We start from the raw sequence: 57,671 nt of genomic DNA, 5'->3' as shown, positions 1-57,671 counted from the left end.
CTTGGCCTTCATCGCCTGCAGCGCCTCGGCGCCGTTGCTGGCGGTGTCCGGCTGCAGGTTGAGCTTGCCGAGCATGCCGCGGATCACCTTGGTGGAGATGCTGTTGTCCTCGGCGACCAGCACGCGGAAGTCGGCGGGCACCTGGGGCGGCGGTTTGGTGACCGGCTCCGGCACCACCGGACGGCGCGCCCCGCGCTGACGCTGGCCGAGCTCGTCGGCCAGGGTGGTCTTCAGGGTATAGCCGGCCACCGGCTTGGCGAGGATGCGCTTGATCCCGGCGTTGCGGGCGATGATCTTGCTCGGCGCGTTGCTGATCCCGGTGAGCATGATCAGCAGGATGTCGTGGTTGAGGCTGGGGTCTTCCTTGATCCGCGCGGCCAGCTGCATGCCGGTCATGCCGGGCATGTCCTGGTCGAGCAGCACCGCGTCGAAGTACTCGCCGATGTGCGCCTTGGTGCGTAGCAGGGCCAGGGCCTCCTTGCCGGAGGGCACTGCGCTGGCCTGGATGCCCCAGGCGCTGCACTGCTGGAGGAGCACCTTGCGGCAGGTGTCGTTGTCGTCCACCACCAGCAGGCGGGCGCCCTGCAGCGGGCCGTCGAGGTCGGTGGCCGGCTGCTCGAGGCGCTCGGCGTCGAGCGGCAGGGTCAGCCACAGGGTGCTGCCCTGGCCGCTGCCGCCCTGGATGCCGAACTCGCCTTTCATCAGGCCGATCAGCTGGCGGGCGATGATCAGCCCGAGACGCCCGCCGAGCTTGCTGTCGGCGAGGAAGTCGTGGCTGTGCAGCTGGGCGTTGAGCAGTGCCGCGCGTTCCTCGGCGGGCAGCGGGGTGCCGCTGTCCTGCACGGCGATGCGCAGGCGCGGGCCGTTCTCGGCGGATTCCAGGGCGACGACCAGGAGGATCTCGCCCTCGTCGGTCTGCTTGAAGGCGTTGTCGAGCAGGCTGAGGAGGACCTGCCGCAGGCGCGTCGGGTCGCCGGAGATCACCCGGGGGACCTGTGGCTGCAGGAAGCTGATCAGCTCGATGCGCTGCTGCTCGGCTTTGGCACGGAAGATGTCCAGGCAGTCCTCGATCAGCGCGTTGAGGTCGAACTGCACGTCATCCAGCTCGATCTGGCCGGATTCCAGCTTGGAAATGTCGAGGATCTCGTTGATCAGGGTAAGCAGCTCGTTGCCCGAGCTGTGGATGGTCTGCACGTAGTCGCGCTGCTTGGCGGACAGCGGAGTCCCGAGCAGCAGCTCGGTCATGCCCAGCACGCCGTTCATCGGGGTGCGGATCTCGTGGCTGATCTTGGCGAGGAACTCGGCCTTGGCCTTGAGTTCCGCGGAGCTGGCGGCCAGGGCCTGGCTGCTGCTGAAGCGCTCATCGAGGATGCGCTGTTGGCGCTCGCTGAGGGACAGGCCGAGGATGAAGCTGCTCGACACGCAGACCGCCAGCAGACTGGCCGCCAGCCAGTCGGCGGGCACCGCCCAGTAGCCGAACAGTGCCGGCAGGGCGCCGATGTAGGCCAGGCAGAACAGCAGGGTACCGAGGCTGAGCAGGCGTGCCGGGCGGTAGCCGTGCTGCCAGTGGAACAGCGCGACGGCGAAGGCGCTCACCAGGCAGAGCAGGGTGATCAGGTGCACCGCCTGCTCGAAGTACGGCCAGTCGACGAATAGCAGCAGGATGCCGGTGAGCAGGCCCAGCAGGCCCTCGCCGAGCAGCAGGCGGCTCATCAGGGCGCTCGCGCAGACCCGGTCGAAGAAGCTGGCGGTGAAGCCCAGAGCGCATAGCGTGGCGAGCAGGGTGGTGAGGTTGCCGGCCTCGGCCTGCAGGCTGGGCCAGGCGCTCAGCCAGGGGGTGGCGAGGCCCAGCTCGCAGAGCGCGGTGGCCAGCAGGCTGGCCTGCAGGGCGGCCATCCACAGGTTGGGAGTGGCGCGCAGGTAGGCATAGCGTATCAGGTGGTAGAGCAGCAACAGGGCGAAGCTGCCGAGCAGGGCGCCGAACAGCAGCGGGCGACGCTGGTCGCTGGCCAGCCGCGCGGCACTCTGCAGCTCGATGGCCGGACGCAGGCTGTGCTCGGCGGCGAGGCGCAGGTAGAGCTGCTGGGGCTCGGCGGCCTGGGGCAGGGGCAGTAGGAAGTCGTGGCTGGGGAGCGGGCGTCTGGCCAGCGGCTGGTCGCTGCCGGTGTGCAGCTCGGCGTACAGTCGATCGCCGCGCAGCACGTAGAGGTCCAGTTCGTTCAGGGCGGGGGCGAAGATGCGCAGCAGCTGCTCCTGGTCGTGGGCGGGCAGCTGGTAGTGCAGCCAGAGGGCCTGGCCGTGGCCGGGCAGCGTCAGCTGGGCGAGGTCGACCGGGGTGAGCTGGTTGGCGTAGCGGGGGCTGCGCAGATCGTCGAGGTAGAGTCGGCCGCTGGGGTCGAGCAGGGCGGACCACTGGCTGAGCGGGGTGGCCTGCGCAAAGAGCGCACTCGCCGCCAGCATCAGTAGGCCGACGAGAAGTCCTATGGCAGTCCTGGGCCTCGACACAGCGAAATCCCTTCGATTCTTGGGTAAGTGAGAAATTATAGCCATGCCCGTCGAGCCCCGGCCATGGCCGTGACGGCCAGTGATCTGACCGTCGCGACAGCGTTGCGAGGTGGCTTTCGGCGCCCTGCAAGTGCCGTTCATCGGCAGCCTGCGGTCGGCGAGGAAAACGCCTCTCGAGCGGCAGAGGCTCTAGCTCGGGAAATCCGTGGATCACGGCTGGACGAGAAAAGCAAGCTTATTCGACCAATGTCTAATAATGTGCTTCATCCGCATGTCTAGCCTTCCCTCTCACAACAATCACAACAACAGGCGTCCGGGCCAGGACGATCCCCGTTCTGGCCGGCAGGGCGCCGGGAGGCTACACCCATGAGTGTTACGACGGCAGACGCCAGCCTTGCGGCAAGTGGTCCAATGACCCCGGAAGAGCGGAAGGTGATCTTCGCCTCTTCCCTGGGCACGGTCTTCGAGTGGTACGACTTTTACCTGTACGGATCGCTATCGGCGATCATCGCGGCGCAGTTCTTCTCCGGGGTGAACCCCACGGCGGCCTTCATCTTCGCCCTGATGGCCTTCGCCGCGGGCTTCGCGGTACGCCCCTTCGGGGCGATCTTCTTCGGCCGCCTCGGTGACCTGGTTGGGCGCAAGTACACCTTCCTGATCACCATCCTGATAATGGGCCTGTCCACCTTCATCGTCGGCGTCTTGCCCTCCTATGCGTCCTGGGGCATGGCGGCGCCGGTCATCCTCATCATCCTGCGGCTGTTCCAGGGCCTGGCCTTGGGCGGCGAGTACGGCGGCGCGGCGACCTACGTGGCCGAGCATGCACCGCACGGCAGGCGCGGCTTCTACACCTCGTGGATCCAGACCACCGCGACCCTCGGCCTGTTCCTCTCCCTGCTGGTGATCCTCGGCACCCGCACCTGGATGGGCGAGGAGCAGTTCGCCGCCTGGGGCTGGCGGATTCCCTTCCTGCTCTCCATCGTGCTGCTGGCCATCTCGGTGTGGATCCGCCTGAGCCTCAACGAGAGTCCGGTGTTCAAGCGCATGAAGGAGGAGGGCAAGTCCTCCAAGGCGCCGCTCACCGAGGCCTTCGGGCGCTGGGAGAACGCCAAGGTGGCGCTGGTCGCCCTGCTCGGCGGCACCGCGGGCCAGGCGGTGGTCTGGTACACCGGGCAGTTCTACGCGCTGTTCTTCCTCACCCAGACCCTCAAGGTGGACGGCGCCACGGCGAACATCCTGATCGCCCTGTCGCTGCTGATCGGCACGCCGTTCTTCGTGGTGTTCGGCTGGCTGTCCGACAAGATCGGCCGCAAGCCGATCATCCTCGGCGGCTGCCTGCTCGCGGCACTGACCTACTTCCCGCTGTTCGGGCTGATCACCCACTATGCCAACCCAGACCTGGAACGGGCCCAGGCCGCAGCGCCGGTGACCGTGGTGGCCGACCCCGGCGAGTGCTCCTTCCAGTTCAATCCGGTGGGCACCGCGAAGTTCGTCACCTCCTGCGACATCGCCAAGAGCTTCCTGGCTCGTAACGCGGTGAACTACTCCAACGAGGAGGCGCCGGCCGGCACCGTGGCGAGCATTCGCATCGGCGATCAGACCATCGCCTCCTTCTCCGGGGTGGGCCTGCCGGCCGACGAGCTCAAGGCCAAGTCCGAGGCCTTCAACGCCACCATGACCGAGGCGATCCGCGCCCACGGCTATCCGATCAAGGCGGATCCGGAGAAGATCAACACGCCCATGGTGGTGGTCCTGCTGACCATCCTGGTGCTCTTCGTGACCATGGTTTACGGCCCCATCGCGGCCATGCTGGTCGAGCTGTTCCCGACCCGCATCCGCTACACCGCCATGTCGCTGCCCTACCACATCGGCAACGGCTGGTTCGGTGGCTTCCTGCCGACCACCGCGTTCGCCATGGTGGCCGCCACCGGCAACATCTACTACGGGCTGTGGTACCCGATCATCGTCGCGATGATGACGGTGATCATCGGCCTTTTCTTCATGCCGGAGACCAAGGACCGCGATCTGCGCAACTGGCACTGAAACGCTGCGTTGCAAACGAACAGGCCCCGCATCTGCGGGGCCTGTTCGTTCGGGGCCGGGATCAGCTCCGGTTCTGTTCGCGGGCGATGGCGCGGTGGCCGATGTCCTTGCGGTAGAACATGCCGTTCCAGCGGATCCGCTCGGCCAGGCGGTAGGCCTGCTGCTGGGCGGAGGAGACGGTCGGGCCGATGGCGGTGGCGCAGAGTACGCGGCCGCCGCTGGTGACGATGCGGCCGTCCTTGAGCGCGGTGCCGGCATGGAACACCTTGCCGTCCAGCTTGGCGGCCTCGTCGAGACCCTCGATCACCTCACCCTTGGCGTAGTCGCCCGGGTAGCCGCCGGCAGCCAGCACCACCCCTACGGTCGGGCGCGGATCCCAGGTGGCCTCGACCTTGTCCAGGGCCCTGGCCAGGGCGGCCTCGACCAGCAGCACCAGGGAGGATTCCAGGCGGCACATGATCGGCTGGGTCTCGGGGTCGCCGAAGCGGCAGTTGAACTCGATGACCTTGGGATTGCCGGCCTTGTCGATCATCAGTCCGGCGTACAGGAAGCCGGTGTAGACGTTGCCCTCGGCGGCCATGCCGCGCACCGTCGGGTAGATGATCTGCTCCATGACCCGCTGGTGCACCTCGGGGGTGACCACCGGGGCCGGGGAGTAGGCGCCCATGCCGCCGGTGTTGGGGCCGGTGTCGCCGTCGCCGACGCGCTTGTGGTCCTGGCTGGTGGCCATGGGCAGCACGTGCTCGCCGTCGACCATGACGATGAAGCTGGCTTCCTCGCCTTCCAGGAAGTCCTCGATCACCACCCGCGCGCCGGCGTCGCCGAAGGCGTTGCCGGAGAGCATGTCGCGTACCGCGGCTTCGGCTTCCTCGAGGGTCATGGCAACGATCACGCCCTTGCCGGCGGCTAGGCCGTCGGCCTTGATGACGATGGGCGCGCCCTTTTCGCGCAGGTAGGCCAGAGCCGGCTCCACCTCGGTGAAGTTGCGGTACTGCGCTGTGGGGATGTTGTGGCGGGCCAGGAAGTCCTTGGTGAAGGCCTTTGAGCCTTCCAGCTGGGCGGCCGCGGCGGTGGGGCCGAAAATCGCCAGGCCGCGCTCGCGGAAGCGGTCCACTACGCCGGCCACCAGGGGCGCCTCGGGGCCGACGATGGTCAGCTGCACGTTCTTCTCGGCGAAGTCGGCCAACTGGTCGATGGCCAGCACGTCGATGGCGACGTTCTCGCATTTCTCCTCGGTGGCGGTGCCGGCATTGCCCGGCGCCACGTAGACCTTCTCGACGCGCGGATCCTGCGCGACCTTCCAGGCCAGTGCGTGCTCACGACCGCCGCTGCCGATGATCAGTACGTTCATGTCTCTCTCCCTGTGGAGGCGGGCCCTGGGCCCGTGTGGTGGACAAGCGAAGCGTTATCCACCCTACGAAAATCTTGCTTCTAGCGTTCTGTCGGGCCGTGATGGGGCGTCTGGCTGCTAGGCGGAGGCCGGTTCGACGGGCGCAGTTGCCGTTTGGCAATGAGCATCGGCGAATCGGCCTCCAACGACGCAGACGGGCGCTTCAGCGCGGCCGTGCCACGGTCAATGGCGGAAATGGCGCATGCCGGTGAACACCATGGCGATGCCGGCCTCGTCCGCCGCGGCGATCACCTCGGCATCGCGCATCGACCCGCCCGGCTGAATCACCGCGGTGATGCCGGCCGCCGCGGCGTTGTCGATGCCGTCGCGGAACGGGAAGAAGGCGTCCGAGGCCATCACCGCACCCTTGACCTCCAGGCCGGCATGCTCGGCCTTGATGGCGGCGATGCGCGCGGAGTTGACGCGGCTCATCTGGCCGGCGCCGACGCCCACGGTCTGGCGGTTCTTGGCGTAGACGATGGCGTTGGACTTGACGAACTTGGCCACCTTCCAGGCGAAGATCAGGTCGTGGATCTCGCGCTCGGTGGGGGCGCGCTTGGTCACCACCTTGAGGTCGGCCTCGGTGATCATGCCGATGTCGCGGCTCTGCACCAGCAGACCGCCGTTGACACGCTTGAAGTCCCAGCCGGCGGCCCGTTCGGCCGGCCACTGGCCGCATTCCAGCAGGCGCACGTTGGCCTTGGTGGCGACCACCTCACGGGCGGCCTGGGAAACCTTGGGCGCGATGATCACCTCGACGAACTGGCGCTCGACGATGGCCTTGGCGGTCTCGCCGTCCAGCTCGCGGTTGAAGGCGATGATGCCGCCGAAAGCCGACTCGCTGTCGGTGGCGTAGGCCAGGTCGTAGGCCTTGCGAATGCCGCCCTCGTCCTCCGGCACCACGGCCACGCCGCAGGGGTTGGCGTGCTTGACGATCACGCAGGCCGGCTTGACGAAGCTCTTCACGCATTCCAGGGCGGCGTCGGTATCGGCCACGTTGTTGAACGACAGTTCCTTGCCCTGCAGCTGCACGGCGGTGGCCACCGAGGCCTCGGCCGGCTGGGCCTCGACGTAGAAGGCCGCGCTCTGGTGCGGGTTCTCGCCGTAGCGCATGTCCTGGGCCTTGATGAACTGGCTGTTGAAGGTGCGCGGGAACTGGCTGCGGCCTTCGGTGGACAGGGTCGCGGCGGACTGGTCGATGGTGCCCAGGTAGTTGGCGATCATGCCATCGTAGGCAGCGGTGTGCTCGAAGGCCTTGAGGGCCAGGTCGAAGCGCTGCGCGTAGGTCAGGCCACCGGCCTTGAGGGCCTCGATGATGCCGGCGTAGTCGCTGGCGTTGACCACGATGGCGACGTCCTTGTGGTTCTTCGCTGCGGAGCGAACCATGGTCGGGCCGCCGATGTCGATGTTCTCGATGGCGTCGGCCAGGCTGCAGCCCGGCTTGGCCACGGTGGCGGCGAACGGGTAGAGGTTGACTGCCACCAGGTCGATGGGCTGGATGCCGTGCTCGGCCATCACCGCGGCGTCCTTGTCGCGACGGCCGAGGATGCCGCCGTGGATCTTCGGATGCAGGGTCTTGACCCGGCCGTCCATCATTTCCGGGAAGCCGGTGTAGTCGGCCACTTCCACGGCATTGATGCCGTTGTCCTTGAGCAGCTTGTAGGTGCCACCGGTGGAGAGGATTTCCACGCCCAGGGCGGCCAGCTCGCGGGCGAAGTCGACGATGCCGGTCTTGTCGGAAACGCTGATCAGCGCGCGGCGAACGGGAAGGCGAAGGGAATGATCGGTCATAACGGTTCCATCTGAGGTTTGGCGGCAGGCCGGAGACCGCCGGCAGGGAAGGGGCCGGCGGCCTGGGGCCTGGCGCTTAGAGAAGGTCGTACTGCTTGAGCTTCTTGCGCAGCGTGCCGCGGTTCAGGCCGAGCAGTTCGGATGCCTTGGTCTGGTTGCCCTTGACGTAGTGCATCACGGTTTCCAGCAGCGGCGCCTCCACCTCGGAGAGCACCAGGTTGTAGAGGTCGGAAACCTCCTGCCCGTCGAGATGGGCGAAGTAGTTGCGCAGCGCCTTTTCCACACTGCCGCGCAGGGTCTGCCCTTCTTCGCTCGGCGACTTCAGGTGTTGTTTCAGGTTGACGTTGTCGCTCACAGATGCAGTTCCACTCACTAATGTCTCGGTCGTCGTCATGCCGCCACCCCTTCTCCCTCGTTATGACGTTCGGCGAAGAATCGCCTCACCATGGCGCATTGCGCGTCCTTGTCTTCCAGACGGTTGAACTCGGCGCGAAACTCCCGGGCGCCCGGGAGCGTCGCCAGATACCAGCCGACGTGCTTGCGGGCGATGCGCACGCCCATCAGGTCGCCGTAGAAGGCATGCAGCTCGGCCAGGTGGCCCAGCAGGATGCGTTCCACTTCATACAGGGTCGGCGCCGGCAGTCGTTCGCCGGTGCGCAGGAAATGCTCGATCTCGCGGAAGATCCACGGCCGGCCCTGGGCGGCACGGCCGATCAGCAGGCCGTCGGCGCCGGTGGCGTCGAGCACGGCGCGGGCCTTCTCGGGGGAGTCGATGTCGCCGTTGGCGAACACCGGGATGGACACCGCCTGCTTGATGGCGGCGATGGTCTCGTATTCGGCTTCGCCAGTGTACAGGTCGGCGCGCGTGCGGCCATGCACGGCGAGTGCCTGGATGCCGGCCTGTTCGGCGATCCTGGCGATGCTCACCCCGTTCTTGTTCGCCCGGTCCCAGCCGGTGCGGATCTTCAGGGTGACCGGCACCTCGACCGCTCTGACCACGCTGTCGAGGATCTCCGCCACCAGGCGCTCGTCCTTCATCAGCGCGGAACCGGCGGCCTTGTTGCAGACCTTCTTGGCCGGACAGCCCATGTTGATGTCGATGATCTGCGCGCCCAGCGCGACGTTGGCGCGGGCCGCCTCGGCGAGCATCTGCGGGTCGCCGCCGGCGATCTGCACCGAGCGCGGTTCGGGGTCGCCGGCGTGCAGCAGGCGCAGGCGCGACTTGCGGGTGTGCCAGAGGCCGACGTTGCTGGTCACCATCTCCGAGACCACCATGCCGGCGCCTAGACGGCGGCAGAGCTGGCGGAACGGGCGATCGGTCACCCCTGCCATGGGGGCCAGGATCAGTTGGTTGGCTAGAGCGTAGGGGCCGATGCGTACCGCCGACATGGGTCTTCCCTGCCTGGGCGCGCCGAGGAAACGCTGCGCCGGCACGACGCGCAACGTCCCCCGACCGCGCGAGGTCGGATCATGGTGTTTGGAAAAAGGGTGGGCATGATACCCGCTCTCGATGGCCGGATAAAGGCTGTTTTGAACAAATTATGAACAGTCATGGGCTTATCGCGGCGGGTTGTTAGATACCCGGAAAGGCCCGTCCCGCCTGGCCTGGCGCTGGGCAGGCGGGCTGCATGCGAGATGGCGGGAGCGGGGCCGGGGCTATTCCGGAGAGTGGAAGCTGAGGCTGTAGTTCACCGCCTTTGGACCCGGATCGAGGATTTCCAGGGAGATGTGGATCGGGGTTTGCGGCGGCATGTCCGTCTGTCCGGCCAGCTCCCCGGCGAGGTACTCGCTGGGCTTGAAGCGCCGGCTGGCGATCAGTTGGCCGTTGAGGTCGGCGAAGCGGATCTCCAGCAGCGGAAACGGCTGGGCGAAGGCGGCGCGGTTGTAGAGGATGGCGTCCACCACCAGGGCGCCGGCGAAGTCCGGGTGGCTGCGCACCACCAGGTTGCTGCTCTTGATCTGAGTGATGTCCACCTTGGACGGCAGGCTGCAGCCGATTTCCGGGCAGATCTGCTCGAACCAGGGGCGATAGCGGTCCTGGCGGGCCAGCTCGTCGAAGTTGTAGGCCACATACTGGCCGCCTAGGGCGAGCAGGGCGACCAGGTTCAGCAGGCTCCAGCCCAGCCAGCGGCCCCAGGGTTTCTTGCGCGGCTGCCAGTCGAGGCGCAGCGGTTCGTCGCTTAGATCGAGCAGCGGTTCGTCGCGCAGCGGCGCGCGTGCGCGGGCCTGCCTGCCGAGCGGGGTCAGGGCGGAGAAGGAAGGCTCGCGCAGTGGTGTGTCGTCGGGCTCAGACCCGCTGGCGCCGAGGCGCAGGTCGTCGTCCGCCGCGGCGAGGTCGGCGGGATCGTCCAGGCTCAGCGAAGGTTCCCTGCGCGCCTCGTCGAGCTCAAGGTCCAGGGCGGGTACGGGTTGCACCTGCGGCTCGGCGACCTTCGGCTCGGCCCGGGCGGCGTTTTCCTGGCGCAGCAGGGCTTCGGCCCAGGCCTCGTCGTGCGGCTCGGCATCCTTGTCCGGGGCCTTCATCAGGCGCTCGGCCGGCTTGGGCGCGCAGTCCAGGGCGAGGAATTCCTGGCTGAGCTGCTGTTCCTCTTCCTCGAGCTTGGCCAGCTCCTCGTCCAGGTTGAGGCTGTCGAGATCCAGGTCGTCGTGGATCCACAGGGTGTCGTCGGCTGCCGGGGGCGGGGCGGCCGGCTTCGCCGCGCCAGGGCCGGTCTCCGCTGCCTGCGGCGCTGCGGGCGGCACCGGTGGCGGGCTGGCCGGCCGCTTGGGGTGTGCCGCGCTGGATTCCGCTGCGGCGGGCGACGGGGTCGGTCTGGCCGGTGGGGCCGACGGGCGCAACGGCGGTTGCACGAAGGCACCGGGCTGGTCGATCAGCAGCTGCTGGCCGGCGTTGAACACTTGCAGGCAGGCGCCACAGCGTACGGCGCCACGTGCCGCGCCGAGCTGCGCGCGGGTGACGCGGAAGCTGGTGTTGCAATGCGGGCAACGGGTGACGAAGCTGTCGATCATGCCGGGTCCGAGGGATTGGGGAAAACGGCGGCTAGTCTACCTGATCCGGAGCCGTGAGCTGCACCGAAGGCGACTGGCCGTCAGCGCCGTACCCCGCTGATCCGCACCCAGCCGTCCTTCTCGGCGGTCGGGTCGAGGTCGAAATCCCCGGCGTAGGCGGCGCGTACCGCCTCGGCCTGCTCGGCGAGGATGCCGGACAGCGCCAGGCGGCCGCCGGGCTTGACCAGTGCGCTGATCTGCGCGGCCAGCTCCACTAGGGGGCCGGCGAGGATGTTGGCGACCACCACGTCGGCCGGCTGGCGCGGCAGGTCGGCCGGCAGGTAGACCGGGAAGCGTTCCGGCGCGATGCCGTTGCGGCTGGCGTTGTCGCGGGAGGCTTGCAGGGCCTGGGGGTCGATGTCGGTGCCCACCGCTCGCTCGGCGCCGAGCAGCAGCGCGGCGATGGCCAGGATCCCCGAGCCGCAGCCGAAGTCCAGCACCTCACAGCCGGTCAGTTCCTGGCCGTCCAGCCATTCCAGACACAGCGCGGTGGTCGGGTGGGTACCGGTGCCGAAGGCCAGGCCGGGGTCGAGCAGCAGGTTGACCGCCTCCGGCTCGGGCGCTTCGTGCCAGCTGGGCACGATCCATAGGCGCCGGCCGAAGCGCAGCGGCTGGAAGTTGTCCATCCAGCTGCGCTCCCAGTCCTGGTCCTCGATGTGCTCGACCTGATGCTCGGGCAGCGGCTTGCCGGTGAGCAGCTGCAGGTGGGCGAACACCTGGTCGGGGTCGGCGTCGGCCTCGAACAGGGCGAGCAGGTGGGTGTGCGTCCAGAGCGGCGTGGTGCCCAGGTCGGGCTCGAAGATCGGCTGGTCCTCGGCGTCCATGAAGGTCACCGACACGGCGCCGACGTCGAGCAGGGCGTCCTCGTAGGTTTGCGCCTGTTCCGGGGTGATGGCGAGACGGACTTGTAGCCAGGGCATGGAGGGCTCCCTTCAGGCATGGCCGGAAGCGGCGGGCTTTCCGGTACTGGAAAAAGCGAGGGAGCGGCACTGTGCCGCTCCCCCTTGGGCTTCGCATGATACTGCCTGCGGGTGCAGGCGTCAGTGGCGATCCATGCCCAGCTTCTTCTCCAGATAGTGGATGTTCACCCCACCCTTGATGAAGCCTTTGTCGCGCACCAGGTCGCGGTGCAGTGGCACGTTGGTCTTGATGCCGTCCACGACGATTTCGTCGAGGGCGTTGCGCATGCGTGCCAGGGCCTCGTCGCGGTCGTTGCCGTAGGCGATCAGCTTGCCGATCAGCGAGTCGTAGTTCGGCGGCACCGAGTAGCCGCTGTACAGGTGAGAGTCGACGCGGATGCCGTTGCCGCCGGGGGCGTGGAAGGTCTTCACCTTGCCCGGGCAGGGCATGAAGTTGTCCGGATCCTCGGCGTTGATGCGGCATTCCAGGGCGTGGCCACGCAGCACCACGTCCTCCTGCTTGATCGACAGCTTGTTGCCGGCGGCGATGCTGAGCATCTCCTTGACGATGTCCACGCCGGTCACCATCTCGGTCACCGGGTGTTCCACCTGCACGCGGGTGTTCATCTCGATGAAGTAAAAACGGCCGTCCTCGTAGAGGAACTCGAAGGTGCCGGCACCGCGGTAGCCGATCTCGATGCAGGCCTGCACGCAGCGTTCCAGCACCTCGGCGCGGGCCTTCTCGTCGATCAGCGGGGCGGGGGCTTCCTCGAGGACCTTCTGGTGGCGGCGCTGCAGCGAGCAGTCACGGTCGTAGAGGTGGATGGCGTTGCCCTGGCCGTCGGCGAGTACCTGCACCTCGACGTGGCGCGGGTTACCGAGGAACTTCTCCAGGTAGACCATCTCGTTGCCGAAGGCGGCGCCGGCCTCGGTGCGGGTCAGCTTGGCCGATTTGATCAGGTCTTCCTCGTCGTGGACCACGCGCATGCCGCGGCCGCCGCCGCCGCCGGCGGCCTTGATGATCACCGGGTAGCCGACCTCGCGGGCGATCGCCAGGGCGGTCTCCTCGTCCTCCGGCAGCGGGCCGTCGGAGCCCGGCACGGTGGGCACGCCGGCCTTCTTCATGGCCTCCTTGGCGGACACCTTGTCGCCCATCAGACGGATCACCTCGGCGGTCGGGCCGACGAACTTGAAGCCGGAGTTCTCCACCTGCTCGGCGAAGTCGGCGTTCTCGGCGAGGAATCCGTAGCCCGGATGGATCGCGGTGGCGCCGGTGACTTCGGCGGCGGAGATGATGGCCGGGATGTTCAGGTAGGACTGCGCGCCAGGGGCCGGGCCGATGCATACGGTTTCGTCGGCCAGGCCCAGGTGCATCAGGTCACGGTCGGCGGTGGAGTAGACCGCTACCGTCTTGATGCCCATTTCCTTGCAGGCGCGCAGGATGCGCAGGGCAATTTCGCCACGGTTGGCGATCAGGACTTTTTCCAGCTTCTGCATTGCAGGCTCCCCGCGCATCAGACGATGGTGAACAGGGGTTGGTCGTACTCAACCGGCTGGCCGTTTTCCACCAGGATGGACTCGATGACGCCGCTGACCTCGGCCTCGATGTGGTTCATCATCTTCATGGCTTCGACGATGCACAGCACGTCGCCTTTCTTCACGGTCTGGCCGACTTCCACGAAGTTCGGCGAGGTGGGCGACGGTGCGCGGTAGAAGGTGCCGACCATCGGCGAGCGGACCACGGTGCCGTTCAGCTTGGGCGCGGCGGCAGGGGCTTCACCGGCTTCGGCGGCGGGAGCGGCGACCGGGGCAGCAACGGCAGGGGCGGCAGTCGGGGCCGGGGCGGCGGCGTACACCGGCTGGGCGGCGACGCTCTTGCTGTGGCGGCTGATGCGCACGGACTCTTCGCCCTCGCGGATCTCCAGCTCGTCGATACCGGACTCTTCCAGCAGCTCGATCAGTTTCTTGACTTTACGAATATCCATTAAGCATCAACTCCCAAGGGCTGTTCACGGGCGTTCGGGCCGCAATTCAGGCGGCGGCCAGTTGTTCCAGGGCGGCCTCCAGCGCCAGGCGGTAGCCGCTGGCGCCGAGGCCGCAGATCACTCCCACCGCGACGTCGGAGAAGTAGGAGTGATGGCGGAAGGGTTCGCGTTTGTGCACGTTGGACAGGTGCACTTCGATGAATGGGATGCTCACCGCCAGCAATGCGTCACGTAATGCGACGCTGGTGTGGGTAAAAGCCGCCGGATTGATGATGATGAACTCGACTCCCTCGCCTTTCGCCGCATGAATGCGCTCGATCAGTACGTGCTCGGCGTTGCTCTGCAGGTGGCTGAGGCGATGGCCGGCGGCCTCGGCACGGCGTTGCAGATCCTGGTTGATGGTGTCGAGGGTGATCGAGCCGTAGACGCCCGGCTCGCGGGTGCCGAGTAGGTTGAGGTTGGGGCCGTGAAGGACCAGCAGATGGGCCATGGGGGGAATACCTGGGGGATGGAAATTGCGGGACTATGCCGGACCGCCCGCAGTCTGTCCAGTTCCCGGGAGTAGCCGGCAGATTTGCGGCTTTTCGTTGCAGAACGCGGAAGTGGCTCCAGCGTCTCTTTGTGACCGTTTCGTTACTTCGGGTCGGCCTTGGCCAGCCGCTCGGCGAACTCCCTGCGGGTGATCTCGCCGACCACCCGCAGGTCGGCGCGCTCCTCGCCGTCGGGGGCGAAGAACAGGATAGCCGGCGGGCCGAACAGCCGGTAGCGATCCAGCAGGGCGCGCTGCTCGGGGGTGCTGGCGGTGATGTCGAAGCGCAGCAGGCGATAGGCGGCGAGCCGCTCGCGGACGTCCGGGTCGCCGAACACCTCCCGCTCGATCACCTTGCAGCTGATGCACCAGTCGGCATACCAGTCGAGCAGCACCGGCTCGCCGGCGGCCTTGGCCGCGGCCAGGGCACTATCCAGCTCGGCCGGGGTGGTGACGGTCTGCCACTCGCCGTGCGCAGGCGCACCCGCCGTGGCGACGACGGCGGCCTCGGCGCGACCCAGCGGGCGCAGCGGGTCGCCCTCGCCCTGCAGGGCACCGATCCAGGCGATCACCGCGTACACCAGCAGCGGCAGGCCGAGCAGCTGCGCCAGCTTCTGGTGGTGGGTCTTGGGCGTCAGCTCCAGCACGCCCAGCCACAGGGCGATGCCGGCAGCCAGCAGGCCCCACAGGGCCAGGGCGACCGGGCCGGGCACCACGCGCTCCAGCAGCCATACGGCCACCGCCATCAGCAGGGCGCCGAAGGCGTTGCGCACGGTGACCATCCAGGGGCCGGACTTCGGCAGCAGGGCGCCGCCGCCGACGGCGAACAGCACCAGCGGCGCGCCCATGCCCAGGCCCAGGGCGAGCAGCTTGAGGCCGCCGCCGAGGGCGTCGCCGCTGCTGCTGATATACAGCAGGGCGCCGGCCAGCGGCGCCGACACGCAGGGCGACACCAGCAGGCTGGAGAGCACGCCGAGGGCGGCGGCGCTGAAGATGGTGCCGCCGTGCAGGCGCTGGCTCAGGCGCTGCAGCGGGGCGTCGATGGCGGCCGGCATGCGCAGTTCGAGGAAGCCCAGGCTAGCGGCGCCGAACAGGGTGAAGAAGATGGCGAAGGGCACCAGCACCCAGGGCGACTGCAGGCGCGCCTGTAGGTTGAGCTCGGCACCGAACAGGCCCATCAGCGCGCCGAGGATGGCGAAGCTCAGCGCCATCGGCAGCACATAGGCCAGCGACAGCACCAGGCCGCGGGCGCCGCCGGGCTGGCCACGCAGCACCACGCCGGTGAGGATCGGCAGCATCGGCAGCACGCAGGGGGTGAAGGTCAGGGCCAGGCCGCCGAGGAAGAACAGCGCCAGTTCCTTCCAGGTCCAGCCGCTCGGCGCGGTGGCCGGCGCCGGGCTGGCGCTAGGGGCGGCGGGCTGCGCCTCGCCCTGGCCATCGACCTCGATGCGCTCGCTCTCCGGCGGGTAGCACAGGCCCTTGTCGGCGCAGCCCTGGTAGCCGACATGGATGGTGAAGGGCAGGCCGATGGGGTTGTCGATCGGCAGCGTTATGTCGGTGATGCCGTAGTACACCTCGACGTCGCCGAAGTACTCGTCGTGCTTGGCCTCGCCGGGCGGCAATACGGCCTCGCCGCGGGCCAGGTCGCTGGGCTCGATGCGAAAGCTGAAACGGTGCTTGTAGAGGTAGTAGCCCTCGGCGTTGACGAAGCGCAGCTTCACCGACTTCTCGCCGCTTTCCACCAGGCTCAGGCGGAAGGCCTCGCGCACCGGCAGGAAATCGCCGCTGTTGTTCAGCGGGGCGTCGTCGATGATGCCACGCGGCGCCGGGTCCTCGAACAGGCCGGCCAGCGCGGGCAGGGTGAACAGCAGCAGGAACAGGGGCAGCAGACGGCGCATGACAGACTCGCACGAAAGAAGTGCCGACATCATACCCAAGTCGTTCGCCCGGCCACAGGCGACCCGTGGGCGCAGGGTGTCAGCGGATATTGCCGGCCGACGTGCGGCTAGACGCGGAAGGCTTGCACCGCCGTGTGCAGCTGGGTGGCCAGCTGCAGCAGCTGCTCGCCCTGGGCGCGGGCCTCGCCGATACGGCTGAGGTTGTCGCCGCCGAGGCTGTGGATGCGCTCGCTGCGGTCGCGGATCTCGCTGGCCGCGCCGCCCTGCTGGGCGGTGGCCTCGGCGATGCGCTCGGCCATGCTGGCGATGGTGCGGATCGCGCCGACCACCTCGTCCAGCGCGCCATCGGCCTGTTCGGCCTGGCCGGCGGTGGCCTCGGCGTGCTCGACCTGGGCGCGCATGGCCGCCACCGACTGCTGGGCGGCCTGCTGCAGGCGGGCGATCAGCTGCTGGATTTCCTCGGTGGCGCCGCTGGTGCGCTGGGCCAGCGAGCGCACCTCCTCGGCCACCACGGCGAAGCCGCGGCCCATCTCGCCGGCGCGCGCCGCCTCGATGGCGGCGTTGAGGGCGAGCAGGTTGGTCTGCTCGGCCACGCCACGGATCACCGTCAGCACCGAGCCGATGGTGGCGGTCTCGGCGGCCAGCTGTTCGATGGACTGGGCGTTGCCCTGCACCTCGCCGACCAGCGCATGCAGGCCGGTGAGACTCTGCTCGATGACCCGCTGGCCCTGTTCCACGGCACGGCTGGCGGCGCGACTGGCCTCGGCGGCCTGGCTGGCGTCGGCGGCGACGCTGGCGATGGTGTGCTCCAGCTCGCCCAGGGCGTCGCGGATCTGCGCGGTTATCGGCCAGCTGGCGCTCGGCGCCGCCGTGCAGGCCCTGGCTCAGCTCGGCCAGGGTGCGGCTGCTGCCGGCCACCTCGCCGGCGTGCTGGTGGATGGTGCCGACCAGCTCGACCAGGTAGCGGCGCAGGCGGTTGAGCGAGTCCTCGATATCGCGCATCTCGCGGGTACGCGCCTGCAGCTGGATGTCGGCGGCGAAATCGCCGGCGGCCCAGGTCGACAGGGCCGGGGCCAGGCGCGTCAGGACATGGCTCATGCGCCGCTGGATCTGGTCCAGGAGCAGGGCGATGAGCAGGATCAGGCCGATCGCCAGGCCCTGGATCAGGCGTACCTCACCCTGGATGCGCCCGTGCTCGGCGCGTACCGCCGGCTCCAGGGCGGCCAATGCCTGCTGCAGCTGCGCCACCTTGGCCGCACTGGCGGTAGCCAGCGCGCTGCGCTGCTCGATCAGGGCGCGGGTGCGGGCCAGCTCGGCCGGGTAGCGCTTGATCAGGCTGGCCAGCTCGCGCTTGAGGGCGATGCCCTGGTCTTCGGCCTCGGTCTGCTCCTCGCCCTGATCGAGGCCGAGCAGGGCGGCGAAGTCGTTGCCGGTCTCTTCCTGCGCGGTCACTCCCAGCAGCGGCAGCCCGTCCAGCCGGGCGCTCTGCTGGGCGAGGATGGCCAGTTCGCGCTCGACGTCGGCGGCCAGTTCGTCGCGCCCGCTACCGACCAGCTTGCCGCGCGCATGGCCCAGGCGGGCCAGGTGCTGGGCGGCGGAGAAGAGTGCCGCCTGGTAGGCACCGGCGTCCGCGCTGGCGCTGTCGGCGGCGTACTTGGCCAGCTGTTCGAGGGCGCCGCCCATCTCCCGCTCCGCTTGCAGCAACAGGCCCTGTGGGTCGCCGGCCAGCTTGCCGGCGGCCAGCAGGTCGGTGGAGACGAACTGGCGCAGCTCTTCCAGGCTCGGGCGCAGCTGCTCGGCCAGCGCTACAGGCAGTTCGCCCAACCGGCCTTCGAGGTCGACGATGGCCTGGCTGGCCTGGCTGTGGCGCAGGGCATCGCCGCTGGCCAGATAGGCCTGCACGTTGTCGGCGACCTGGTGCTGGAACTGCTGGGACAGGTTGAGGTAGCGCTGCATCAGCAGGTAGGGCTGCTCCAGTGTCCGCTCCGACCACCACAGGGTGGCGCCGAGGGCGACGCAGGCGGTGACGAGGAGGGCGGTGGAGAGATTGGTGAGCTGCTTGAGACGCATGGGACACCGGAAAACGACCTAGGCGATGCCCCGCAGGTTATTGCGGTTTGGTTACGGCTTTATGACGGCGTGACGCGGATCACGCTTCGTCGCGGTGGAGCGCCACCCGGTGGATCTCCACCCGGTTGCGCCCGCCGCGCTTGGCCACGTAGAGCGCCTCGTCGGCCTGCTTGGACAGGGTGTTGCAGTCCATGCCCTCGGCCAGTTCGGCGATGCCGCAGCTGAAGGTGCAGCGGAGGTCTTCCGGCTCGGCCGGGTAGATGATCTCGGAGAAGCGCCGGCGGATCTCGTCGAGCACCTTGGCGGCGGTGTCCAGGTCGGTGTCCGGCAGGATCACCGCGAACTCCTCGCCACCGTAGCGGCCGATGTGGTCGGTCTTGCGCAGGCGCTGCTTGAGGAACAGCGCCAGGCTCTTGATGACCCGGTCGCCCATCGGGTGGCCATAAGTGTCGTTGACCTTCTTGAAGTGGTCGATGTCGAGCATGGCGAAGGTCAGCGGCCTGCCGTCGCGGCGCGCCCGCGAGGCGGCGTCCTCGAGCAACTGCAGGGTGTAGGTGTGGTTGTACAGGCCGGTGAGGCTGTCACGCACCATGCGCGCCTTGAGGTTGCGCGCGCGGCTTGCCCGGGTGCGCACGGTGGCGATCAGGTGGCGCGGCTTGATCGGCTTGGTGAGGAAGTCGTCGCCGCCCTCGCCCATGGCGTCCAATTGCTTGTCCAGGTCGTCCTCGGCAGACAGGTAGATGATCGGCACGCTGACGTAGCGCTCGTGCTGGCGGATCACCTTGGCCAGCTCGGGGCCGCTGCACTCGGGCATGTACATGTCGAGGATGATCAGGTCCGGCTGGAACTCGGCGAGGGCGTCGAGGGCCTGCAGCGGCTCGGTGATCACCTGGGTGACGATTCCGGCGTTGTTGAGCATGCGCTCGGTGTGCGTGGCCTGGGCGCGCGAGTCGTCGATCACCAGCACCCGGTAGGGCTCGTACTGGGCGACCCGGGTGAGGATCTCGATGCGTTCGGTGAGCGTCGAGGCGTCCAGCGTGCCGGTGTAGAATTCCTGGGCGCCGGCGCGCACCGCGGCGAGGCGGGTCGGGGTGTCGGTGTCGGCCTCGCTGAAGAACAGCAGTGGCAGCTTCTGTTCCAGCTTCTGCTGGAGGTTCTCGGCCAGGGCCAGGCCGTGGCGGGGGCCGGAGAAGTCCACGTCCATGACGATGGCTGCCGGGTGGCGCTCGGCCATGGCGGCCTGAAAGGCCGCGGCATCGACCAGCGCCCGGCAGGACAGGCCGAAGGACTCCATCTGCCGGGCGAGGCGCAGGGCCCGCTCGTGGTCCTCGAGGGCCAGGTAGACCGGCTTGCGTAGCGGCGGCAGGAACACCTGGTCGAGCTGGTCGCCGTGCCGCAGGCCGGTGCGCGACAAGCGCTGCATGGCCAGGTTGAGCTCGCTGATCAGCTCGCTGCTGAGCCGCCCCTTGTTAGCCAGCACGGCATTCAGGCAGCGCTCGATGCTGCGCGCCAGCCCGATGTGCTCGGTCTGCTGGAAACGCTCGGCGTAGCGCAGCAGGCGGACGGTGGCCTCGCTCATCTCGGCCATGTCGGCGCCGCTCCACTCGCGATGCTGGAGGCGTTGCCAGACCTCCAGGACATGCCGAGCCTGATGGATCACCCGCTGGGCAAAATGGTGCTTGAGGCGGTCGTGATTGAAATCTTCGTGCTCGCCCATACTTCGACTTCTCGTCCGGCGGGAGTCATGGCTTGATAGCCTAATGCTATCACTGCGACGGCGCCACTCCCGGAAGTCACTATTTACGATTTTTCGACGCGCGTTTCCTTGACGCGGTTCCAGTCCCGGCCTGGCCGCCCACTCAAAGTTTGCCGGCGTGCGGCTGCGTCCCGTCGGCCGCATGACTTATAGTGGAGTGAGCCGCGGCCGACCGGCCGCACTTCCCGCAGCGTTTCACGTAAGGACAAGCACAATGCTCGATTGGACCAAACGCGCAGGTGCCGCCCAGGCCCGCACTGCGGATTCCCTGGATAGCGCCCGCAGTTACTTCTCCGGGCTGTGGAGCCGGGCACTCGGTGCCCTGATCGGCCTCTATCTGTTGGCTGCCCTGGTGGTCGGCTGGTACTGGAGCCAGGAGCCGGAGCTGTTCTCCGTGCCGCAGCATGTGCAGAGCGCCGCCGAGCAGTCCGGGCGCCAGCCGGTGACCGGCTACGCCACCGTGGAAACCCTGCGCCGGGTGGCCAGCACCCTGCTCGACAAGCCGGGCGGCTATCTGTCCAACGACCTGTTCCCGCCGGGCCTCTGGCTGGACAACATGCCCAGCTGGGAATACGGCGTGCTGGTTCAGGTGCGCGACCTGTCGCGGGCCCTGCGCAAGGACTTCGCCCGCTCCCAGTCGCAGTCCACCGAGGACGTCGATCTGGCCCGCGCCGAGCCGCGCTTCAACTTCGACAACAAGAGCTGGGCGCTGCCCTCCGCCGAGTCGGAGTACGAGGAGGGCCTGAAGTCCCTGGAGCGCTTCATCGCCCGGCTGACCGACCCCAACCAGCCCAACGCGCAGTTCTATGCCCGCGCCGACAACCTCAACAACTGGCTGGGTGACGTGGCCACTCGCCTAGGCTCGCTGTCCCAGCGGCTCTCGGCCAGCGTCGGGCGGGTCCGCGTCGACGCCGACTGGACCCCCGGCGAGGGAGAGAGCGGGGAAGCCGGCGAGCGCCGCGTGGAGACCCCCTGGCTGCAGATCGATAACGTGTTCTACGAGGCCCGCGGCCAGGCCTGGGCGCTGTCGCACCTGCTGCGCGCCATCGAGATCGACTTCGCCGACGTGCTGGCCAAGAAGAACGCCACGGTCAGCGTGCGGCAGATCATCCGCGAGCTGGAGGCCGCCCAAGAAACCCTGTGGAGCCCGATGGTGCTGAACGGCAGCGGTTACGGCGTGCTCGCCAACCATTCGCTGGTAATGGCCAACTACATCTCCCGGGCCAACGCGGCGGTGATCGACCTGCGCCAGCTGCTCAGCCAGGGCTGAGCCGTGCCGCGCCCCGTGGATGAGGCGGCGCATCGCGCCGCCTCGGACGCCGAGGTGGTCGCCTGGGTCGACGAGCAGGACCGTCTGCTCGGCGGCGTGCCCCGCGCCGAACTGCGTGCCCGGCGGCTGATCGGCCGGGGCACCTACATCCTGCTGTTCAACTCTGCCGGCGAGCTCTGCGTGCACCGGCGAACCCTGAGCAAGGCGCTGTATCCCGGTTACTGGGACGTGGCCGCTGGCGGCATGGTGCTGTACGGCGAGGACTACGCCGCGTCCGCCGCCCGCGAGCTGGCCGAGGAGCTGGGCATCGTCGGGGTAGAACTGGTCGAGCACGCCCACTTCCTCTACGACGCCCCGGAGAGCCGGTTGTGGTGCACCGCCTACTCGGCGGTCTCCGACGCGCCCCTGGTGCTGCAGCCGGAGGAGGTGGTGGAGGCGCGTTTCCTGAGCCTCGACCAGGCGCTCGCCGAGATCCGCCGCAAACCCTACTGCCCGGACTCCCTGGCGGCCCTGCAGCGCTACCTGGCGGCGCTCTACTGAGGCCCCGCGCCGGGCGCAGGGCGTCGCCAATCCGCCGGTCGATGACGCAATTCGCTACTTAGCAAGCGCGGACTTTGCCGGTAAACTGCGCCGCCTTTCGAGTCGGACGCCAGTCCGCTCCCAGCGCTGCCCCTGCCAGAGTGGGGCTTCGCGGTCGGCAGTCGCCGGCCAGTCGCTATCCTGACCAGCCCATGAGGACCAGCCGGTGGTCAAGAAAGCCTCTTCCTTCGCCGCCTTGGGCGGCCTTGTCTACTCCACCGACGGCGGCCGGCACTGCCCGGACTGCGGCCAGCCGGTGGCCTCCTGCCTCTGCAAGCAAGCCAGCGTCCCCCAGGGCGACGGCATCGCCCGGGTACGCCGCGAGACCAAGGGCCGTGGCGGTAAGACGGTGACCACCGTCAGCGGCGTGCCGCTGGCCGGCGATCAGCTCAAGGAGCTGGCCAGCGCCCTGAAGAAGCGCTGTGGCACCGGCGGCGCGCTCAAGGACGGGGTGATCGAGATCCAGGGCGATCACGTCGAACTGCTCCTCGGCGAACTCGCCAGGCGCGGTTTCAAGGCCAAGAAATCCGGCGGCTGAGCCGCCCCTTCTACACTTCAGGTTCGGGGCCGAGGCTCCGGTAATCGTCATTCGCGTCTGCCAGACTCGCCAGACGCGCGCCGCCCTTTCCGCGTGGGCGGTGCCGTGATGCTCATCTTCAGGGGGAACCAATGTCCGCACGACGTACTCGCAAAGCCGACGGCAGCCAATGGACGGTGGCGGACAGCCGCACCGTCTACGGCATCCGCCACTGGGGGGACGGCTACTTCTCGATCAACGACGCCGGCCACGTCGAGGTGCGCCCGAACGGCCCGCAGAGCGCGCCCATCGACCTCTACCTGCAGGTCCAGGAACTGCGCCAGAGCGGCCTGTCGCTGCCGCTACTGGTGCGCTTCCCGGACATCCTCCAAGACCGCGTGCGGCGCCTGGTCGGCGCCTTCGAGGCGAGCATCGCGCGGCTCGGCTACCAGAACCGCTACACCGCGCTCTACCCGATCAAGGTCAACCAGCAGGAGGCGGTGGTGGAAAGCATCATCGCCACCGACAACGTCGCCATCGGCCTGGAGGCCGGCTCCAAGCCGGAGCTGCTGGCGGTGCTGGCGCTGGCGCCGAAGGGCGGCACCATCGTCTGCAACGGCTACAAGGACCGCGAGTTCATCCGCCTGGCGCTGATCGGCCAGAAGCTCGGCCACAACGTGTTCATCGTCATCGAGAAGGAATCCGAGGTACGCCTGGTGATCGAGGAGGCCGCCGACCTCAAGGTCGCCCCGCAGATCGGCCTGCGCGTGCGGCTGTCCTCGCTCGCCTCCTCGAAGTGGGCGGACACCGGCGGCGAGAAGTCCAAGTTCGGACTGTCCGCCGCGCAGGTGCTGGCGGTGGTGGAGCGCTTCCGCGAGGCCGGGTTGGATCAGGGCATTCGCCTGCTGCACTTCCACATGGGGTCGCAGATCGCCAACATCGCCGACTACCGCAAGGGCTTCCGCGAGGCCATCCGCTACTACGGCGAGCTGCGCGCCATGGGCCTGCCGGTGGACCACGTGGACGTCGGCGGTGGGCTGGGCGTCGACTACGACGGCACCCATTCGCGCAACGCCAGCTCGATCAACTACAACATGGAAGACTACGCCGACGCCGTGGTCGACATGCTCAAGGAGTTCTGCGACCGCCAGGACATCCCCCATCCGCACATCTTCTCCGAGAGCGGCCGGGCGATGACCGCCCACCACGCGGTGCTGCTGGTGCAGGTCACCGACGTGGAGCGCCACAACGACGCGGTGCCGGAAATCGACCCGGCGGTGGAGCAACCGGAGGTGCTGCAGAACCTCATCGACCTGCTCGACGACAGCGACCCGGAGATGGTCACCGAGACCTACTGGCGGGCCACCCACTACATCGAGGAAGTGGCCGCCCAGTATTCCGCCGGCAAGCTCAGCCTGGTGCAGAAGGCGCTGGCCGAGCAGTGCTACTTCGCCATCTGCCGGCGCCTGTACAACCAGCTCAAGGCTCGCCAGCGCTCGCACCGCGCGGTGCTCGACGAGCTCAACGACAAGCTGGCCGACAAGTACATCTGCAACTTCTCGGTGTTCCAGAGCCTCCCGGACACCTGGGCGATCGGCCAGATCCTGCCGATCCTGCCGCTCAACCGCCTGGACGAGGAGCCGCTGCGCCGCGCCGTGCTGCAGGATCTGACCTGCGACTCGGACGGCAAGATCCGCCAGTACGTGGACGAGCAGAGCATCGAGACCAGCCTGCCGGTACACGAGCTGCGTGAGGGCGAGGACTACGTGCTCGGGGTGTTCCTGGTCGGCGCCTATCAGGAAATCCTCGGCGACATGCACAACCTGTTCGGCGACACCGACTCGGTGAACATTTACCAGAACCCGGACGGCAGCGTGTTCCACGCCGGCATCGAGACCCACGACACCATCGAGGACATGCTGCGCTACGTGCACCTGTCGCCCGAGGGGCTGATGACCCACTATCGCGACAAGGTGGCCAGCGCGCGGATCAGTGCCCGCGAGCGTACCCAGTTCCTCGACGCCCTGCGCCTGGGGCTGACCCGTTCCTCCTACCTGTCCAGCTGAGCCGGGCGGCTCAGCTGCCGATCACCCCGTAGCCGCGGGCCATCAGCGCCGCCAGCAGGGGGATGAGCAGCAGCAGGAGCAGCTCCAGGCGGATGCTGAGGATCACTGCCCGGGCGCGGCCGGGACCGACCCGCGGCGCCTGGCCGGCCTGCAGGGCGTGGCGCCAGTCGAGGAAGGTCAGGGTGGGCAGGATGGAGATCAGCCCGACCAGGATGAACAGACCCACCTTGGCGTGGAACAGCGAGTTCTTCAGGTAGTAGTCGAGGCCCTTGGCATACCAGAGCACCCGCACCACGCCGGTGATCAGCACCACGGCGGCGCACAGCCCGTAGGCCAGGTCGATGCGCACCAGGCGGCGGGCGCGGCCGACGTCGGCGAGGGCGCTCTTGAACAGCACGTGTTCCAGGCTCAGCAGGGCAAACAGCACGAAGATCGACAGGTAGTGCAGGTAAGCGGCGATGGCGGCGGCCATGGGATGCTCCTTGTCGTTGCTCAGAGGGCCAGTTCGCAGCGGTTGCGTCCGGCGCGCTTGGCGCGGTACAGCGCCTGGTCGGCACGCTTGAGCGCCTCCTTGGGATTCTCCGCGGGTGCCAGCAGGGTGCAGCCGAGGCTGGCGGTCTGCCTGTACTGCAGCTGCTCCAGGGCGATCGGCTGCTCGGCGATGGCCAGGCGGATGCGCTCGGCGATGCGCAGCAGCTCGCCGGCGTCATGGACCTGGGTGAGGATCACGAACTCTTCGCCGCCGGCGCGGGTTACCACGTCCTGCGGGCGCACCGCCGCGCTCATCCGTCGTGCGCTCTCCCACAGCACCTGGTCGCCGGCGACGTGGCCGTGGCGGTCGTTGACCTGCTTGAAGTAGTCCAGGTCGCAGTAGATCAGCCCGAGGTGCAGCTTCTGGCGTTCCGCGGCGGCCTGTTCGAGGGGCAGGAAGTGGCGTAGTCCGGCGCGGTTCCACAGCTGGGTCAGGGGATCCAGCATGCTCTTGCGCTGTTCCTGGCTGAGGGCTACGCGCAGCTGGCTGGCCTGCGCCGACTGCTCGAGCAGGCGCAGGTAGCCTTCCACCAGGTAGGCCAGATCGCGTAGACGGGCCAGTTCCGCCTCGCTCAGCCGGCGCGGAGTGGTGTCCAGCAGGCACAGGGTGCCGAGGATCATTCCGCTGGCGTCGCGCAGCGGCTGGCCGGCGTAGAAGCGCACCTTCGGCGTCTGCAGCACCAGCGGGTTGTCGCAGAAGCGCGGGTCGGCGAGGCTGTCCTCCACCACCAGGGCGTCGCCCAGGGCCACGGCGTGGCCGCAGAAGGAGATGCTGCGCGGCGTCTCGGGCACTTCCAGGCCCTGGCGGCTCTTGAACCACTGGCGGTCCTTGTCGACCAGGCTGACCAGCACCATCTTCACCCCGAACAGCTCGCGGGCCAGACGCGTCAGGGTGTCCAGGTAGGGATCGGCCGGGGTGTCGACCAGGTTCTGACGGTCCAGCGCCTGCTGACGTTCGGCCTCGTTGGCGGGGAGTTCAGCGCTCAGCATCGGAAACCTCTTGTGCGGTGGACGGGGCGAACCAGCGGTCGTGGCGGGTCAGGCTGCAAGCATAGCCAGCCAGCACCAGTCCCCGCACCCCCATGAAGGTCAGGAAGGCCAGCCACAGGCCGTGGTTGCCGAGGCCCTGCAGCGCCCAGCCGACCGGCAACGCCAGGGCCACGGCGAGCAGCATGGCATCGCGCATCTCCCGCGCCCGGGTGGCGCCGATGAACAGCCCGTCGAGCAGATAGCTGACCACCGCCAGCGGCGGCAGGGCGGCCAGATAGGGCAGGTAGGCGTAGGCCACTGCGCGCACCTCGGCGATGTCGCTCTGCAGGGCGATGAACAGTCGCCCGGCGCACAGGAACAGGGCGCTGAAGGCCAGGCTGCCGAGCAGCGACCAGAGCCCACAGACCATCATGGCGCGGCGCAGCGCCAGGCGGTCGCCGGCGCCGATGGCATGCCCGGCCAGTGCCTCCATGGCGTGGGCCAGGCCGTCGAGGGCGTAGGCGGTGACCAGCAGGCCGTTGAGCAGCAGGGCGTTGGCCGCCACCGTGGCGTCGCCGAGCCGCGCACCCTGCACGGCGACCAGGAAGAACACCCCCTGCAGGGCCAGGGAGCGGATGAAGATGTCGCGGTTGACCGCCAGCAGCGGCTGCCACTCGGCCCAGCGGCGCAGCGCCGCCCAGTCCAGCCGTCCGGGGTACCGGCGCAGGGCCTGCCGGCTCAGCGCCAGGCCGAGCAGCGCGCCGCTCCATTCGGCGAGCACCGCGGCGCGTGCCGCACCGCTCACCCCCCAGTCCAGGCCGAGCACGAAGAGCAGCGACAGCGCCGCGTTGAGCAGGTTGGTGGTGAGCAGGATGGCCAGCGGCGCGCGGGCGTTCTGTCTGCCGAGGAACCAGCCGACCAGGGCGTAGTTGGCCAGCGCCGCCGGCAGGCCGAACAGGCGGACGTGCAGGAACTCGCGGGTCAGCCCGTCGAGCGCTGCGGACGGATTCATCAGCCCCAGCGCCAGGCCGCCGAAGGGCAGCGCCAGGGCGCCGAGCAGCCCGGCCAGGGCGAGGGCCAGCAGCAGGCCCTGGCAGAGAACCTGGCGCAGCGCGCCGCCATCCGCGCGGCCGGCGGCCTGGGCGGCGAAGCCGGTGGTGCCCATGCGCAGGAAGCCGAGGATGCCGACCACCAGGGTGTAGAGGGCGCCACCCACCGCCACCGCACCGAGCTGGTGGGCGTGCGGCAGGTGGCCGACCACCGCGCTGTCCACCAGCGCCACCAGCGGCACCGAGAGGTTGGAGAGGATCATCGGCAGTGCCAGCGCCCAGACCTTGCGGTGGGTCGGGCGGTGCTGCCAAGCGTCGAGCAGGGCGGACATGCGGCTTCCTTGGGTGAGTCGGGGTATGCCGGCGCAGCGGCGGGGCACGGAGGCGCAGTGTACGACGCTCCGCCGCCCGGCCAGGGCACGGGGAGACCCCGGCCGCCAGTCTCGTAGCGGGGCAGGGCGCTCGGCTATAGTGAGCGCCTTCCAACTCCAATGACCGCCCTTCGGGAGCCTGCCATGTCGTACAAGGGATTGTTCCTGGCCCTCGCGTTCGCCTGTCTCGGCGCCTGCGATTCCTCCACCCCCGAAGCGCCGCCCCTGGCGCCGGCCGCCAGCGTCGAGGAGGCCCGTCCCGCGCCGGCGGATGGCGCCGCCCTGGCCGCGCGCTATGCCGGCCGCGAGCTGCAGGTGGTGGACGTCTCGGAAATCCAGGTGGACGGCGCCAGCGCCCTGTCGGTGAGCTTCTCGGTGCCGCTGGACCCCGAGCAGGCCCTGGCCGAGCGCCTGCACCTAGTGGACAGCAAGAGCGGCAAGGTGGACGGCGCCTGGGAGCTGGCCGATAACCTGATGGAGGTGCGCCTGCGCCACCTGGAGCCGCGCCGCAAGCTGGTGTTCACCGCCGACGCCGGACTGCGCGCGGTCAACGGCAAGACCCTGGCCAGGGAGCACGTGGTGCGCCTGACCACCCGCGACCTGCAGGCCAGCGTCGGCTTCGCCAGCCGCGGCTCGCTGCTGCCGACCCGCCTGGCCGAGGGGCTGCCGGTGATCGCCCTGAACGTCGACAAGGTCAACGTCGAGTTCTTCCGGATCAAGCCCCAGGCCCTGCCGGCCTTCCTCAGCCGCTGGGGGCGGGCCAGCAGTCTGGAAACCTGGGAGGCCAATGATCTGCTGCCGATGACCGAGCTGGTCTACGAGGGCCGCTTCGACCTCAACCCGGCGCGCAACACCCGCGAGACTCTCCTGCTGCCCATCGCCGGCATCCCGCCGCTGCAGCAGCCGGGCGTCTACCTGGCGGTGATGCGCCGTTCCGGCAGCTACGCCTACAGCCAGCCGGCCACCCTGTTCACCCTGAGCGACATCGGCCTCTCCGCGCACCGCTACCGGGACCGTCTGGACGTCTTCGCTCAGGCCCTGGACGGCGGTGCGGCGCTCTCCGGGGTCGAGCTGGAGCTGCTCGACGGCAACGGCCGGAGTCTGGCCGGCGGTCGCACCGACGACCGCGGCCACGCCCAGCTGGCGCTGGCGGAGAAGGCCGAGCTGCTGCTCGCCCGCCAGGGCGGGCAGACCAGCCTGCTGCGTCTGAACGGCGCCGCCCTGGACCTCGCCGAGTTCGACATCGCCGGGCCTCAGGCCCATCCGTTGCAGCTCTTCGTGTTCGGCCCGCGCGACCTCTACCGCCCCGGCGAGACGGTGCTGCTCAACGCCCTGCTGCGCGACGCCGACGGCAAGCCGGTGCCGCCCCAGCCGGTGCACGTCGAGGTGCGTCGCCCGGATGAGCAGGTCAGCCGCAAGTTCGTCTGGAATCCCGACGACAGCGGCTTCTACCAGTACCGCCTGGAACTGGCTGGCGAGGCGCCCACCGGCAGGTGGCAACTGCTCTTCGACCTGGGCGACGGCCGGCCGCAGCTCTACGAATTCCTCGTCGAGGACTTCCTGCCCGACCGCCTGGCCCTGGAGCTGCAGGGCAGCGCGCGGCCCCTGGCGCCCGCCGCGGCGGCGCGCTTCCAGGTGGAGGGCCGCTACCTGTATGGCGCCCCGGCCTCCGGCAACCGCCTGTCCGGGCAGCTCTACGTGCGCCCGCTGCGCGAGGCGGTGGCCGGCCTGCCCGGCTACCAGTTCGGCTCGGTGACCGAGGAGGAGCTGACCCAGAACCTCGACCTCGAGGAGACCACCCTGGACGCGGCCGGCAAGGCCACCCTGGAAATCGCCAGCCAGTGGGCCGAAGCCCGCTCGCCGCTCAAGCTGATCCTCCAGGCCAGCCTGCAGGAGTCCGGCGGCCGGCCGATCACCCGGCGCCTGGTCCAGCCGGTCTGGCCGGCCGAGCGGCTGCCGGGGCTGCGCGGGCTGTTCGATGGCGACTCGGTGGACGCCGACGGCCTCGCCGAGTTCGAGCTGCTGGTCGCCGATCCGGCCGGCAACAAGCTGGCCGCCGAGGGCCTCAAAGTGCGCCTGGTGCGCGAGCGCCGCGACTACTACTGGAACTATTCGGAAAGCGACGGCTGGAGCCACCACTACAACGAGAAGTACCTGCAGCTCGCCGAGGAGACCCTCTCGGTGGTTGCCGGCGGCACCGCCAGGGTCAGCTTCCCGGTGGAGTGGGGCCCCTACCGCGTCGAGGTGCAGGACCCGCAGACCGGTCTGGTCAGCAGTCTGCGCTTCTGGGCCGGTTACCGCTGGCAGGACAACGCCGAGGGCGGCGCGGTGCGTCCCGACCAGGTCAAGCTGAGCCTGGACAAGCCGGCCTACAAGGATGGTGACACCGCACGGGTCACCGTCACCCCGCCGGCCGCCGGTAAGGGCTACCTGCTGGTGGAATCCAGCGAGGGCCCGCTGTGGTGGCAGGCGGTGGAGGTGCCGGCCGAGGGCAGGAGCTTCGAGATTCCCATCGCCCGCGACTGGGCGCGCCATGACCTGTACGTCAGTGCCCTGGTGGTGCGTCCCGGCGAGCGCAAGGCGGCGATCACCCCGAAACGCGCGGTGGGCCTTCTGCACCTGCCGCTGGAGCGCAGCGAGCGCAAGCTGAGCCTGGAGCTGCAGGCGCCGGAGAAGATGCGCCCCAATCAGGCGCTGAAGGTCCGCGTTCAGGCCCGCGACGCCAGCGGCGCCCCGGCGGGCCGGGCGCGGGTGCTGCTCGCCGCGGTGGACGTCGGCATCCTCAACATCACCGACTACCAGACCCCCGATCCCTTCGCCGGGCTGTTCGGCCGCAAGGCCTACGGGGTCGACCAGCTGGACGTCTACGGCCAACTGATCGAGGCCGGCCAGGGGCGTCTGGCCAGCCTGGCGTTCGGCGGCGACGCGGCTCTGGCCGGCGGCGGCCAGCGCCCGGACACCAGCGTCACCATCGTCGCCCTGCAGAGCCAGCCGCTGACCCTGGACGAGCAGGGCCAGGGCGAGCTCAGCCTGGACATTCCCGACTTCAACGGCGAGCTGCGCCTGATGGCCCAGGTGTGGAGCGACGAGCGCTTCGGCATGGCCGAGGCGAAGACGGTGGTCGCCGCGCCGCTGATCGCCGAGTTGTCGGCGCCGCGCTTCCTGGCCGGCGGCGACCGCACCAGTCTGGCCCTGGACCTGCGCAACCTTACCGAGCAGGCCCAGCAGCTGAGCGTCGGCCTGCGCAGCGCAGGTCAGCTGCAGCTGCTCGACGACCTGGCGGAACGCCAGGTGCGCCTGGCTCCCGGCCAGCGCCTTACCCTGCAGATACCGGTGCGCGCCGAGGGCGGCTACGGCAGCGGCGAGGTCGAGGTCAGCGTGCGGGGCCTGGAACTGCCTGGCGAGCAACTGCCCAACTATGTGCGCAGCTGGCGGATCGGCGTGCGCCCGGCCTATCCGGCGCAGCTGAAAAGCTTCCGCGCGGTGCTCGAGGATAAGCCCTGGAGCCTGCCGGCCGGCACTCTGGAGGCCTTCGAGCCAGCCGGCCGCGAGGCGCTGCTCAGCCTGTCCAGCCGTCCGCCGCTCAACCTCGGCGAGCAGATCCGCGCCCTCGAGGCCTATCCCTACGGCTGCCTGGAGCAGACCACCAGCGGCCTCTACCCGAGCCTCTACGCGGATGCCGCCAGCCTCGCGCGCCTGGGCATCGCCGGCGAGGCGGACGAGGCGCGGCGGCGCAAGATCGAGCTGGGCATCGAACGCCTGCTCGGCATGCAGCGCCACAACGGCAGCTTCGCCCTGTGGAGCGCCGACGGCGAGGAGGAATACTGGCTGACCGCCTACGTCACCGACTTCCTGCTGCGCGCTCGCGAGCAGGGCTTCGGGGTGCCCGCCGAGGCGCTGAAGAAGGCCAGCGAGCGGCTTCTGCGCTACCTGCAGGAACGCAGCCTGATCGAGGTGGGCTACAGCGACGACTCCGCGCACAGCCGCTTCGCCGTGCAGGCCTATGCCGGCTACGTCCTGGCGCGCAGCCGGCAGGCGCCGCTCGGCGCCCTGCGCAGCCTCCACGAGCGACGCAGCGAGGCCAAGTCCGGCCTGCCCCTGGTGCACCTGGCCATCGCCCTGCGCCTGATGGGCGACCAGCCGCGCGCCGACGAGGCCCTGGCCGCCGGCCTGTCCCGCGGCCGCGACGACCGCCAGTGGCTGGCCGACTACGGCAGTGCCCTGCGCGACCAGGCGATGATCCTCGCCCTGCTGGAGGAGCATGACCTGGCTGCCGGCAGCCGCGAGCAGCGCCTGTTCGGCCTGGCCGATTTGCTGGCCCAGCACCAGTACCTGTCCACCCAGGAGCGCAACGCCCTGTTCCTGGCCGGCCGTGACCTGCTCGGCAAGCCTGAGGGCGACTGGCGGGCGCAGCTGCAGATCGGTGGGCAGCACCGCGAGCTGAGCAGCGCCGCGCCGGGCCTCAAGCTGGAGGGCACGGCCCTGGCCGAGCCGCTGACCCTGCGCAACCTGGGCGCGGACACCCTCTACCAGCGGCTGGACATCTCCGGCTACCCGGTTGAAGCGCCGCGTCCCGGCGGCGAGAACTTGAGCATCCGCCGCGAATACCTGGATCTCGACGGTCGTCCGCTGGACCTCGGCAACCTGCGCAGCGGCGACCTGCTGTTGGTGCACCTCGCCCTGGAGGCCCGCCAGCGGGTGCCCGACGCCCTGGTGGTGGACCTGCTGCCGGCCGGCCTGGAGCTGGAGAACCAGAACCTCGCCGGCAGCGCCGCCAGCCTGGCCGACGCCGGCGGCGCGCTGCAGGACTGGCTGCGCTCGATGCAGAACGCCGCCATCAAGCACCAGGAGTTCCGCGACGACCGCTATGTCGCCGCCCTGGACCTGAGCGGCTATGACACCACCCACCTGCTCTACCTGGCCCGCGCCGTCACACCCGGCCGCTACCGGGTGCCGCCGCCGCAGGTGGAGTCCATGTACCGGCCGAGCTGGCAGGCCATCGGCGAGACCCCGGGGATGCTGGAGGTGCGCGGGCGCTGAGTGCCGCGAGGCCCTCTCCCGCTTGCGGGAGAGGGCGGTCCGGCTAACCGATCAGCAGGCTCAGCAGCCACAGCCCCAGCAGCAGTATCAGCACCCCGTAGATGAGCGAACCCCGCAATAGCGCCCGCCCGGCATGGACCAGCAGCAACAGCCCGATGATCAGGGCCAGCAGGCTCAGCCAGGTCGGGTCCATGCCCAGGGCGCGGGCCAGGCCGTCGAGAAAGGCGCTGCCAGCGTGGCCGATGCTGGCGAAGAAGGCGCCGATGCCCTCGACGAGGAAGCGGATGATCGCGCCCAGCGTTTCGCCGAGCCATTCGAAGAAGCCTTCAGAGCGCATCGTCGGTGTCCTTGAATTGCGTGCCCGTCCTGTTCCACCTTGGGCCCTCGGTGCCCGCCGCGAGTTCCCCGAAGCCTTCCTGGAGCCCCGCATGTTCCGTCCCCTCGCCCGTTGTGCCACCCCCGCCGCCGGGTTGCGCCGATGAGCTGGCGCAGCGCGCGAAGCCGCCTCTGGCGCTGGGGGTGCTGGCCGCTGCTGGCGCTGGCCCTGCTGTGGCTGGCCGACCGGCTGTTTCCGTTGCCGCTGCCGGGCGACGATCTGGCGCGGGTGGTGCTCGCCGAGGATGGCACGCCGCTGTGGCGCTTCGCCGATGCCGAGGGGGTGTGGCGCTATCCGGTAAGCCTCGAGAAGGTCTCGCCCTACTACCTGGAGGCGCTGCTCACCTACGAGGACCGCTGGTTCTACCAGCACCCTGGGGTCAACCCCCTGGCCCTGGCTCGCGCCGCCTGGCAGAACCTCAGCGGCGGTCGCGTGCTGTCCGGCGGCAGCACCCTGTCCATGCAGGTGGCGCGTCTGCTGGATCCCCATGCGCGCACGCTGCCCGGCAAGCTCAAGCAGTTGTGGCGCACCCTGCAGCTGGAATGGCACCTGTCCAAGGCGGAGATCCTCGGTCTCTATCTGAACCGCGCGCCCTTCGGCGGCACCCTGCAGGGCGTGGCGGCGGCCAGCTGGGCCTACTTGGGCAAGCCGCCCAGCCAGCTGAGCCGCAGCGAGGCGGCGCTGCTCGCGGTGCTGCCCCAGGCACCCAGCCGGCTGCGCCCGGACCGCCATCCGGAGCGCGCCCAGGCGGCCCGCGACAAGGTCCTGGAGCGTCTCGCCGCCTTCGGCGTCTGGTCCCGGGAGGCGGTGCAGGAGGCCCTTCAGGAGCCGGTGCTGCTCGCTCCGCGCCAGGAGCCGCGGCTCGCCCCGCTGCTGGCCCGCCGCCTGAACCGGCCCGGCAGCCCGCCGCTGATCCGCACCCTGATCGATGCCGCGCTGCAGCGCCGCCTGGAGGAGCTGCTGCTCGGCTGGCGGGCGCGTCTGCCGGAAGCCACCTCGGCGGGGCTGCTGGTGGTGGAGACGCAGAACATGGCGGTGCGCGCTTACCTGGGCTCGCTGGACATCGGCGACGAGCGCCGCTTCGGCCACGTGGACATGGTTCGCGCGCTGCGCTCGCCGGGCTCGACCCTCAAGCCCTTCCTCTACGCCCTGGCCATGGACGCCGGGCTGATCCATTCCGAGTCGCTGCTGCAGGACGTGCCGCGCCGCTACGGCGACTACCGGCCGGGCAACTTCAACAGCGGCTTCAGCGGCCCGGTGTCGGCCAGCGAGGCCTTGGCCACCTCCCTCAACCTGCCGGCGGTGCAGCTGCTGGAGGCCTACGGGCCGAAGCGCTTCGCCGGGGAGCTGCGCGCCGCCGGCCTGCCCCTGGTGCTGCCGCCTCTGGCCGAGCCGAACCTGGCGCTGATCCTCGGCGGCGGCGGGGCGCGCCTGGAAGACCTGGTCGCCGCCTATAGCGCCTTTGCCCGTGGTGGGCGCACCGCGCGGCTGCGTTTCAAGCCCGAGGACGGGCTGCACGAGCGGCGCCTGCTGTCTCCCGGCGCGGCCTGGATCGTCAAGCGCATCCTGTCCGGCCAGGCGCGTCCGGACCGCGATCCGCGCGCCCAGCTTGCGCCGCGCCCCAGCCTGGGCTGGAAGACCGGCACCAGCTACGGCTTCCGTGACGCCTGGGCGATCGGCGTCGGGCCGCGCTACCTGATCGGCGTCTGGCTCGGCCGTCCGGACGGCACTCCGGTGCCTGGGCAGTTCGGCCTGGCCTCGGCGGCGCCGCTGCTGCTGCAGGTACACGACCTCCTGGTCAACCGCGACCGGCAGCGCGGTATCGCCCATCCGCAGGAGCCGGTGCCGGCCAGCGTCGGGGTGGCGGCGATCTGCTGGCCGCTCGGCCAGGAACAGGGCAAGGACGATCCCAACTGCCGGCGCCAGCGCTTCGCCTGGATCTTGGACGGCACGGTGCCGCCGACCCTGCCAGCGGCCGACCAGCCCCTCGGCCTGGGGCTGCGCCAGACCATCTGGGTGAACGCCGCGGGCCTGCGCGTGAGGCCCGGCTGCCCGGGCGCGCAGGTCCGCGAGTTGGCCTTCTGGCCGGCCGCCCTGGAACCCTGGCTGCCGCGCCGCGAGCGGCGTGCCGCGCGCCTGCCGGCTGCCGATCCGGCCTGCCCGCCGCTGGCCGAGCCGCAGCCGGAGCCGCTGTCCATCGTCGGGGTACGCGACGGCGACCGACTGCGCCGCCCGGCCGCCAGCCGCGAGACGCTGCAGCTCGAGCTGTCTGCCCTGGGTGGCGACGGGCGGCGCTGGTGGTTCCTCAATGGCGCGCCGCTGGCCGAGAGCGCGGAAGGTGGGCGGATCTCCGTGGCCCTTGCCCGGGCCGGCCGCTATCAGCTGAGCGTGCTGGACGAGAGCGGACAGACCGCGCGGGTGGAGTTCCGGGTGGGCGACTGACTCAGGCCAGGGTCAGGCGGTTGCGGCCGTCGGCCTTGGAGCGATAGAGAGCGCCGTCGACGCGCTTGAAGAAGGCCTCGGCGGAGTCGTCGCGAGCCGGATTGAAGCTGCCGACGCCGAGGCTGGTGGTCAGCGGTAGGCGCTGGCCGTTCAGCTCGAAGCCCTGGCTGGCCAGCTCGGCGCGGAACCGCTCGGCCAGCTCGCGGGCCTGCTCCAGGGAGGTGCCCGGCATCAGCACGCCGAACTCCTCGCCGCCCAGGCGCAGCAGTACGTCGCTGTTGCGGCGGAACACCTGGCGCATGCGCTCGGCGAACACGATCAGGCAGGCGTCGCCGCTGGCATGGCCGAACTGGTCGTTGATGCGCTTGAACAGGTCGATGTCCAGCAGGACCAGCGACAGCGGGGTGCGCTGGCGTCGCCCGTTGGCCACCATGGCCGGGAACAGGCTGTTGAAGTGCAGACGGTTGCCCAGCTGGGTCAGGGGGTCGGTGCGGCTGAGTCGGGCGAAGCGCTCGCGCTGCTCGATCAGCTGGCGCTCCAAGGCGACCCGCGAGTGGTATTCGCGGTGGCTGCGGTCGATCACCAGCAGCAGGTAGCTGAGGTAGACCGCCAGGGTCACCAGCTCGGCCTGCTGCTCGTGGATCTGCAGGCCGAGCACCGCCAGGCCTGGTAGGTAGAGCAGCTGCAGGGCGGTCATGCAGCGCCGCTTGCTCATCGGGAAGTTGAAGACCATCGAAGTACTGAACGCCAGGGTGCCGAGGGTGGCGATCGGCGTCGCGGCAGAGAAGGCGGGACTGTACAGCGTCCAGGCATGGCTCACGCCCCAGCCTAGGGAGGAGAGGTAGAGCAGCCGCCAGTGCTGGTCGAGCCAGAGGTGGAGGTTGGCCTCGTTCTCCTGGACGGGCAGCCGGTGCAGCCAGCGCAGCGCCATGATGAGGGCGAAGTACAGGGTGCCGGCGAGACCGAGGAGCAGCGAGCCTGGGGTGGCGGCGAACAGCCAGATCAGCAGCCAGCCGATCAGGTAGTAGATGGCGCCCAGGCGGGTTCGGGTCCGGGTGTCCTGGGCTTCCCGCCAGAGGGCGAGGTACTCGGAAGGAGGAAGGCGGGCGTCGGGGGCCATCTTTTGTGATCACAAATGCAGCGGAGCAGGCGCATAGTGGCATTGCCGGGCGATGGAAGCAATGTGCCGGTATGTAAATTGCTTGCAAGTCCGCGTCCGCGCCGCTGCCGGGAGCGCCAGTGCGTGCGGAGCCCCGCTGGCTGCCGTCCCGCCAGGGAGGAGCGGGGTGCCAGTTCAGCCGCGCCGGATCAGCCAGATGCCCGCGACGATCAGCAGGAGCCCAGTGAGCTTGCCGAGGCTGATCGGGGCCTCGCGAAAGCCCGCCCAGCCGAAGTGGTCGAGCAGCACGGCCATGCCCAACTGGCCGGCGATCACCAGCACCATGAACAGCAGGGCGCCGATCCGCGGTCCGGCGAAGGCGGCGGTGACGATGAAGAACACCCCGAGGAAGCCGCCGCACCACTGCCACCAGCTCACCCCGCGCAGCACACCGAGGCCGGGCAGCTCGCGCTGGGCGAGGACCACCACCAGAAGGGCCAGGGTGCCCACCGCGAAGGATATCAGCCCGGCGGCCAGCACGCTGGAGATGTGTTTGGCCAGCTGACCGTTGATGCCGGCCTGCAGGGGCAGGCAGGCGCCGGCGATGAGGGGAAGGGCGAGCAGCCACCAGGTGGGCGCGGGCATGGGGGATCTCCGGGCAAGAAAAGGGCGGGCATTATGCCGGCGCCGGCGCCACTTGCCAGTGGTCGAGGCCCCCGCGGCTGCCGCAGGACGACTCCGCTCGCCGACCGGGGGCGGCACTTGGCCCGCGCGGCTGGCGGAATGCCGGCGCTGGACTATCTTTTCAGGACGCCCGAGTCTCCGGCAATGTACCGGGACACGCCTGAAGAGGAGAACAGGATGGACATGAACCGTCGGCAATTCTTCAAGGTCTGCGCCGTTGGCCTTGGAGGATCGAGCCTGGCGGCCCTGGGAGTGGCTCCGCCCACTGCCTTCGCCGATCAGGTCCGCCACTTCAAGCTGGCGCGTACCATCGAGACGCGCAACACCTGCCCCTACTGCTCGGTCGGCTGCGGCCTGATCATGTACAGCCAGGGCGATGCCGCGAAGAACGTCGCGCAGAACATCATCCACATCGAAGGCGATGCCGATCACCCGGTGAACCGCGGCACTCTGTGCCCGAAGGGCGCCGGCCTGCTCGACTTCATCCACAGCCCGAACCGTCTCAAGCACCCCGAGGTGCGCGAGCCGGGCTCCAACGAATGGAAGCGCATCAGCTGGGACGAAGCACTCGACCGCATCGCCAGGCTGATGAAGGACGACCGCGACGCCAACTTCATCGAGAGGAACGCCGCCGGCCAGACCGTCAACCGCTGGCTGAGCACCGGCTTCCTGGCGGCTTCGGCGTCTTCCAACGAGGCCGGCTACATCACCCACAAGGTGGTGCGCTCCCTCGGCATTCTGGGCTTCGATAACCAGGCGCGTGTCTGACACGGCCCGACGGTGGCAAGTCTTGCCCCGACGTTTGGCCGTGGAGCCATGACCAACCACTGGGTCGACATCAAGAATGCCGATCTGGTCCTGATCATGGGCGGCAACGCCGCCGAGGCGCACCCGTGCGGCTTCAAGTGGGTCACTGAAGCCAAGGCGCACAACAAGGCCCGCTTGATCGTGGTGGACCCGCGCTTCACCCGTTCCGCCTCGGTCGCCGACCTCTACGCGCCGATCCGCGCAGGTAGCGATATCGCCTTCCTCGGCGGGCTGATCAACTACCTGCTGGAGCACGACAGGATCCAGCACGAGTACGTGCGCAACTACACCGACGCGACCTTCATCGTGAAGGAAGGCTTCGGCTTCGAGAACGGGCTGTTCAACGGCTACGATCCGAACACCCGCAGCTACCCGGACAAGTCCGCCTGGGGCTACGAGCGGGGCGAGGACGGCTACGTGCTCACCGACCCGACCCTGAGCCACCCGCGCTGCGTGTTCAACCTGCTCAAGCAGCACTACAGCCGCTACACCGCGGATGTGGTGAGCAATATCTGCGGCACGCCGAAGGACGCCATGCTCAAGGTCTGGGAAGCCATCGCCGAAACCGCGGCGCCGGACAAGACCATGACCATCATGTACGCCCTCGGCTGGACCCAGCACTCGGTGGGCTCGCAGATGATCCGCACCGGGGCCATGGTGCAACTGCTGCTCGGCAATATCGGCATGCCCGGTGGCGGCATGAACGCCCTGCGCGGTCACTCCAACATCCAGGGGCTCACCGACCTGGGGCTGCTCTCCAACCTGCTGCCCGGCTACCTGACCCTGCCGTCCGACGCCGAGCAGGACTACGCGGCCTACATCGCCAGGCGCACCAGCCAGCCGCTGCGTCCCGGGCAACTGTCCTACTGGCAGAACTACGAGAAGTTCCATGTCAGCCTGATGAAGGCCTGGTACGGCAAGAACGCCGCGGCGGAGAACAACTGGGGCTACGACTGGCTGCCCAAGCTGGACATCCCCGGCTACGACGTGCTCAAGGTCTTCGACATGATGTACGAGGGCAAGATCAACGGGTACTTCTGCCAGGGCTTCAACCCCATCGCCGCCTTCCCCAACAAGGCCAAGGTGGCCGCCGGGCTGGCGCGCCTCAAGTTCCTGGTGGTGATGGACCCGCTGGCCACCGACACCTCGGAGTTCTGGCGCAACGCCGGAGACTTCAACGACGTCGACCCGGCGCAGATCCAGACCACGGTGTTCCGCCTGCCCACCTCCTGCTTCGCCGAGGAGGACGGCTCCCTGGTCAACAGCGGCCGCTGGCTGCAGTGGCACTGGAAGGGCGCCGAGCCGCCGGGCGAGGCGCGTACCGACATCGCCATCATGGCCGGTCTGTTCATCCGCCTGCGCGAGCTGTATCGCAGCGAGGGCGGTGCCTATCCGGAGCCGATCCTCAACCTCGACTGGCCGTACCTGAAGCCCGAGGAGCCGAGCCCCGAGGAGCTGGCCAGGGAGTTCTCCGGCAAGGCCCTGGAGGACCTGACTGATCCGGCCACCGGCGCGCTGCTGGTCAAGGCTGGCGAACAGCTCTCCGGCTTCGCCCAGCTGCGCGCGGACGGTAGCACGGCGAGCGGCTGCTGGATCTTCTGCGGCTCCTGGTCGGCGCAGGGCAACCTGATGGCGCGGCGCGACAACGCCGACCCCTACGGGATGGGGCAGACCCTCGGCTGGGCCTGGTCCTGGCCGGCCAACCGGCGGATCCTCTACAACCGCGCTTCGGCCGATCCCAGCGGCAAGCCCTGGAATCCGCAGAAGAAACGCCTGGTATGGTGGAACGGCAAGGCCTGGACGGGCACCGACGTGCCTGACTTCAAGGCCGACTCGCCGCCGGAAGACGGCATGGGGCCGTTCATCATGAACCCGGAAGGGGTGGCGCGCTTCTTCGCCGTCGACCGCATGGCCGAGGGGCCCTTCCCCGAGCACTACGAGCCCTTCGAGACGCCGATCGGCCGCAACCCGCTGCACCCGGACAACCCGCAGGCCACCTGCAACCCGGCGGCGCGGGTGTTCAAGGGCGACCTGGAGGTGTTCGGCAAGGCCGAGGAGTTCCCCTACGTGGCGACCACCTACCGGCTCACCGAGCACTTCCACTTCTGGACCAAGCATTGCCGGCTCAACGCCATCACCCAGCCGGAGCAGTTCGTCGAGATCGGCGAGGCCCTGGCCCGGGAGCTGGGCATCGCCGCTGGCGACCGGGTCAAGGTGTCCAGCAACCGCGGCTACATCCGCGCGGTGGCGGTGGTGACCAAGCGCATCCGCCCGCTGACGGTGGACGGCAAGACCGTGCACCAGGTGGGCATCCCGCTGCACTGGGGCTTCTCCGGGGTGGCGCGCAACGGCTATCTGACCAACACCCTGACTCCCTTCGTCGGTGACGGCAACACGCAGACGCCGGAGTTCAAGTCGTTCCTGGTCAACGTGGAAAAGGCGTGAGGTGAGCCATGAGTAGCCAAGACATCATTGCCCGCTCCGCGACCACCACGCCGATGCCCTCGGTGCGCCAGGTCGACGAGGTGGCCAAGCTGATCGACGTGTCCAAGTGCATCGGCTGCAAGGCCTGCCAGGTGGCTTGCTCGGAATGGAACGAGCTGCGCGACGAGGTGGGCCACAACCACGGCACCTACGACAACCCGGCAGACCTCACGGCGAGCAGCTGGACGCTGATGCGCTTCACCGAGCACGAGACCGAGAGCGACAGCCTCGAGTGGCTGATCCGCAAGGACGGCTGCATGCACTGCGCGGAGCCGGGCTGCCTGGCGGCCTGTCCGAGCCCCGGGGCCATCGTCAAGTACGCCAACGGCATCGTCGACTTCAACCAGGACAAGTGCATCGGCTGCGGCTACTGCATCACCGGCTGCCCGTTCAATATCCCGCGCATCTCGGCGAAGGACCACAAGGCCTACAAGTGCACGCTCTGTTCGGACCGGGTGGCGGTGGGCCTGGAGCCGGCCTGCGTGAAGACCTGTCCGACCGGCGCCATCGTGTTCGGCACCAAGGAGGCGATGAAGCAGCACGCCGAGGAGCGCATCGTGGACCTCAGGTCCCGGGGCTTCGCGCAGGCCGGGCTGTACGACCCGCCGGGCGTCGGTGGCACCCACGTGATGTACGTGCTGCACCACGCGGACCAGCCGTCGCTGTACGCCGGGCTGCCGGACGATCCGCAGATCAGCCCCATGGTCAGCCTGTGGAAGGGCATCACCAAGCCCCTCGGCCTGCTCGGTATGGGCCTGGTGGCGCTGCTGGGCTTCTTCCACTACGTGCGGGTCGGCCGCAACGTGGTGGAGGAGGACGAGCACGGCCCCGACCCGGCGGTGCACCAGGTCGATCCCGCGGTCCATCCCTACGACCCGCGCGAGCCGCGGGTCTAGCGGAGGCGGCATGAACGGGCATGTCGCGGCTGGCGTCGTCTCCCGGCGCGGAGGGCGACGGCCGCGGCCCACAGCATCATCAGGAGTCGACGATGAACAGAGACATCCAGCGCTACACGGCCTCCGAGCGTAGCAACCACTGGGCGGTGGCCATCCTCTTCGTGCTCGCCGCCCTGTCCGGGCTGGCGCTGTTCCACCCGGCGCTGTTCTGGCTCAGCCAGCTGTTCGGCGGCGGGCCTTGGACGCGCATCCTGCATCCCTTCCTCGGCCTGGCCATGTTCCTGTTCTTTCTCTGGCTGGCCATGCGCTTCGCCCGGCACAACCGCTTCGACGCCAACGACCGGCGCTGGCTGCGGCAGTGGCGCGACGTGGTCGGCAACCGCGAGGAACGGCTGCCCGAGGTGGGCCGCTACAACGCCGGGCAGAAGCTGCTGTTCTGGGGGCTGCTGCTGTGCATGCTGGTGCTGCTGGTGACCGGCTTCATCATCTGGCGCCAGTACTTCAGTCATCTGTTCGGAATCGAGCTGATCCGCCTGGCCTCGTTGCTGCACGCCTTCGCCGCCTGGGTGCTGATCTGCAGCATCATCGTCCACGTCTATGCCGGCTTCTGGGTGAAGGGCTCCATGGGCGCGATGCTCAGCGGGCGGGTCAGCCGCGGCTGGGCGCGCAAGCACCATGCCGCCTGGCTGAAGCAGGTGAGTCCCGACGAGGCCAAGCAGCGCTGATCCGGCCGGGGTGCCGGCGGCGCCCCGCGAACCCCAACCTGAGCCAAGGAGTCCTGCGTGTCAGGCACCATTCTCGAACCCGGGCAGATCGAGGCCGCGGCCAACATCCCGCCCTTCATCCTGCTGCCCACCCCCGACCTGTTCGCCCACCGTGCCGTGCGCCTGCGCCAGCTGGCCGAGGGGCATCCGCTGGGTGACTACCTGCGACTGATCGCCCGCCTCTGCGACGCCCAGCAGCGCCTGCTGGACGGCCCTCCGCAGCTGCCACCGGCGGACCCGCAGGCCCTGGAGCGCAGCCGCGAGCACGGCATGCCGCCCCTGGCTTTCGAGATGCCGGTGCGCGAGGGCGCCTGGCTGGGGCTGCTGGACGGTCTCGTCGACGATCTGCAGCCGGACGCCGTCGGCCAGGTGGCCGAGGCTCTGGCCAGCCTGCGCCGCGCCGATGCCGGGCAGCGCAAGGCCTGGGCGCTGGCCCTGCTGAGCGGCCAGTTCGACCTGCTGCCGGCGGCGCTGGTGCCCTTCCTCGGCGCCGCCCTGCAGGTGGCCTTCAGTCACTGGCTGCTCGGCCTGCCGGACGGCCAGCTGATCGAGCGCGAGGCGCAGACCCTGTGCCCGGCCTGCGGCTCGCCGCCGGTGGCCGGGGTCATCCACCACCGCGGCAAGTCCAACGGCCTGCGCTACCTGGCCTGCTCGCTGTGCTCCTGCCAGTGGCACTACGTGCGGGTGAAATGCAGCCACTGCCAGGAAAGCAAGCGCCTCGCCTACCTGTCCCTGGAACGCGACGATCTGGGCGCCGCCCGCGCACCGCTGCGCGCCGAGGTCTGCCCGAACTGCCAGGGCTACCTCAAGCAGTTCTACCGGGAGTTCGCCCCAGACGCCGAGCCCCAGGCCGACGACCTGGCCAGCCTGGCACTCGACCTGCGCCTGGCCGAGGAGGGCTACCTGCGCCGCGCCCCGAACCTGCTGCTCTCGCCGGGCGGCGGGGACTGAGCCGCCATTGCCTAAACTTGCTCCACCTGCCTACGGTCCATCGTCGCGAGGTTCGTGCCTTGACCGCCATCCGCCTGCCCTCCATCGATCGCCTGCTGCGCAGCCCGGCCTGCCAGCCGCTGCAGCAGCGCTACGGCCGCGAGGCCCTGTTGAAGACCCTACGCGACCTGCTCGACGAACTGCGCGAGCCGGTGCGCCACGGCCAGCTGGCCGCCATCGAGCTGAGCGAGGCGGTGCTCGCCGGGCGTGCCGGCGAACGCCTGGCCGCCAGCCACGCCAGCCGGGTGCGCCGGGTGTTCAACCTGACCGGTACCGTGCTGCACACCAACCTGGGCCGCGCCCTGCTGCCGGAGGAGGCCATCCAGGCGGTGGCCCTGGCCGCCCGTCACCCGCTGAACCTGGAGTTCGACCTGGCCAGCGGCCGGCGTGGCGACCGTGACGAGCTGATCACCGGGCTGATCCGCGAGCTGACCGGCGCCGAGGCGGTCACCGTGGTCAACAACAACGCCGCCGCCGTGCTGCTGGCGCTCAACAGCCTGGGCGCGCGCAAGGAAGGCATCATCTCCCGCGGCGAACTGATCGAGATTGGCGGCGCCTTCCGCATCCCCGACATCATGGCCCGCGCCGGAGTCAGGCTGGTGGAGGTGGGCACCACCAACCGCACCCACGCCCGCGACTACGAGAGCGCCATCGGCCCGCGCACCGGCCTGTTGATGCGCGTGCACACCAGCAACTACAGCGTGCAGGGCTTTACCGCCAGCGTGGCCACCCGCGACCTGGCGGGCATCGCCCACGCCCATGGTCTGCCGCTCCTGGAGGATCTGGGCAGCGGCACCCTGGTGGACCTGACCCGCTGGGGCCTGCCCAAGGAGCCCACGGTGCAGGAGGCCCTGGCCGACGGCGCCGACCTCGTCACCTTCAGCGGAGACAAGCTGCTCGGCGGACCCCAGGCCGGACTGATCCTCGGCAGCCGCGAGCTGATCGCGCGGATCAAGAAGAACCCATTGAAGCGCGCCCTGCGCGTCGACAAGCTGACCCTCGCCGCGCTAGAAGCGGTGCTCGGCCTGTACCGCGACCCCGATCGCCTGGCCGAGCGGCTCACCACCCTGCGCCTGCTCAGCCGCCCGCAGGCGGACATCCGCGCCCAGGCTGAGCGCCTGGCGCCACGGCTGGCCGGCGTACTCGGCGCTGGCTGGCAGGTCGCCGCGGCGGAGGCGCTGGGAATGATCGGCAGCGGCGCCCAGCCGGTGGCCCGTCTGCCCAGCGCCGCGCTCTGCGTGCGGCCGGTACAGCCCAAGCGTCTGCGCGGGCGGGCGCTGCGCCAGCTGGAGGAGCGCCTGCGCGGCCTGCCGATCCCGGTGCTCGGCCGCCTCGACGACGACGCCCTGTGGCTCGACCTGCGCCAGCTCGATGACGAGCCGGCGTTCCTCGCCCAGCTGGCGCAGCTCGCGGAGGGTGCGGCTTGATCGTCGGCACCGCCGGACACATCGACCACGGCAAGACCGCGCTGCTGCGCGCGCTCACCGGCCTGGAAGGCGACCGCCGCCCGGCCGAGCGGGCGCGCGGCATCACCATCGACCTCGGCTACCTGTACGCCGACCTGGGCGATGGCCAGCTCACGGGCTTCATCGACGTGCCCGGCCACGAGCGCTTCGTCCACAACATGCTGGCCGGGGCCTGCGGCATCGACCTGGTGCTGCTGGTGGTGGCCGCCGACGATGGAGTGATGCCGCAGACCCGCGAGCATCTGGCGATCGTCGAGCTGCTCGGCATTCCCCGCGCTCTGGTGGCGCTCAGCAAGTGCGACCGGGTCGGCGCCCAGCGGGTCGTCGAGGTGCGCGAGCAGGTCGCCGCGCTCCTGGCCGACGGGCCGCTCGCCGGCGCGCCAGTGTTTCCCCTGTCGAGCGTCACTGGCGAGGGCGTCGCGGCCCTGCGCACGGCGCTGCTGGCGGAGGCGCGAAGGCTGCAGGCGCGCAGCGCCGCCGGGCACTTCCGCCTGGCGGTGGACCGCGCCTTCAGCGTGGCCGGTGCCGGGGTGGTGGCCACCGGCACCGCCTTCGCCGGGCAGGTCAGGATAGGGGACGAACTGCTGCTCAGCCCCGCCGGCCTGCGCGTGCGGGTGCGCGGCCTGCACGCCCAGAACCGCGCTGCGCAGAGCGCCCGCGCCGGCCAGCGGGTGGCGCTCAACATCGCCGGCGAGCGCCTCACCGTGGAGCACGTCCAGCGCGGCGACTGGCTGCTCGCCCCGGCGCTGCATGCGCCGACCACCCGCATCGACATCGACCTGCAGCTGCTCGCCAGCGAAACCCGCGAGCTGGCCCACTGGACCCCGGTGCACGTGCACCTTGGCGCCCAGGATGTCACCGCCCGCATCGCCCTGCTGGAGGGCGAGCGCCTGGCTCCGGGGGGGCGCGGCTTCGCCCAGCTGCTGCTCAATGCTCCGGCCCATGCGGTGCACGGTGACCGCCTGGTGCTGCGCGACCAGAGCGCCCAGCGCACCTTGGGCGGCGGCCGTGTGCTGGACCCCTTCGCCCCGGCTCGGGACAGGCGCAGCCTGGCCCGTCTGGCCCAACTGGCGGCGCTGCGCGGCGAGGGCCTGGAGGCGGCGCTGCCGGTGCTCCTGGAAACCGCCAGCAACGGCCTGGTCCCGCAGGCCCTGGAGCGCCAGTTCAACCGCGTCCCGGCCAGCTGGCGTCTGCCGGACGGCGTGCAGGAAGTGCTCACCAGCCAGGGCCCGCGGCTGTTTCTGAGCGATCGCTGGACGCAGCTGCTGGCCGAGCTGCATGCCGCCCTGGCGCGCTTTCACGCCGAGCAGCCCGACGAGCTCGGCCCCGACCGCGACCGCCTGCGCCGCTACGCCCTGCCGCAGCTGGAGCGCCCGGTGTTCATCGCCTTGCTGGAACAGGCCCTGGCGGCCGGCAGCATCCAGGCCAGTGGCCCCTGGCTGCACCTGCCCGACCACCGGGTACAGCTCAGCGCCGAGGACGAGGCGCTCAGGTCACGGCTCTGGCCGCTGCTGGAGGCGGGCGGCTTCGACCCGCCCTGGGTGCGCGAGCTGGCCGGCGAGCTGCAGGTCGAGGAAGCCGCCGTGCGCCTGCTGCTGCGCAAGCTGGCGCGCCTCGGCCTGCTGCACCAGGTGGTCAAGGACCTGTTCTACCCGGACGCCAGCCTCCGCCGCCTGGCCACCGAGGCCCGCCGGCTGCAGGCAGAAACCGGAACCATCCGCGCCGCCAGCTTCCGCGACCGCATCGGCATCGGCCGCAAGCGCGGCATCCAGATCCTCGAATACTTCGACCGCATCGGCTTTACCCGCCGCTATGGCAACGAGCGGAAAATCAGGGCGGATTCGGCGCTGGCGCTTATGACCGAGGGGGAGGGGTAGTCGTCCGTTCAAGTTCGGTTGGAGGGCTTGCGGCAATCCGGGGTGTGGCTCCGGTTGCAGCCAGGGCTGGGCAGGGCGCCTGGCCGAAGGTTTTCAGGCGAGGCTGGTCGAGGCCACGCCCGCTAACTCCAGGTGCTGAGGATGTGCTAGGTTCGATCCCGGAGTTCGCCTGAGAACGGGCGAGGAGAAGTCCTCGGCCCAGCGAAGGAAGGCAATCACGCCCGGTGGCGTGGCCGGGCTTCAAACCCGGTTGGGGACGGCAGCCGTTCCTGGGTAGGTTCGACTCCTACTGCCTTCCGCCAATTCCGGCTTTGCGCCCTGGCGGCGGAAAGCCCATCCGGGAGGCCGCCCCCGGCTTCCCGCCTATCCGGCCAGGTTGCTCACTGGCGGCGCCGCGAGCGCTCGCGCAGGTACTCCAGCACCGCCTGCCGTTCACCGGCGAACTCGATGCGGCTGTCCTTCTGCGCGCGCTGGTAGGCGTACATGGGGTCGTAGTACTCGCGCAGCAGGCCCACGATCCAGGCGCGGTGCAGCTCGACCTTGCCGCTGCGCTGCTGTTCGTCGAGGGCGGCCTGCATCAGGGCGTGCAGGCGCTGGTAGCGTTCGCCGCCGAGGCGTTTGGTGATGTTGGCGAGACTCTGCAGCAGGCGCTCGGCGAACAGGGCGAAGCCGTTCTCCGCGCCGTGCACGGCGCTGAACTCGGCGCACAGGTTGCTGACGTAGTCGCGCAGGATGCGTTCGACGCGGTCCTCGAAGCTGTCCTCCAGCCACACCAGGGGGAAGCGCTGCATGCCCTGGTAGAGCTCCAGGGGTAGGGCGCAGCGGCCGATGGCGCGGCTCTCGTCCTCCAGCACGAAGTGCTCGCGGCCGGCGGCGCGGCGCTTGAGGAAGTCGATGGCCAGCAGGTTCTCGAAGTCGATCTGCCCGGGCTGCCCAGTGGCGCGCTTGCCGAAGCTGGAGCCGCGGTGGTTGGCCAGGCCTTCCAGGTCCAAGCCGTCGTCCAGGGCGGCGATCACCTCGGTCTTGCCGCAGCCGGTGAGGCCGCCGACCAGCACGAAGTCGCATTCCGCCACCGCCTGCTGAGTGGTGTCGATCAGGAAGCTGCGCAGCGCCTTGTAGCCGCCGATCACCCGTGGGTAGTCGATGCCCGCCTCGCTCTTCAGCCACTGCTGGACGATCTGCGAGCGCAGGCCGCCGCGGAAGCAGTACAGGTAGCCGTCGGGATGGGCGCGGGCGAACGTCGCCCAGGCGGCGATGCGCTCCTCCTTGAGCCTGCCGGAGACCAGCTGGTGGCCCAGTTCGATGGCTGCCTGCTGGCCGCGGTACTTGTAGCAGGTGCCGACCTTCTGGCGCTCCAGGTCGTCCATCAGTGGCAGGTTGATGGTGTGGGGGAAGGCGCCCTTGCGGTATTCCACCGGAGCGCGCACGTCCATCAGCGGGGTGTCGGCGAGGAACAGCTCGCGGTAGTCGGCGGTGTCGGTGCGCATCACAGCACCTCGACCGCGTGCCGCTTTCGCTCCACCAGCTCGCCGATGGGGGCGAGCTGCAGGCCCAGCTCGGCGGCCACGGCGAGGAATTCCGCCTCGCCCTCGGGGCTCACCGCGACCAGCAGGCCGCCGCTGGTCTGCGGGTCGCAGAGCAGCAGGCGGCGCTGTTCGTCCAGCGGGGCGATGCGCTCGCCGTAGCTGTCGAAGTTGCGGTGGGTGCCGCCGGGCACGCAGCCCTCGGCCAGGTAGTGCTCGACGCCCGCCAGGCGCGGCACGCGGTCGTACTCGATGCGCGCGGTGAGGCCGCTGCCATCGGCCATTTCCACCAGGTGGCCGAGCAGGCCGAAACCGGTGACGTCGGTCATCGCCCTGACCCCGGCCAGCTTGCCGAAGCGGCTGCCGGGCTTGTTCAGGGTGCACATCCAGTCGCGGGCCAGGCCGACGTCCTCGGCGCGCAGCTTGGCCTTCTTCTCCGCGGTGGTGAGGATGCCGATGCCCAGCGGCTTGGTCAGGTACAGGCGGCAGCCGACGCTGGCGCTGTCGTTGCGCTTGAGGTGGCGCTTGTCCACCACGCCGGTCACCGCCAGGCCGAAGATCGGCTCCGGGGCGTCGATGGAGTGGCCGCCGGCCAGCGGGATGCCGGCTTCGTCGCATACCGCGCGGCCGCCACGCACCACTTCGCGGGCCACTTCCGGCGGCAGCAGGTTGACCGGCCAGCCGAGGATGGCGATGGCCATCAGCGGGTCGCCGCCCATGGCGTAGATGTCGCTGATCGCGTTGGTGGCGGCGATGCGCCCGAAGTCGAAGGGGTCGTCGACGATCGGCATGAAGAAGTCGGTGGTGGACACCACGCCGCGCTCCTCGTCCAGAGCGTAGACCGCGGCGTCGTCGCGCGAGGCGTTGCCGACCCAGAGCTTCGGATCGAGGTTCTGCGCGCCGCTGCCGGCGAGGATCACCTCCAGCACCTTGGGGGAAATCTTGCAGCCGCAGCCGGCGCCGTGGCTGTACTGGGTGAGGCGGATGGCTTCGCTCATGGCAGGGTCCTCGTAACGCGGGGGCGGGGATTATAGGTTCTAGCGGGATGCGGCCGCGAATTGCTTGGCTCTATCGGACCGTTGGCCAGGCTTTCCGGGCGAAACCCCATACAGGCATTTATACTCCCAGGGCCTTTTCCGCCATTGAACCGGAGAATCCATCATGCTCAAACGCACCCTGGCGCTTGCTGCCGGTTTCGCGCTGTCCGTTTCCGCCGTATTCGCCCAGGCCGCCGATGTCCTGCGGGTCTCGGCGATTCCCGACGAGGCGCCCACCGAGCTGCTGCGCAAGTTCAAGCCGCTCGGTGCCTATCTGGAGAAGCAGTTGGGCATGGAGGTCAAGTTCGTGCCGGTCGCCGACTATCCGGCAGTGGTCGAGTCGCTGGCCACCGACCGTCTCGACATGGCCTGGTTGGGCGGCTTCACCTTCGTCCAGGTGTATCTGAAGACCGGTAATGCCGTTCCGCTGGTGCAGCGCGAGCAGGACCAGCAGTTCACCAGCAAGTTCATCAGCGCCGACCCGAACGTCAAGAGCCTGCAGGACTTGAAGGGCCGCACCTTCGCCTTCGGCTCGATCTCCTCGACTTCCGGCAGCCTGATGCCGCGCTACTTCATGCTCCAGGATGGCATCAAGCCCGAGGAGTTCTTCAGCCGCGTGGCCTACTCCGGCGCCCATGACGCCACCGTGGCCTGGGTGCAGTCCGGCAAGGTGGACGGCGGCGTGCTCAACGCCTCGGTCTGGGAGAAGCTGGTCAACAGCGGCAAGGTGGACACCGCCAAGGTCAAGGTGTTCGCCACCACGCCCACCTACTACGACTACAACTGGACGGTGCGCGGCACCCTGGATCCGGCGCTGGCGGAGAAGATCAAGCAGGCCTTCCTGGCCCTCGATCCAGCCAACCCGGAGCACAAGGAGATCCTCGACCTGCAGGCGGCCAGCCGCTTCGTCGAGACCAGGCCGGAGAATTACAAGGGGATCGAGGAGGCTGCCCGCGCCGCCGGCCTGCTGAAATGACCCTGAACCTCGAAGCCGTGGGGCTGCGGCATGCCAATGGCTCCACGGCCCTGCGTGAAGTCAGCCTGCGCATCGCCGCGGGCGAGCGGGTGGCGATCATCGGCCCGTCCGGGGCCGGCAAGTCGAGCCTGCTCAATCTGATGGCCACCGGCCTCAGGCCCACCGCCGGCGTGCTGGAAGTGCTCGACAGCCGGCCCTGGCAGCTCTCCGCCCGCCAGCGACAGCGCCTGCGCGCGCGCATCGGTCTGGTCCACCAGACGCCGCCCCTGCCGCCGCGCCAGCGGGTGGTCACCGCGGTGCTGGCCGGCCGGCTCGGCGACTGGAGCCTGGCGAAGAGCTTGATCAACCTGCTGCATCCGCTGGACGTCCCCGGCGCCCGTGCCGAGCTGGCCAAGCTGGATCTGGCCGACAAGCTGTTCGCCCAGTGCCAGCAGCTTTCCGGCGGCCAGCTGCAGCGCGTCGGCATTGCCCGGGTGCTCTACCAGCGCCCCGAACTGCTGCTCGCCGACGAGCCGGTGTCGGCCATGGACCCGGTGCTCGCCGACCACACTCTGGGCATCCTCTGCCGCCATGCCAGCGAGCACGGCGTCACCCTGGTGGCCAGCCTGCACGCCGTGGAGCTGGCGCTTGCCCACTTCCCGCGGGTGATCGGCCTGCGCGCCGGCCAGGTGGTCTTCGACCTTCCGGCCGGCGAGGTGGGGTCGGAGCTGCTCGATGCGCTCTATGCCAACGAACAGCTGGCCTCGCCGCCAGTCCCGCAGCCGGCCGCAGTGCCCCTGGTGGTGCAGATTCCCCGATGCTGAAGAGCGACGTCCGCGACCCGGCCAGCCTGCCGCGCCTGCTGATCACGCTGCTGGTCATCCTCCTGCTGTGGCCGGGCATTCGCCTCAGCGAGCTGGACCTGGGGGTGTTCTTCAGCGGCGAGAGCGCCAGCGAGATGGGCCAGTTCCTTTCCGGCTTCTGGCCGCCGGCCCATGATGCCGAGTTCCTCGACCTGCTCGCCGAGGCCACCCTGCAGACCCTGGCCATCGCCACCGCCGGCATGGCCCTGGCGCTGCTGATCGCCGTGCCGGCCGGGCTGCTGGCCAGCCGCGCGCTGTCCCTGTCGGCCCTGCCGCGCGGCGGCCGTCCGGCCTGGTGGGGGCGCCTGCTGCGCTGGCCGGTGCGTGGCCTGATGATCTTCCTGCGCAGCGTGCCGGAGGTGGTCTGGGCGCTGCTCTTCGTGCGCGGCGTGGGCCTCGGTCCCACCGCTGGGGTGCTGGCCATCGCCATCACTTATAGCGGCATGCTCGGCAAGGTATACGCGGAAATCTTCGAGTCGGTGGACCAGCGCCCCGCCCAGGCGCTGATGCTCGCCGGCGGCGGGCGGCTGGAAGCCTTCCTCTACGGCATCCTGCCCAATGCCGCGGCGGAGCTGCTGTCCTACACCGTGTACCGCTGGGAATGCGCGGTGCGCGCCTCGGTGGTAATGGGCTTCGTCGGCGCCGGCGGACTTGGCCAGCAGATCGACCTGTCGCTGCGCATGTTCGCCGGCGGCGAGGTGGCCAGCATCCTGATCACCTTTCTGGTTCTGGTGCTGCTCGCCGACCTGCTCAGCCGCCTGCTACGCGCGAGGCTGACATGAAGCGCCTGATCAACTTCGCGATCCTGCTGGCCATCGGCGTGGCGGTGGTCGTCTCGTTCCGCTACCTGGGGCTGGACCTCGCCAGCCTGTTCGGCGCGGACAGCCTGGGTTCCATGGGCGGTTATGCGGTGCGCTTCCTGAGCCCAGACTTGAGCGCCGGGCACCTGCGCGCCATCGCCCAGGGCGCGCTGGAAACCCTTGCCATGTCGGCGCTCGGCACCCTGCTGGCGGCGCTGCTCGGCCTACTCCTCGCGCTGCCCGCCGCCGGGCGTTTCGGCGCCCTCGCCCAGAGCGCCGCGCGCCTGCTGCTCAACGCCCTGCGGGCGATTCCCGAGCTGGTCTGGGCCGCGCTGATGGTGCTCGCCGCCGGTCTCGGCCCGAATGCCGGCACCCTGGCCCTGGCCCTGCACACTGCCGGGGTGCTCGGCCGGCTGTTCGCCGAGGCGCTGGAAAACACCTCGCCGGAACCTGCCGAGGCCATCCGCCTGCAGGGCGGCGGCCAGGTCGCCGCCTTCGTCTACGGCACCCTGCCGAACCTCTGGCCGCAGCTCCTGGCCTACAGCCTGTACCGCTGGGAGAACAACATCCGCATGGCCAGTGTGCTCGGCTTCGTCGGCGCCGGCGGCCTCGGCCAGATGCTCTACGTCAGTCTCAGCCTGTTCCAGGAAGCCCAGGCCGCCAGCGTGATCCTCGCCATGCTGGCGCTGGTCTTCGCGGTGGACGGGCTGAGCGGCTGGGCGCGACAGCGCTGGGTGCGCACCTGAGCAGCGCAGCTGCGAGCACAGCGACTACGCGGGGCAGGGCGCTACTCCGCTGCCGGCCGCGCCGGCCTGGCGCCCATCTTCCACCAGCAAATCCTGCACTCTGCGGATAACCGCCGCCGTCACGGGAGTGAGGGGCAGGGGCCGGCAGGCCCTGCGCGAGCGCTACCAGGATCTCTTCGAGCAGTACCAAGTGGACGCCCTGATCTTCCCCACCACCTGCGTGGTGGCGCCTCTGGCCAACGAGGAGGTCAACCTGCCGAGCAACTTCGCGCGTCTGATCCAGAACACCGAGCCGTCGGCCAGCGCCGGTCTGCCCGGCATCCAGCTTCCCATAGGGCTGGGTAGCCGTTCGGGGCTGCCGGTGGGCATCGAGCTGGATGGTCCGGCCTGGAGCGACCGCCGCCTGCTGGCCATCGGCCAGGCCCTGGAAAGCATCTTCGGGCGCATCCCCCGCGCCTGATTCACCGAACGGAAACGAGAGAAGCCATGAGTCAGAACCAATACTGGCAGGACAAGGTGGTCATAGTCACCGGCGGGGCCAGCGGCATGGGGCGCGATGTTTGCCTCACCCTGGCCGCCCGGGGCGCCCGAGTGGTCATTGGCAACCGCAGCGCCGCAGCCGGCGAGGCCCTGCTGGCGGAGATCCGCGCCGCCGGCGGCCAGGCCCTGTTCCGCAGCACCGACGTGTCCCGCGCGGCGGATTGCGAGGCCCTGGTGGCCCTGGCCATGGACAGCTACGGGCGCCTCGACGGGGCCTTCAACAACGCCGGGCTGCAGCGCGCCTTCAACCCGATCCATGCCACACCGGATGCCGACCTCAGCGAGGTGATCGATATCAACCTCAAGGGCGTGCTGTACATGATGAAGTACGAGGCGGCCGCCATGCTCAGGAACGGCGGCGGAGCGATCGTCAACAACGCCTCCATCTTCGGTCTCAAGGCCATGCCCGAGACTGCCTACTACGTGGCTTCCAAGCACGGCATCGTCGGTGCCACCCGGGCTGCCGCGCTGGACTACGCCACCCAGGGTATCCGTGTGAATGCCGTCTGCCCCGGGCCGATCAAGACCCCCAGCTACGACCGTGTCACCGGCGGTGACGACCACATGTACGACGACGGGGTGCCCATGCACCGCATCGGCCAGCCCCGCGAGGTCACCGAAGCCGTGCTCTGGCTGCTCTCCGACCAGGCCTCCTATGTCACCGGCAGCGCCCTGTCGGTGGATGGCGGCATGGTCGCCCAGTGAGCGCGGCAGGCAATGGAGAACAAGAAATGATCAAAGCACTCAGCTATGTGGTGGTGGAAACCCCGCATTTGGAAGCCTGGATGGAGCAGGCCGAGAAGCATATCGGTCTGCAGGTCGAGGTGGTGGAAGCCGGCCGGTGCGTGCGCCTGCGCGCCGACGAGAAGTTCCAGCGCCTGCTGGTCACCCGCACCGAGGGCCAGGCCAGCATGGGCATGGGCTTCGAGCTGGATAACGCCGAACAGCTGCAGACCATCCGCCAGCGTCTGGAAGAGGCGGGCTACGCCACCACCGAGGGCACTGCCGAAGAGCTGGCCCTGCGCGGAGTGGCCGGGATGATCCACTTCCGCGATCCGGACGGCGTGCGCCTCGAGGTCTGCCATGGCCTCGCCGATGCCGCCACCCCCTTCGTGCCGGGTCGCCCCCTGGGCGGCTTCCGCACCGGCGACATGGGCATAGGCCACGTGGCACTGATCACCGATGAGGGGGTAAAGATTAGAGGCGAAGAAGTCGAGGCGACAAAAAGTCGCGTGAAGTGGCGTGATGAGGCGAAAAATTCCGTGAAATCAATGGCTTAGGCATCATTGCCACGCCGTGCCGCCGTGCACGCATTGCAGGCGACAAAAAACGGGGGGGGATCACGCGCGCTTTTGTTTGGCCGTCAGTTCGCGGACGGCCTGGCGGAGCTCGGCTAGTTCTGTCTTTTCACGAGCGCGCGCGAAGAGTTCGTCCAATATCGCCTCCGCCTCCTCTGGTGAGGGGGCGCTCTCGACTAGCTCGATGAGCTTGGACCAGCGGCTGGCATGACGACCCGCGAGCGCATCGAGCGATGCGCTATCCGCTTGATTTTCCGCCGTTTTTTCTTGCTTGCCCGGCAGCATCTCGCCTTCGCCGGTGAGCAGCCACGTCATGTTCACGCCGGTCTTGGCGATGGCAGCGAGAGCCGCAGAACCTGGGTCGCGTTCAGCATTCTCGTAGCCAACAATCGTCCGCTTTGGAATGCCGGAGCGGCGGGCGAACTCTTCTTGCGTCAGCCCAAGCGCGTGCCTCCATGCCTTGATGCGCTTCGCGATGTCAGACATATGACCTTCCCTACTTTGATGCCAAGTGGGGAACGCGAAAGTGGGGAATTTCCCCGCTTCCCCGCTTTAAAGAGGGGACAAGTGGGGAACATCTTGTTCCACGATTGCGCTTGACAAGTTCCACAGTTGAGCTATATTCCTGCCATGATGTTGTCCAATCATGGCACAAAACATGACACACGTGAGAACCATTGAGGAAGCCCGCCGGGATCTGGAGCGGCGAGGCAAGAGCATCAAGCAGTTTGCCCGTGAGATAGGCGTGAGCGAGCGCATCGTTTATGGCCTTCTTCAGGGGCGCTTCATTGGTCGCCGCGGTCAGGCGCATCGAGCCGCGGTACTCCTTGGCATCAAGGATGGGGTGCTCGAATGAGTTACACACTTGAGCATCTCGCCGATGCGCTAGGCGTAACAAAAGACGCCGTGAAGAAGAGAGCCAGCCGAGAAGGCTGGCCCTACGAGGAGCAGACCTGCCGTGGCGGGCGGCGGCGGGTTTACCGGCCCGAAGCGCTGCCTCAGGACGTGCGGCAGGCGGTCGAGTTGTACCAAGCACGGCAGGCGGTCGCGCAGATGAACGGAGTCGGAAATGGACATGGTCACGCACCCAGAGACCGAGTTGATGGTGGCGACGCTCACGCGCGTGGGCCGGCGCTGGATGCTGATGCTGTGGGACGGGCAGGGCGAGTATCTGCGCACGCAATGGCACAAGACGCGCAAGGAGGCCATCTCGGAGTTGCTGGCGCACTGCCGGGCCGTGGGCGCACCGTGGCCAGCCTTTTGACCCCGCCCGCCCCCGGCGGCGAGCCCATCCAGGCGGGGGCGTGCCCTCTCCCCGTCCACACCAGCCCGGCGGCCACCGGCGCGGGTGGGCTCGCCGGCGGGGGTGGCGCTGGAGGCGCCTCCGCTGCGGGCGGCAGTACTGCCGTGCCGCAGGGGTACCCGATGGTCGCCTCCGCGACGGCGGCGGCGAACGCGGGCAGCGGGCAGCTAACCCGTGGGGCCGGTTCGATTCCGGCTGCCACCGCCACCACGCGGGCAACATTTAAGGATTCCTTACAGGCTGCCAGTGATGACGACCTTTCCGACGCGATCCTGGTGGGCCGGCTGGTGGGGGCGCGGCGCCCGACGGAGGCGGATTTCGAGCGTGTGCGCCGGGCGCGGGAGATCATGATCGCGCTGCGGCCGCTGCTCGATCTTCCCGAGCGGCACCGCGGGCGGCGGGCGCTGGCCGAGCGCATCGGCGAGGCGCTGGGCTGCGGCTGGCAGCATGTGTACCGGCTGGCTGAGAAGGCGCGCGATGGCGGGCTGATTGCGATTGCCCGCATGGGCATGCGCGCCGACCGGGGGCAGGCGCGGGTGGTGGTGTCTGCGCCGTGGATGGTGTGGGCCGAGGATGCGGCGCGTGCCACCGGCCTGGATGTGGCGCAGCTGGCCGAGCGGATGGTGCAGGCGGTGCGCGCGGCCTGGGTGGGCGGCGCGCCGTCGGCGCGGCAGGCGTGGCTGACCGCCACCGCCGCCGTGGGCCGGGTGCTGCACGAGATGGGCGCGCCGAGCGATCTCGTGGCGCGGCTGCTCTCTCTGCCCTGCCCGCGCCGTTTCGTGGAGGCCGAGGGCCAGCAGTTCCGCGTGGCGGGCCGGGCGCGGCGCGATGCCAAGGGGATTTATGACCGGAACCTGACGCCGGTGAAGCGCACGGCGGCGGGGCTGATGCCGGGCGATCTGGTGTGCGGCGACATCTCGCCGCTCGATATCCCGGTGGCGCGGCCGGATGGCAGCACGGCCTATGCGCGGATGATCAGCTGGCACGACGTGGCCACGAACTGGCTGTGGATCGACCTTTTCCTGTGCGAGAAGGGCGAAGGCGTGCGGCGCGAGCACGTGGCCGCCTCCTTTGCCCGCATGTGCGAGCAGGCGCCATTTGGCGCGCCCAAGCGGCTCTACCTGGACAACGGCAGCGAATACAAGTGGGAGGAGCTGCTGTTTGCCTGGGCGCAGCTGGCGGAGCTGACCGGCCAGCGCTTCCGGGCGGATGAGGCGGCGCTGCTGCCGGAAAGCGGGCGGGTGGTGCGCTCGATCCCGTTCCATCCGCGTGGCAAGCGCATCGAGGGGCAGTTCGGCAACCTCGGGCGCTGGCTGGGCTGGTGGCTGGGCTATGTGGGCGGCAACCGCATGGCCAAGAAGGTGGCCAGCCTGGGCAAGGCTCCGGTGGTGAGCGACTACGAGGCGGTGCGGCAGTGGCTGGCTGCGACGCTGGCCGACTACCACGCCACGCCGCAGGGCGGCGAGCACATGGGCGGCCTCTCCCCGCAGCAGAAGATCGACCGGGCGCTCGATGCGGGCTGGAAGCCGATGCGCATCGACCGTGTGGCGCTGATGCTGGCCTTTGCCGACCGCGAGGTGCGCACGGTGAGCCGCGGCGCGATCCAGTACCGCGGCATGACCTGGACGGCGGACTTCCTGATGGGGATCGAGGGCCGGGTGGAGGTGGCCTACCCGCGCATCGCAGCGCCGGAGTTCGAGGCGCTGCTGGTCATCCACCGTGGCGAGGTGCTGGGCGTGGCCGCGCCGGAGCGGGTGTTCGGGATTCTGGACGAGGCCGGGGCGAAGGAGGCGGGCCGCCGCCGCCAGGCGCTGCGGCTGCTCATGGCCGAGAAGGTGGAGCAGGCCGGCGGCGCGCTGGATCAGGCGCAGGTGGCCGGTTTCCGGGCGCAGATGCTCGGATTGCAGGCGACGCTGGACCGCGCCAGCGAGGCCGCCGAGGTGGTGGAGGCCAGCGGCGAGCTGGCCGACATGGCGGCGGCCTATGCGCGGGCGCGCGCTGAGCTCTCAGAGCAGGCCAAGGCGCTGATGGCGCGGGCCAAGGCGGCCAAAGAGGCAGAGGCGCTCACAAGGCTGGCCTTCGAGGACGAGGAGACGAAGGCCGCGCGGGCGCTGGGGTTTTGAGGTCCGGCGGCCGCTGGCAGGCGGCGCGCCGGGAGTTGATGGCATGACGTGAGGAAGCAACGTGAAGGATATCCGGGAAACGAAGGCAGTGAAAGAGGCGCTGGCGCTGGCCGATCTGGTGATGGCCAGCGACAACCCGATCGGCGAGATCACCGGCCCTGCCGGCACCGGCAAGACCATGGCGGGCCGCGCGGTGGCGGCCAAACTGGGGGCGATCCGCATCGCCGCCTGGGACGGGATGACGCGCCACCAGCTGCTTGCGGCGGTGGCGGCGGCCATCGGCATGGAGGGG

Annotated in this window: 45 protein-coding genes, 1 tRNA gene and 1 pseudogene (2 of these 47 running past the window's edge); 25 read left to right on the top strand and 22 right to left on the bottom strand. The window is 69.4% G+C overall.

Translation table 11 applies throughout. From position 1 onward, the window contains the following. Positions 1–2,460, bottom strand: partial view of a hybrid sensor histidine kinase/response regulator gene (locus H165_RS0101095; protein WP_017937048.1) — the 5' portion only. The gene continues 273 nt to the left of window position 1, outside the view; 2,460 of the gene's 2,733 nt are visible here — the first part of the coding sequence; its start codon is at positions 2,458–2,460; its stop codon lies off the left edge, out of view. 456 nt (positions 2,461–2,916) lie between these two features. On the opposite strand from H165_RS0101095, the gene H165_RS0101090 reads away from it, so the two are divergent. After that, complete coding sequence (locus H165_RS0101090; RefSeq protein ID WP_017937047.1) at positions 2,917–4,548, top strand: MFS transporter; 1,632 nt, start codon at positions 2,917–2,919, stop codon at positions 4,546–4,548. 61 nt (positions 4,549–4,609) lie between these two features. On the opposite strand, the gene purD is transcribed toward H165_RS0101090, so the two are convergent. The 12 genes and pseudogenes from purD to H165_RS0101025 form a co-directional block, all read right to left on the bottom strand. Then, on the bottom strand, positions 4,610–5,899 hold the full coding sequence (gene purD / locus H165_RS0101085; protein WP_017937046.1) for a phosphoribosylamine--glycine ligase: 1,290 nt from the start codon (positions 5,897–5,899) through the stop codon (positions 4,610–4,612). 222 nt (positions 5,900–6,121) lie between these two features. Further along, on the bottom strand, positions 6,122–7,729 hold the full coding sequence (gene purH, locus H165_RS0101080) for a bifunctional phosphoribosylaminoimidazolecarboxamide formyltransferase/IMP cyclohydrolase (RefSeq protein WP_017937045.1): 1,608 nt from the start codon (positions 7,727–7,729) through the stop codon (positions 6,122–6,124). 76 nt (positions 7,730–7,805) lie between these two features. Then, positions 7,806–8,123, bottom strand: a complete 318-nt coding sequence (fis, locus tag H165_RS0101075; protein WP_026146264.1) for a DNA-binding transcriptional regulator Fis — start codon at positions 8,121–8,123, stop codon at positions 7,806–7,808. Beyond that, positions 8,120–9,118: a tRNA dihydrouridine synthase DusB gene (gene dusB / locus H165_RS0101070; RefSeq protein WP_017937043.1), complete on the bottom strand. Its 999-nt coding sequence runs from the start codon at positions 9,116–9,118 to the stop codon at positions 8,120–8,122. Before dusB ends, fis begins: the two co-directional genes overlap by 4 nt. Positions 9,119–9,385: 267 nt before the next feature. Further along, entirely contained in the window at positions 9,386–10,738 is a 1,353-nt protein-coding gene (locus H165_RS0101065) for a DUF3426 domain-containing protein (RefSeq protein ID WP_017937042.1), read from the bottom strand. Between the two features lie 80 nt (positions 10,739–10,818). After that, complete coding sequence (prmA, locus tag H165_RS0101060) at positions 10,819–11,697, bottom strand: 50S ribosomal protein L11 methyltransferase (protein ID WP_017937041.1); 879 nt, start codon at positions 11,695–11,697, stop codon at positions 10,819–10,821. A 120-nt stretch (positions 11,698–11,817) separates the two neighbouring features. Continuing rightward, positions 11,818–13,173, bottom strand: coding sequence for an acetyl-CoA carboxylase biotin carboxylase subunit (gene accC, locus H165_RS0101055; RefSeq protein ID WP_017937040.1), 1,356 nt, complete (start codon positions 13,171–13,173; stop codon positions 11,818–11,820). A gap of 17 nt (positions 13,174–13,190) precedes the next feature. Further along, positions 13,191–13,661, bottom strand: coding sequence for an acetyl-CoA carboxylase biotin carboxyl carrier protein (gene accB / locus H165_RS0101050; protein WP_017937039.1), 471 nt, complete (start codon positions 13,659–13,661; stop codon positions 13,191–13,193). Between the two features lie 46 nt (positions 13,662–13,707). Then, complete coding sequence (aroQ, locus tag H165_RS0101045) at positions 13,708–14,151, bottom strand: type II 3-dehydroquinate dehydratase (protein ID WP_017937038.1); 444 nt, start codon at positions 14,149–14,151, stop codon at positions 13,708–13,710. Positions 14,152–14,294: 143 nt separating this feature from the next. Then, positions 14,295–16,088, bottom strand: coding sequence for a protein-disulfide reductase DsbD (dsbD, locus tag H165_RS0101040; protein WP_017937037.1), 1,794 nt, complete (start codon positions 16,086–16,088; stop codon positions 14,295–14,297). Between the two features lie 107 nt (positions 16,089–16,195). After that, a pseudogene (locus H165_RS20305) lies at positions 16,196–18,158 on the bottom strand (methyl-accepting chemotaxis protein). A gap of 79 nt (positions 18,159–18,237) precedes the next feature. Beyond that, positions 18,238–19,875, bottom strand: coding sequence for a response regulator (locus tag H165_RS0101025; RefSeq protein ID WP_017937034.1), 1,638 nt, complete (start codon positions 19,873–19,875; stop codon positions 18,238–18,240). Between the two features lie 253 nt (positions 19,876–20,128). On the opposite strand from H165_RS0101025, the gene H165_RS0101020 reads away from it, so the two are divergent. From H165_RS0101020 to speA, 4 genes are all read left to right on the top strand, one after another. After that, positions 20,129–21,184, top strand: a complete 1,056-nt coding sequence (locus tag H165_RS0101020) for a DUF2333 family protein (RefSeq protein WP_017937033.1) — start codon at positions 20,129–20,131, stop codon at positions 21,182–21,184. 3 nt (positions 21,185–21,187) lie between these two features. Beyond that, positions 21,188–21,724: an NUDIX hydrolase gene (locus tag H165_RS0101015; protein WP_155943565.1), complete on the top strand. Its 537-nt coding sequence runs from the start codon at positions 21,188–21,190 to the stop codon at positions 21,722–21,724. Positions 21,725–21,929: 205 nt separating this feature from the next. Continuing rightward, positions 21,930–22,301, top strand: a complete 372-nt coding sequence (locus H165_RS0101010; RefSeq protein WP_017937031.1) for a translation initiation factor Sui1 — start codon at positions 21,930–21,932, stop codon at positions 22,299–22,301. 131 nt (positions 22,302–22,432) lie between these two features. Continuing rightward, a complete protein-coding gene (gene speA / locus H165_RS0101005; RefSeq protein ID WP_026146263.1) occupies positions 22,433–24,346 on the top strand; it encodes an arginine decarboxylase in 1,914 nt (637 codons plus the stop codon). Positions 24,347–24,356: 10 nt separating this feature from the next. On the opposite strand, the gene H165_RS0101000 is transcribed toward speA, so the two are convergent. The 3 genes from H165_RS0101000 to H165_RS0100990 are packed head-to-tail and all read right to left on the bottom strand — an operon-like array spanning position 24,357 to position 27,227. Further along, positions 24,357–24,818 (bottom strand): DUF2214 family protein, encoded by a 462-nt coding sequence (locus H165_RS0101000; RefSeq protein ID WP_017937029.1) that lies wholly within the window; start codon positions 24,816–24,818, stop codon positions 24,357–24,359. Positions 24,819–24,838: 20 nt separating this feature from the next. Beyond that, positions 24,839–25,867, bottom strand: a complete 1,029-nt coding sequence (locus H165_RS0100995; protein WP_026146269.1) for a sensor domain-containing diguanylate cyclase — start codon at positions 25,865–25,867, stop codon at positions 24,839–24,841. Beyond that, positions 25,854–27,227, bottom strand: coding sequence for an MATE family efflux transporter (locus H165_RS0100990; protein ID WP_017937027.1), 1,374 nt, complete (start codon positions 27,225–27,227; stop codon positions 25,854–25,856). The genes H165_RS0100995 and H165_RS0100990 overlap by 14 nt, the downstream gene beginning before the upstream one ends. Before the next feature lie 183 nt (positions 27,228–27,410). Between H165_RS0100990 and H165_RS0100985 the strand changes: the two genes are divergently transcribed. Beyond that, a complete protein-coding gene (locus tag H165_RS0100985) occupies positions 27,411–32,306 on the top strand; it encodes an alpha-2-macroglobulin family protein (RefSeq protein ID WP_017937026.1) in 4,896 nt (1,631 codons plus the stop codon). 43 nt (positions 32,307–32,349) lie between these two features. Here H165_RS0100985 and H165_RS0100980 read toward each other — a convergent pair whose 3' ends face one another. Continuing rightward, positions 32,350–32,643 (bottom strand): hypothetical protein, encoded by a 294-nt coding sequence (locus H165_RS0100980; protein WP_017937025.1) that lies wholly within the window; start codon positions 32,641–32,643, stop codon positions 32,350–32,352. 141 nt (positions 32,644–32,784) lie between these two features. On the opposite strand from H165_RS0100980, the gene pbpC reads away from it, so the two are divergent. After that, the gene (gene pbpC, locus H165_RS0100975; protein WP_017937024.1) at positions 32,785–35,124 is read left to right on the top strand and encodes a peptidoglycan glycosyltransferase PbpC; all 2,340 of its coding nucleotides are present in this window, start codon (positions 32,785–32,787) and stop codon (positions 35,122–35,124) included. 1 nt (position 35,125) lies between these two features. Here pbpC and H165_RS0100970 read toward each other — a convergent pair whose 3' ends face one another. Beyond that, entirely contained in the window at positions 35,126–36,244 is a 1,119-nt protein-coding gene (locus H165_RS0100970; protein ID WP_017937023.1) for a GGDEF domain-containing protein, read from the bottom strand. 174 nt (positions 36,245–36,418) lie between these two features. Further along, entirely contained in the window at positions 36,419–36,868 is a 450-nt protein-coding gene (locus H165_RS0100965; RefSeq protein ID WP_017937022.1) for a DMT family transporter, read from the bottom strand. A 216-nt stretch (positions 36,869–37,084) separates the two neighbouring features. Here H165_RS0100965 and fdnG point away from each other — a divergent pair, with 216 nt between their 5' ends. The 7 genes from fdnG to H165_RS0100925 all read left to right on the top strand — a co-directional run bounded on the left by fdnG (position 37,085) and on the right by H165_RS0100925 (position 46,493). After that, positions 37,085–40,159, top strand: coding sequence for a formate dehydrogenase-N subunit alpha (gene fdnG, locus H165_RS0100955; protein WP_155943564.1), 3,075 nt, complete (start codon positions 37,085–37,087; stop codon positions 40,157–40,159). An 8-nt stretch (positions 40,160–40,167) separates the two neighbouring features. After that, the gene (gene fdxH, locus H165_RS0100950; protein ID WP_017937019.1) at positions 40,168–41,094 is read left to right on the top strand and encodes a formate dehydrogenase subunit beta; all 927 of its coding nucleotides are present in this window, start codon (positions 40,168–40,170) and stop codon (positions 41,092–41,094) included. Positions 41,095–41,186: 92 nt separating this feature from the next. Beyond that, a complete protein-coding gene (locus H165_RS0100945; protein WP_017937018.1) occupies positions 41,187–41,819 on the top strand; it encodes a formate dehydrogenase subunit gamma in 633 nt (210 codons plus the stop codon). Positions 41,820–41,876: 57 nt separating this feature from the next. Continuing rightward, on the top strand, positions 41,877–42,809 hold the full coding sequence (gene fdhE, locus H165_RS0100940) for a formate dehydrogenase accessory protein FdhE (protein ID WP_017937017.1): 933 nt from the start codon (positions 41,877–41,879) through the stop codon (positions 42,807–42,809). Between the two features lie 59 nt (positions 42,810–42,868). Next, on the top strand, positions 42,869–44,275 hold the full coding sequence (gene selA / locus H165_RS0100935; RefSeq protein WP_017937016.1) for an L-seryl-tRNA(Sec) selenium transferase: 1,407 nt from the start codon (positions 42,869–42,871) through the stop codon (positions 44,273–44,275). Further along, positions 44,272–46,191, top strand: a complete 1,920-nt coding sequence (selB, locus tag H165_RS0100930) for a selenocysteine-specific translation elongation factor (protein WP_017937015.1) — start codon at positions 44,272–44,274, stop codon at positions 46,189–46,191. The genes selA and selB overlap by 4 nt, the downstream gene beginning before the upstream one ends. A 206-nt stretch (positions 46,192–46,397) precedes the next feature. Continuing rightward, positions 46,398–46,493, top strand: a tRNA-Sec gene (locus H165_RS0100925). A gap of 78 nt (positions 46,494–46,571) precedes the next feature. Here the strand turns inward: H165_RS0100925 and mnmH are convergent. Together mnmH and selD are read right to left on the bottom strand one after the other, a co-directional pair. Continuing rightward, the gene (gene mnmH, locus H165_RS0100920) at positions 46,572–47,678 is read right to left on the bottom strand and encodes a tRNA 2-selenouridine(34) synthase MnmH (protein WP_017937014.1); all 1,107 of its coding nucleotides are present in this window, start codon (positions 47,676–47,678) and stop codon (positions 46,572–46,574) included. Next, positions 47,678–48,712 (bottom strand): selenide, water dikinase SelD, encoded by a 1,035-nt coding sequence (gene selD, locus H165_RS0100915; RefSeq protein WP_017937013.1) that lies wholly within the window; start codon positions 48,710–48,712, stop codon positions 47,678–47,680. Before selD ends, mnmH begins: the two co-directional genes overlap by 1 nt. A 163-nt stretch (positions 48,713–48,875) precedes the next feature. Between selD and H165_RS0100910 the strand changes: the two genes are divergently transcribed. From H165_RS0100910 to H165_RS18215, 7 genes are all read left to right on the top strand, one after another. Further along, positions 48,876–49,727 (top strand): putative selenate ABC transporter substrate-binding protein, encoded by an 852-nt coding sequence (locus H165_RS0100910; RefSeq protein WP_017937012.1) that lies wholly within the window; start codon positions 48,876–48,878, stop codon positions 49,725–49,727. Then, positions 49,724–50,530, top strand: a complete 807-nt coding sequence (locus H165_RS0100905; RefSeq protein WP_017937011.1) for a phosphonate ABC transporter ATP-binding protein — start codon at positions 49,724–49,726, stop codon at positions 50,528–50,530. Before H165_RS0100910 ends, H165_RS0100905 begins: the two co-directional genes overlap by 4 nt. Next, positions 50,524–51,351: a PhnE/PtxC family ABC transporter permease gene (locus tag H165_RS0100900; RefSeq protein WP_017937010.1), complete on the top strand. Its 828-nt coding sequence runs from the start codon at positions 50,524–50,526 to the stop codon at positions 51,349–51,351. The genes H165_RS0100905 and H165_RS0100900 overlap by 7 nt, the downstream gene beginning before the upstream one ends. Next, positions 51,348–52,115, top strand: a complete 768-nt coding sequence (phnE, locus tag H165_RS0100895; RefSeq protein ID WP_017937009.1) for a phosphonate ABC transporter, permease protein PhnE — start codon at positions 51,348–51,350, stop codon at positions 52,113–52,115. Before H165_RS0100900 ends, phnE begins: the two co-directional genes overlap by 4 nt. Before the next feature lie 127 nt (positions 52,116–52,242). After that, a complete protein-coding gene (locus H165_RS0100890) occupies positions 52,243–52,575 on the top strand; it encodes an amidase family protein (protein WP_017937008.1) in 333 nt (110 codons plus the stop codon). 26 nt (positions 52,576–52,601) lie between these two features. Continuing rightward, entirely contained in the window at positions 52,602–53,360 is a 759-nt protein-coding gene (locus tag H165_RS0100885; protein WP_017937007.1) for an SDR family NAD(P)-dependent oxidoreductase, read from the top strand. Between the two features lie 26 nt (positions 53,361–53,386). Further along, a complete protein-coding gene (locus H165_RS18215) occupies positions 53,387–53,935 on the top strand; it encodes a VOC family protein (RefSeq protein ID WP_017937006.1) in 549 nt (182 codons plus the stop codon). A gap of 60 nt (positions 53,936–53,995) precedes the next feature. Here H165_RS18215 and H165_RS0100875 read toward each other — a convergent pair whose 3' ends face one another. After that, the gene (locus H165_RS0100875; RefSeq protein WP_017937005.1) at positions 53,996–54,439 is read right to left on the bottom strand and encodes a helix-turn-helix domain-containing protein; all 444 of its coding nucleotides are present in this window, start codon (positions 54,437–54,439) and stop codon (positions 53,996–53,998) included. A 160-nt stretch (positions 54,440–54,599) separates the two neighbouring features. Here H165_RS0100875 and H165_RS18210 point away from each other — a divergent pair, with 160 nt between their 5' ends. The 4 genes from H165_RS18210 to H165_RS0100855 form a co-directional block, all read left to right on the top strand. After that, positions 54,600–54,809, top strand: a complete 210-nt coding sequence (locus tag H165_RS18210; protein ID WP_017937004.1) for a helix-turn-helix domain-containing protein — start codon at positions 54,600–54,602, stop codon at positions 54,807–54,809. A 213-nt stretch (positions 54,810–55,022) separates the two neighbouring features. Continuing rightward, positions 55,023–55,217, top strand: a complete 195-nt coding sequence (locus tag H165_RS0100865) for a hypothetical protein (RefSeq protein WP_017937003.1) — start codon at positions 55,023–55,025, stop codon at positions 55,215–55,217. Between the two features lie 161 nt (positions 55,218–55,378). Then, positions 55,379–57,379 carry a hypothetical protein gene (locus tag H165_RS0100860; protein WP_211206280.1) on the top strand — a complete coding sequence of 667 codons (2,001 nt, stop codon included), beginning with the start codon at positions 55,379–55,381 and terminating at the stop codon, positions 57,377–57,379. A 61-nt stretch (positions 57,380–57,440) separates the two neighbouring features. Then, on the top strand, positions 57,441–57,671 hold the 5' portion of the coding sequence (locus tag H165_RS0100855) for an AAA family ATPase (RefSeq protein ID WP_017937001.1). 489 nt of this gene lie beyond the right edge of the window; only the first 231 of its 720 coding nucleotides appear in the window; its start codon is at positions 57,441–57,443; its stop codon lies beyond the right edge, outside the window.

It is taken from the genome of Pseudomonas thermotolerans DSM 14292 (genome assembly GCF_000364625.1).
GTDB lineage: Bacteria > Pseudomonadota > Gammaproteobacteria > Pseudomonadales > Pseudomonadaceae > Aquipseudomonas > Aquipseudomonas thermotolerans.
The sequence above is the reverse complement of the archived record's forward strand: the minus strand, read 5'-3'. Positions and strand labels throughout refer to the sequence as shown.

Bases quoted from the DNA above. Each gene is read 5' to 3' on its own strand.
- purD (WP_017937046.1), bottom strand. From the start codon at position 5,899: ATGAACGTACTGATCATCGGCAGCGGCGGTCGTGAGCACGCACTGGCC.
- H165_RS0101020 (WP_017937033.1), top strand. From the start codon at position 20,129: ATGCTCGATTGGACCAAACGCGCAGGTGCCGCCCAGGCCCGCACTGCG.
- purH (WP_017937045.1), bottom strand. From the start codon at position 7,729: ATGACCGATCATTCCCTTCGCCTTCCCGTTCGCCGCGCGCTGATCAGC.
- H165_RS0100905 (WP_017937011.1), top strand. From the start codon at position 49,724: ATGACCCTGAACCTCGAAGCCGTGGGGCTGCGGCATGCCAATGGCTCC.
- H165_RS0100980 (WP_017937025.1), bottom strand. From the start codon at position 32,643: ATGCGCTCTGAAGGCTTCTTCGAATGGCTCGGCGAAACGCTGGGCGCG.
- H165_RS0101090 (WP_017937047.1), top strand. From the start codon at position 2,917: ATGACCCCGGAAGAGCGGAAGGTGATCTTCGCCTCTTCCCTGGGCACG.
- H165_RS0100985 (WP_017937026.1), top strand. From the start codon at position 27,411: ATGTCGTACAAGGGATTGTTCCTGGCCCTCGCGTTCGCCTGTCTCGGC.
- H165_RS18210 (WP_017937004.1), top strand. From the start codon at position 54,600: ATGGCACAAAACATGACACACGTGAGAACCATTGAGGAAGCCCGCCGG.
- accC (WP_017937040.1), bottom strand. From the start codon at position 13,173: ATGCAGAAGCTGGAAAAAGTCCTGATCGCCAACCGTGGCGAAATTGCC.
- H165_RS0100865 (WP_017937003.1), top strand. From the start codon at position 55,023: ATGGACATGGTCACGCACCCAGAGACCGAGTTGATGGTGGCGACGCTC.
- H165_RS0100970 (WP_017937023.1), bottom strand. From the start codon at position 36,244: ATGGCCCCCGACGCCCGCCTTCCTCCTTCCGAGTACCTCGCCCTCTGG.
- phnE (WP_017937009.1), top strand. From the start codon at position 51,348: ATGAAGCGCCTGATCAACTTCGCGATCCTGCTGGCCATCGGCGTGGCG.
- prmA (WP_017937041.1), bottom strand. From the start codon at position 11,697: ATGCCCTGGCTACAAGTCCGTCTCGCCATCACCCCGGAACAGGCGCAA.
- H165_RS0100860 (WP_211206280.1), top strand. From the start codon at position 55,379: ATGGTCGCCTCCGCGACGGCGGCGGCGAACGCGGGCAGCGGGCAGCTA.
- H165_RS0100900 (WP_017937010.1), top strand. From the start codon at position 50,524: ATGCTGAAGAGCGACGTCCGCGACCCGGCCAGCCTGCCGCGCCTGCTG.
- selD (WP_017937013.1), bottom strand. From the start codon at position 48,712: ATGAGCGAAGCCATCCGCCTCACCCAGTACAGCCACGGCGCCGGCTGC.
- dsbD (WP_017937037.1), bottom strand. From the start codon at position 16,088: ATGCGCCGTCTGCTGCCCCTGTTCCTGCTGCTGTTCACCCTGCCCGCG.
- H165_RS0100910 (WP_017937012.1), top strand. From the start codon at position 48,876: ATGCTCAAACGCACCCTGGCGCTTGCTGCCGGTTTCGCGCTGTCCGTT.
- fdxH (WP_017937019.1), top strand. From the start codon at position 40,168: ATGAGTAGCCAAGACATCATTGCCCGCTCCGCGACCACCACGCCGATG.
- speA (WP_026146263.1), top strand. From the start codon at position 22,433: ATGTCCGCACGACGTACTCGCAAAGCCGACGGCAGCCAATGGACGGTG.
- H165_RS0101000 (WP_017937029.1), bottom strand. From the start codon at position 24,818: ATGGCCGCCGCCATCGCCGCTTACCTGCACTACCTGTCGATCTTCGTG.
- fis (WP_026146264.1), bottom strand. From the start codon at position 8,123: ATGACGACGACCGAGACATTAGTGAGTGGAACTGCATCTGTGAGCGAC.
- accB (WP_017937039.1), bottom strand. From the start codon at position 13,661: ATGGATATTCGTAAAGTCAAGAAACTGATCGAGCTGCTGGAAGAGTCC.
- aroQ (WP_017937038.1), bottom strand. From the start codon at position 14,151: ATGGCCCATCTGCTGGTCCTTCACGGCCCCAACCTCAACCTACTCGGC.
- H165_RS0100990 (WP_017937027.1), bottom strand. From the start codon at position 27,227: ATGTCCGCCCTGCTCGACGCTTGGCAGCACCGCCCGACCCACCGCAAG.
- H165_RS0100945 (WP_017937018.1), top strand. From the start codon at position 41,187: ATGAACAGAGACATCCAGCGCTACACGGCCTCCGAGCGTAGCAACCAC.
- dusB (WP_017937043.1), bottom strand. From the start codon at position 9,118: ATGTCGGCGGTACGCATCGGCCCCTACGCTCTAGCCAACCAACTGATC.
- H165_RS0100875 (WP_017937005.1), bottom strand. From the start codon at position 54,439: ATGTCTGACATCGCGAAGCGCATCAAGGCATGGAGGCACGCGCTTGGG.
- H165_RS0100965 (WP_017937022.1), bottom strand. From the start codon at position 36,868: ATGCCCGCGCCCACCTGGTGGCTGCTCGCCCTTCCCCTCATCGCCGGC.
- H165_RS0101065 (WP_017937042.1), bottom strand. From the start codon at position 10,738: ATGATCGACAGCTTCGTCACCCGTTGCCCGCATTGCAACACCAGCTTC.
- H165_RS0101025 (WP_017937034.1), bottom strand. From the start codon at position 19,875: ATGGGCGAGCACGAAGATTTCAATCACGACCGCCTCAAGCACCATTTT.
- H165_RS0100885 (WP_017937007.1), top strand. From the start codon at position 52,602: ATGAGTCAGAACCAATACTGGCAGGACAAGGTGGTCATAGTCACCGGC.
- H165_RS0100995 (WP_026146269.1), bottom strand. From the start codon at position 25,867: ATGCTGAGCGCTGAACTCCCCGCCAACGAGGCCGAACGTCAGCAGGCG.
- mnmH (WP_017937014.1), bottom strand. From the start codon at position 47,678: ATGCGCACCGACACCGCCGACTACCGCGAGCTGTTCCTCGCCGACACC.
- H165_RS18215 (WP_017937006.1), top strand. From the start codon at position 53,387: ATGATCAAAGCACTCAGCTATGTGGTGGTGGAAACCCCGCATTTGGAA.
- pbpC (WP_017937024.1), top strand. From the start codon at position 32,785: ATGAGCTGGCGCAGCGCGCGAAGCCGCCTCTGGCGCTGGGGGTGCTGG.